Origin of the sequence: Flavobacterium piscinae, assembly GCF_004122145.1 — a bacterium.
GTDB classification, from domain to species: Bacteria; Bacteroidota; Bacteroidia; order Flavobacteriales; family Flavobacteriaceae; genus Flavobacterium; species Flavobacterium piscinae.
Genome location: NZ_SBKQ01000012.1, coordinates 57,672 through 115,342 on the forward strand (window position 1 = coordinate 57,672; position 57,671 = coordinate 115,342).

A 57,671-nucleotide genomic window follows, 5' to 3' on the forward strand; every position below is an offset into this window, starting at 1 on the left:
CATACCAAAGTAAAATCAAAAGATGGATAAAGCCCATAAGGAGCTGCTACACATCCTGATCCTGATGAATTTGTTGTTGCAAAACTTGGTCCAGCTATCCATTCACTGACATCAGAACCACAATTGGAACGAACCCAAAAATAATAAGTAGTAGCCGTATTTAAATTAGTCAATTGACCGTTCAAACCCGAAACAGTACCCGTTGGAATTGTGGTAGGAGTTATGGAATTTGTAGTACTTAAATAAATATCATAGCCAACAGATGGTGCAGGAGATGCTGCCGCCCAATTTAAAAGTGCTTCAGTCGAAAGCACATTAGATACCGTAAGATTGGAAGGAGGAGTACAAGTGGTATTTCCATCTTGGCATTGGATCGATTTTGTTCTAAGCGTTTCTGAATTCCCACAAGCTGAGTTAGTATGTATAAAATACCGTATTATACCTGCATTTGCTTGAGAATTCCATACCAATGGAGTTGTACCACTAGCATAGATAACACTAGCATTCTCATTAGTTATTGTAATAAAATCGGTAGGAATAGAACTGGTAAAAGTATATTGTTTGTTAGCAATTATATTGATGTTACTATATTCACCGGCATAGGCATTGGAAGCAATTATTTCAGCTGTTCCAGAGCAAATAGGTGTGAAATTTGTATTCGGAAAAAGGCCATAGAGTGCTGTGGTACATCCGGTAGGAATGGAATTAGTTGTTGTAAAATTTGCACTATTAGACCAACTACTTTGGGTAGCACCACATGAAGAACGAACCCAAACAAAATAAAGAGTGTTGGGAGTTAAACCATTTAACGTTACGGAAGTTCCACTTGCTACGCCGGTTGGTGTAGTAGACCCTATGGGAGCCGAGTTTGTAGTACTTAAATAATATTGATAGCCATTATTTGGAATAGGATTCGGTGCTGTCCATGATATAGTGGCATTTGTAGAGGTAATTGAAGAAGCTAAAAGTGAAGTAGGCACATTACAATTTGGTGTTGGCGTACAGGAAATAGTTTTAATTCGGTTTTTAGTATCTATTCCACAAGCAAAGTTTGTATGAATATAAAATCGCATTATGCCGGAATTTGAACCTGAATCCCAAACTAATGGCGTTGTTCCAACTGCATACACTTGAGTAGCATCAGAATTGGTAATGGTAATATAATCACTTGGGGTATAACTAGTACTTGTAAAATTGGATGCAAACGTATAACGAGTATTTGCCGTTAAGGTTACATTGGAATATTGGCTTGATTTGGCATTGGTTAAAATGGTTTCAGTGTTCCCAAAACAACCTGGAGTATAATTTGTGGCAGGTAAAAATCCATTTACAGAACTGGTACAACCTGCCGGGGAGGCACCAACAGTACTGAAGCTATTCCCAAAAACCCAACTGCTTTTTGAAGAACCACAATCTGAACGCACCCAAATGTAATAAGTGGTATTGGCATTTAAGTCGGTTAAAAATAGGTTTGTGGTTAAAGTAGTACCCGTTGCTAAAGTATTAGAAACAGGTTGCGTATTGGAAGTGGATAAATAATACTGATAACCATTACTTGGGATGTGATTTGCTCCAACAAAACTTAAGTTTGCTTCTGTATTGGTTATTGAATTTATTTGAAAAGCATTGGGTGCATCACAAGAAAGGTTTGCATCTTGGCACTTTATAGATTGAGTTCTATTCACTAATTCTATACCACAACTTATACTCGTTTTAATAGAAAATTTACAATTTCCACTGTTGTCTCCCGAAGACCAAACTAACGGTGTTGTACCGGATGCAATTAACCTACCATCAGGACTGAATAGTGAAATATGATCGGTAACAACAGAGCTATAAAAAGTATATATTTTATTTTTCTGAATTTGAACAACATTATGTTGTCCGGCATAACAGGTAGTTGAAATAATTTCTTGATTCCCAAAACAACCGGGAATATATGTACTATTTAAATCTTGACCTAGTCCAAAATCATTATTAAGAAAACATCCAATATACTCCGCTGCTTGTGTTGTAAAACTTCCGCCGGAAACCCATTCACCCCACAAACTATTAGCATTATCACAAACTCTTCTTATCCAAAAATGATAGGTTGTATTTGGTAGTAATCCGGTAGTTCTTATCTGAAATAGATTGGTATCACTATTAATATCATTATTATTACCGGTAGGAATTTGATTTACAGTAGGAGTCGTACTATCGGTACTAATAAAATATTGTACATTACTAACGGAAGCATTCCAATTTAGAACTGCACTCGTACTTTGAATACTGGTAGGATATACTTCTGTAAATGGATTGTTACAGCCGGAAACAACTTGTCCTTTTATAGTTTTTATTCTCCCAATATCTTCTATTTCACAATCATCGCTGGCAGCAATATAGTAGTTTATTACATCGTTATAATTCCCTGAATTCCAAGTAAGCGGTGCGGGTCCATGAGCTAAAATGACTCTGCCGTCGTCACTAGTTATAGTGATATAATCTGTTGAAACAGAGCTGTTAAAAACATATTCTCTATCAAACATGGTATTAACTTTAGAATAATGACCGGCATAGGAATCGGTTGCAATTACATCCGGAGTACTCGAAAACGTGGGAGTAAATACTTCTGTTGGGTATAATCCGTAAGTAGCCGTTTGACATCCTTCACCGGGTGATAATGTAACAAAGACATAAGGTCCGTCTGAGGAACTTGAACTGTTAAAACAACTTGTTCTAACATCTAGATAATAAACATCACCTTCCGGAAGTCCAAAAAAAGTAACACTTGGAGTACTAGTAAATTCAGGCCAAGATTGATTTACTTGCTGAACATTTGAAATACGGTAATCATATCCATCAACATTTGACGAATTTGCAGGAGGATCCCATTCTATTGTTATAACATCAGGTGTTCGAGTTGTAATTCTGAAATTGCTAGGTTGATCACACTGTGCACTACTTGAAATAGAAAATCCAAATAACAAAAATAAGAAAAGGCAACTAAAATTCCTTGATAAAGAATATTGTTGCATGAGTTTAAAGAAGTAGTTATATATCATATTTTATTTAAATTTTAAGTTTAAAAAAAGGTTCAGCATTGTTTAATTAACAAAAGTACTTTAACGATGAAAAAAATAAATCAACGAACCAATATGCGTTGGAACATAATAAATATTAGTCCATCTTAAAAAAATATTCGTAATCATAATCTCTTTAAAAAGTGTCTTAATTGGAATTTTTAGTTTGTTCTAAAATGAAAATAATTAATAGTTTTCAATTCATTTTTTCACTCAAAAAAAACCGAAGAGGTTTAGGAATATACTTTTAAATGTTTAATTCCAAGTTTAGTAGCTGTCTAATAAGAAGAAAAATCAGAATAAATAAAAACTATGTCTAATAAAACCACAATTTGAGATTGTTATAAATATAACATTTTGTTGTTTTTTGTTTTATTCAATCATTAAATTGCTTTTGCTTATACCATCCTTTACTTTTGCCGAAAAAAGAGCATGAAAACGGAACAGTTATTGCAATCCGCCACTCAATTTGGGAGTCCCCTATTTGTATATGATGCTGATAAAATCAGTCAACAATACCATCGATTAACCACTGCGTTTTCAAAAGTAGAACGGTTGCAGATTAATTATGCTGTTAAAGCATTATCGAATGTATCCATCTTAAAATTGTTCCATCAATTAGGAGCCGGTTTGGATACCGTTTCTATACAGGAAGTGCAACTGGGATTAAAAGCAGGATTTGCTCCACCTACCATCATTTTCACTCCGAATGGTGTTTCATTAGATGAGATAGAAGAAGTGGCATCATTAGGCGTACAAATCAACATTGATAATTTATCGATTTTGGAACAATTTGGGACAAAACATCCAAATGTACCGGTATGCATACGCATTAATCCACACGTGATGGCAGGTGGAAACACGAACATTTCAGTGGGGCATATCGATAGTAAATTCGGGATTTCCATACATCAATTGCCGCATTTGTTGCGAATAATTGAGAATACGGACATGCATATCAACGGTATTCACATGCATACCGGTTCTGATATTTTGGATATTGAAGTGTTTTTGTATGCCGCTGAGATTCTATTTGATACCGCCAAGCATTTCAAAACCTTAGATTTTATCGATTTTGGTAGCGGATTCAAAGTACCCTATAAAAAAGACGACATCGAAACCAATGTAGAAGAATTGGGTATAAAATTATCGAAACGCTTTAACCAATTCCAAGCGGAATATGGTCGTCCGTTAACCTTGGCATTTGAGCCGGGCAAGTTTTTAGTAAGCGAATCCGGTTATTTTTTAGCGAAAGTCAATGTGGTCAAACAAACGACTTCTACTGTTTTCGCCGGCATCGATAGCGGATTTAATCATTTGATTCGTCCGATGTTGTACGGTTCGTATCACCACATTGAAAACATTTCCAACCCCAAAGGAAAAGAACGTTTTTATTCGGTGGTCGGTTATATCTGCGAAACCGATACATTCGCCAATAACCGCAGAATTTCAGAAATAAAAGAAGGTGATATTTTGTGTTTTCGCAATGCCGGAGCCTATTGCTTTTCGATGGCTTCTAACTATAATTCACGCTTCCGTCCGGCCGAAGTACTTTGGTACGAAGGAAAAGGACATTTGATTCGTGAACGGGAAACATTTGAGGATATTCTTCGCAATCAGATTGAAATCACGTTTTAGATATAACCATCTTATCCAATACTAAACCACATAGAAACATAGAAAAAAGAGAGTGATAGCCTAACGGCTATGATTCTCTCTCACAAAGTGAAACGCCTTGAAAAACAACAAAAACTATGTTTCTATGTGGTTCATTAAAAATTTACTAACTAACTGCCTAAAAAGTCGGAAACTGCTTTCCGGCTTTTTTTTATGGCTGTGAATTAATGATTAATTAACAGTTTGCTTCGGAGTATTTTTTATATTTGACCAAATTATAGTGCACATGAACAGAAGGAATTTTTTCAAAAACGGCTCAATGGTTACATTGGGTGCTGCTTTGGCTAATCCGCTAGAATCCTTGCTTTTATCACCGGATGTAGCAGCCGCTCAAAAAGGAAAAAAAGCCAAAAACATCATTGTATTAGTGAGTGACGGAATGAGTTCCGGCACCCTAAATATGGCCGATATTTATCTCAACAGAAAAATCGGAAAAGGTTCCAATTGGTTGAATTTATACCGAGAAAACAAGGTCGCTCGTGCCTTGATGGACATGGCTTCGGCTTCTTCCATCGTCACGGATTCGGCGGCAGCCAGTTCTTCATGGGGAAGTGGGTTTCGTGTAAAAAACGGTGCGTTAAATGTTGGCATAAACGGAGAAGAATATTTACCCATTTGGCAAAAGTTCAAAAAAGCAGGAAAAATGGCAGGATGTGTGACCACTGTTCCGATAACACACGCCACTCCGGCCGGATTTTGTGTAAATAGTAAAAGTAGAAACAGTCAAGCCGATATTGCTGAAAGTTACCTGAATTTGAATTTTGATGTACTGATGGGAGGTGGTCAACAGTATTTTGACCCTAATTCCAGAAAAGATAAAAAAGATTTGTATACTGCTTTTCAATCCAAAGGATATCAAGTAGTGAAAACACGAAGTGAAATGCTTTCTACCTCGCATGATAAACCAATTTTAGGTGTGTTTTTTGAAGACGGACTTCCCTACTCGATTGACCGTGAAAACATCAAAGATTTAGGCAATACGATTCCCACTTTAGCTGAGATGACACAAAAAGCCATTGACCGAATGAAAAGTCATAAAAACGGTTTTGTGTTGCAAGTGGAAGCCGGAAAAGTAGATTGGGCGGCTCATGCCAACGATATTGCCGGATTGTTGTATGACCAAGTGGCTTTTGATGAAGCCGTAAAAACTGCCATCGATTTTGCTGAAAAAGATAAAGAAACATTAGTCATTATCACCACCGACCACGGAAACGCGAATCCCGGATTAATTTATGGTAAGAATGTGAATGATCAGTTTGATAACGTTCAACAGTTTAAACATACAAATGAATGGATTTTAAACGGTTTTACAGCACAAACTACGTTGGCACAGATTAAAGAACGAATTGAATTTGCCAATGGTTTTGCCTTAACGGATGACGAAGCCCGCACCATTTTGAGTTACTATTCCAATCTTGAAAAAAAAGACGATGGATTATACAACTACAAAAACCTACCATTCAAAACCTTCTCCGAAATGCAGAAAAGCAGAACATCCGTAGGATGGATTAGTATGGATCACTCGGCTGATTATACTGAATTAGCCATGTTTGGACCCGGAAGTGAAAAGTTAAAACCGTTTATTAAAAATACCGATTTACATTACTTTATGCTGGAAGCAGCAGAAGTGGAAAATACATTTTAAGGTTAATTACATTATTAATTCACAAAAAAAAACACCGCTTCAAAGCGGTGTTTTTTGTTTAACTTTCTATTTTTCTTCTTTCTCGTTCTTTCTTAATTAACATCAACTCCCGACTGGTTTGTCCGGCTACGGAAGTATTTTCTTCTGCACGCCGAATTAGGTACGGCATCACATCACGAACCGGTCCGAAAGGCAAATATTTGGCCACATTGTAGCCATTGGCCGCTAAATTATAACTGATGTTATCGCTCATCCCGTATAATTGTCCGAACCAGATTCTGTTATCATTTGTAGCCAAACCTTTTTGAGCCATCAATTCCATTAATTTATAGGAACTCAACTCATTGTGTGTTCCGGCAAATATGGCCATTTTGTCAATGTTCTCCACCATATAGGCTACGGCAGCATCATAATTTTCATCGGTCGCTTGCTTTGATTCACAAATAGGTGAAGGATATCCTTTTTCTTCCGCACGTTTGTTTTCTTTTTCCATGTAGGCACCACGAACGAGTTTCATCCCAATATAAAAACCTTCCGCTTTGGCTTGCTCGTGCAATTTTTTTAAATAATCCAATCGATCCCAACGGTACATTTGCAACGTATTAAAAACAATGGCTTTTTCCTTATTGTATTTTTTCATCATTTGTGCAACCAAATCATCGGCAGCATCTTGCATCCAACTTTCTTCGCCATCAATCAAAAGAGCCACCTCTTTTTCATGGGCAAATTGGCAAACAGCTTCGTAGCGAGCCACTACTCTATTCCATTCGGCATGCTCTTCAAAAGTGAGCGGTTTTTTCTTTCCTATTTTTTTATACAAATCAAATCGTCCAAAACCTGTAGGTTTAAAAACGGCAAAAGGAATGGCTTTCTTTTCTTTGGCAAACTCAATGATTTTAAGTGTTTTTTTCATGGCAGCATCAAATTCAATTTCGTCTTCTTTGCCTTCCACGGAATAATCCAACACAGAACAAACGCCTTTAGTAAACATTTTTTCCATCACCGGCATGCAATCATCTTCACTCACACCGCCACAAAAATGGTCAAAAACCGATGCTCTGATTAATCCTTCTACCGGTAAATGAGCTTTGAGAGCAAAATTAGTTACCGCCGTGCCAATACGAACGAGAGGCTCGCTATCTATCATTTTAAATAAAAAATAGGCTCTATCTAATTCAGTATCACTTTTTAACGAAAAAGCAATTTGTGTGTTATCAAAGATTTTTTCCATGATTTGTTGAAAATAATGTAGCAAAGATACGGAGTGTTTGAGAATGTTATAATTTTTTTGACTTAATTTGTATCTAAATTTTTAAACCCGAAAAAATTCAAATTATTTTGGATTTAACTTACCTAAAAGACCTTTTTCATGCAATCAATTCAAGCCGGTGATTATTCGATCTATTTTAACGAAGAAGCGTATGTTTATCTTAATGCATTTTTAATTGAACATCACTATTCTAAGTTATTTATTTTGGTTGATTCCAATACAAATGAAAATTGCCTTCCTCACTTTTTATCGCTTTTAGCAACAGAAAACGAAATTGAAATCATTGAAATTGAATCAGGCGAAGCTTTTAAAACCATCGAAACCTGTGTGCAACTTTGGGAATCGCTCACCGAATTGGGAGGCGACCGAAAAAGCTTGCTCATCAATGTAGGCGGAGGGGTCATTACAGATATCGGCGGATTTGTGGCCTCCACTTTCAAACGTGGGATTGATTTCATCAACATTCCAACTACACTATTAGGCATGGTTGATGCCTCAATTGGTGGAAAAAACGGCGTTGATTTAGGGAATTTGAAAAACCAAATCGGAGTCATTAATTCTCCTAAAGCAGTACTGATTGATACCGTTTATTTAGAAACTTTACCGCAAAACGAAATGCGTTCCGGTTTAGCTGAAATGTTGAAACACGGACTCATTTTTGATAAAGACTATTGGCAAAAATTCAGCAATTTAGACCATTTAACCTCGGATGATTTAGATGAATTAATTTACCGTTCCATAGAGATAAAAAATGCCATTGTGAGTCAAGACCCCACAGAAAACGGCATTCGAAAAGCCTTGAATTTCGGACATACTTTAGGGCATGCCATTGAAAGTTATTTTTTGGAAAACCCGCTCAAAACATCGCTTTTGCACGGCGAAGCCATTGCAGTAGGCATGATATTGGAAAGTTATCTTTCGTTACAAAAAGAATTTATAACACACGAGGAATACATGGAGATTAAAACCGTTATCCAATCCATCTTTAGCCCGATTATTTTTGAAAAAAAGGACATGGAACCCATCTTGAATTTATTGATTCACGACAAGAAAAATGAGTTCGGGAAAGTGCAATTTGCACTTTTAAACGGAATCGGTCAAATAAAAATTAACCAACACGCCGAAAACCAATGGATAATGGAAGCATTTGACGATTATAAAAGATAACATTTTTTTATCATAGTACTTGCATTTAGCTTAGAATATTTTTTACATTTGCCTCAATGAAAAACAAACAAAACAAAAAAACCGTACTAGCAAACAATAGAGGTATTCATTGGATTTTTCAACGTTTTATGAAAAAATCAATGGCTCCAAAAAGTACGCTGGGTTTTGATGTTTCAGCATGCTCTTCAATGTTTCATGAAAAACTGCAAATTATTTTTGCGAATATTCGGGTTTGAAAATTTAGATTAATTGATTGTGCTATTTAACCTTTAATCTAAATTATTGAAATCTAAATGAATACTAAATATTTCGACTTAATTAACCAAACGTTCTACTTCCCGCAAGAAGAGTTCACTTTGAATAAAGATAATCTTCAATTTCACCAAATCGATTTGATGAAAATTGTGGAACAATATGGTACACCATTGAAATTTACCTATCTCCCGCAAATTTCCAATAACATCAACCGTGCAAAAGGTTGGTTTAGAAAAGCGATGGAGAAAAATAAATACGATGCGAAGTATTACTATTGTTATTGCACCAAAAGTTCGCATTTTAGTTTTATCATGAATGAAGCATTCAAAAACAACATTCATATTGAAACTTCCTCGGCTTTTGATATCAATATAGTTGAAAATTTAATGGCGGAAGGCAAAATCAATAAAAATACCTATGTCGTTTGCAATGGATTTAAACGGGAACAATACATCGAAAATATTGCAAGGTTAATCAACAACGGTCACAACAAAACCATTCCGGTGATTGATAATTTTGAGGAATTGGATTTGTTGCAAGAAAAAATTGATGGTAAATTCAAAATTGGAATCAGAATTGCCGCTGAAGAGGAACCAAAATTTGAGTTTTATACCTCTCGGTTAGGTATTGGATATAAAAACATTGTTCCTTTTTACAGAAAACAAATTGAAGAAAATAAAAAAGTAGAGTTGAAAATGCTGCACTTTTTTATCAATACAGGTATTCGCGACACAGCCTATTATTGGAATGAGTTGTTGAAATGTATGAAAGTGTATGTTTCCTTGAAAAAAGAATGCCCAACCCTCGACAGTTTGAATATTGGTGGTGGATTCCCGATTAAAAATTCGTTAGCGTTTGAATACGATTACCAATACATGATTGACGAAATCATCAATCAAATCAAAATTTCTTGTGAAGAAGCGGAAGTAGATGTGCCGAATATTTTTACCGAATTTGGTTCATTTACGGTTGGTGAAAGTGGTGGTGCGATTTATCAGGTATTATACCAAAAACAACAAAATGATCGTGAAAAATGGAACATGATTGACTCCTCTTTCATAACCACTCTTCCGGATACATGGGCCATCAACAAACGGTTTGTGATGCTAGCCATTAACCGTTGGAATGACACCTATGAGCGGGTTCTGTTGGGCGGATTAACGTGTGACAGTGATGATTATTACAATTCTGAACAAAACATGAATGCGGTTTATTTACCAAAATACAACAAAGAAAAACCATTGTATATTGGTTTTTTCAACACGGGAGCTTACCAAGAAACCATTGGTGGTTTTGGTGGTTTACATCACTGTTTGATTCCTCAACCCAAACATATTTTGATTGATCGGGATGAAAACGGAATTTTGGCCACCGAGGTGTTTTCGGAACAGCAAAGTGCCGAACAAGTTCTCTCTATTTTGGGTTATGATAAAAAATAACATTTTTGGTAAAAAAGAATTTTTCTTTTCAGAAAAAAAGATTTTCTTTGAGCCTTCATACTACGAATACAATTTAAGAATTATAAAATGAGTAAAGGACCTATCAGTCAATTTATTGAAAAAAATTATCTTCATTTCAATGCCGCTGCATTAGTAGATGCTGCCAAAGGATATGAGCAACATTTGCTTGAAAACGGTAAAATGATGATTACTTTAGCCGGTGCGATGAGTACAGCTGAATTGGGAAAATCATTAGCCGAAATGATCCGTCAAGACAAAGTGCATATCATTTCGTGTACCGGAGCGAACTTGGAAGAAGATATTATGAATTTGGTCGCTCATAATTCCTATAAAAGAGTTCCGAATTACCGTGATTTGAGTCCGCAAGAAGAATGGGATTTACTTGAAAATCATTACAATAGAGTAACCGACACCTGTATTCCAGAAGAAGAAGCTTTCCGCAGATTACAATCGCATTTATACGACATTTGGCATAATGCCGATTCAAAAGGGGAACGCTATTTTCCGCATGAATTTATGTACCAGATGATTAATTCAGGAGTTTTAAAACAATATTACGAAATAGACCCAAAAGATTCTTGGATGGTTGCTGCGGCTGAGAAAAATTTACCGATTGTTGTTCCGGGTTGGGAAGACAGCACAATGGGGAATATTTTTGCTTCCTATTGCATCAAAGGGGAGTTTAAACCCACCACTATGAAAAGCGGTATTGAATACATGATGTGGTTGGCCGATTGGTATCCGAAAAATTCAACCGGAAAAGGGGTTGGATTCTTCCAAATTGGAGGAGGAATAGCAGGTGATTTCCCGATTTGCGTGGTACCTATGTTATATCAGGATATGGAAATGCATGATATTCCGTTTTGGAGTTATTTTTGTCAAATTTCAGATTCCACAACCAGTTATGGTTCATATTCCGGAGCGGTACCCAATGAAAAAATCACGTGGGGAAAATTAGACATCACCACACCCAAATTTATTATTGAATCAGATGCAACCATTGTTGCCCCTTTGATATTTGCTTACTTACTTGATTTATAACAGATTTTTTTATGAGAAGAATTATTGTTGACTATGCTAAATTAACAAATGACATTCTATCGATGTTGGTAGAGAAGTTTCCTGACGGTTATGAGGATACCGACATTATCCGTTTCAGAAATGCTCAAAACGAATTGATAGAAGCGGTAGAAGTTCGTACGGAAGACACCATTTATTTGGTGAAAGTCAGTAAAAAACTAGCCACTCGGATTGAAAACTTCGAAGAGGATGAAGATTTAGATGTAGAAGTAGAAACAATCGCACCTGTAAAAGGACTCGATTTAGATGAAGACATTGACGAAGTGGATGTGGACGAAGAAGACGAGGACGCACCTTCTGATGACGATATTGAAATTGATCCGCTAAAAGATGCCGGTGGTTCTGATGACGATGAAGACGATGATTATGACGATGAACCTTCAGACGATAACGATGACGAAGAAGAAGATGAATATTAAATATAAAGAGCCTACTTTGGCTCTTTTTTTTAATACAACATTTTTACTTCTTTGAGACCAAATTGAACGACAGTATCATTCTCTAATAAAATGTTCAATAATCCTTGCGGAGAAACCTGCTGAATAATTCCCATGAACTTCATTCCATTCTTGTCTTCAAAAGCCATGGGAACCCCTATTTTGAACAACTTTTGATGATATAAATTCCAAATTGATTCTGTTTGAAAATTCATTTTCAAGATAAACTGTTTAATGGATAGACAAAGTTCTTGTAATATTTCCTCTAAATGATAATCTTGACCTGTTTTGAGCTTTAAGGAAGAGGCATTCGGGAGATTTTCAAAGTGCATTTGATTGATATTCAATCCGATTCCGACAATTGAAAACACTTCCCCATCCGATTTAAAACTGTTTTCAATCAAAATACCTCCGATTTTATGATTACCTGACATAATGTCGTTTGGCCATTTGATACGAACTGACGGAATTTTATACTGCTCTAATACAGAAATAATCGCTAATGAAATCACAATGTTCAACGTGTAGAGTTGCTTCACATCAACAATTAAATCTTTTATTAAAATACTAAATGTCAAGTTTTTACCAACCTCAGAAACCCAAACCGAACCCATTTGTCCTTTGCCGGAGTGTTGACTTTCTGCCACTACAATTGTAAAATTAGAAACCACTTGTTGGGCTACTAACTCTTTTAAAAAGTCATTCGTCGAATTTATGGCACTCAGTTTGATGATATGCATAGAGAATAATTATATAAGAATCGTTCTAAAGTTGTGTTAAGCTTCAAAAATAATCACAATTTTTGATAACTTTGCGAAAATATTAAATTAGTAAATGGCGAATAAGAAAGTTAGTAAAGATGAGTTGTTAGTAAATATCATCAAAGGAATTGAAGAAGTTAAAGGAAATGACATCGACATTTTAGATTTACGAGATATCGAAAATACTGTTTGTGATTATTTTATCATTTGCAACGGTAACTCCAATACACAAGTTAACGCCATCGTTAACTCGGTTCAAAAAACAGTTTCAAAAGAATTAAAAGATAAACCTTGGCATGTGGAAGGCACAGACAATGCCGAGTGGGTTTTAATGGATTATGTAGACATCGTGGTTCATGTTTTTCAAAAACACGTGCGTGAATTTTATAACATCGAAGGACTGTGGGGCGATGCCAAAATAACCACCATTCCAAACAAAATTTAAAAAATTGCTAAAGAAGAAAATTTATAATGTCAAAAGAAAATAATTCAACACCCAATCCGAATAAATTTAAATTTAATCCTTGGCTCATTTATTTTATTGTGGCCGGAATTTTTATTTTTATCAGTATTATTTCCGGAGGAAGTTCGTTCCAAGAACCCGGAAAATTAACTATTTCGAAGTTCAATGAATACCTCAATAATGGTGAAATTGAAAAAGTATTGGTTTATAACAAAGGGGAAAATTTAAGTGAAGCCGAAATTTATATCACTAAAGAAGCACTGAAAGATAAAAAACACAAAGGCGTTGTGAAAGACGTTTTAGGTAGAGAAAACAAAGGAGCTCATTATCTTTTACCGAATATCGGTGATGACAAATTATTTCAAGATAAACTCGAATTAGCCAAAAAAGAAAACAAATTGTCAGATTACAATTATTTAGTAAAAAGTAATTGGACCGGCATTTTAATCAATTTTCTACCGATCATTTTAATCATTGTAATTTGGATTATCATCATGCGAAGAATGTCCGGAGGTGGTGCCGGAGGTGGTGGTGGACAAATTTTTAACATTGGCAAATCAAGAGCCAAACTCTTCGATGAAAAAACAGATGTCAAAGTAACATTCAAAGATGTTGCCGGTTTAGAAGGTGCAAAAGAAGAAGTTCAGGAAATTGTAGAATTTCTTAAAAACCCGGAAAAATATACCAATTTAGGAGGAAAAATACCTAAAGGTGCTTTATTGGTGGGCCCTCCGGGAACCGGTAAAACCTTATTAGCCAAAGCCGTTGCGGGCGAAGCCAAAGTACCTTTCTTCTCCTTGTCAGGTTCTGATTTCGTAGAAATGTTCGTGGGTGTGGGGGCGTCAAGGGTGCGTGATTTATTCAAACAAGCCAAAGACAAATCACCGGCAATTATATTTATTGATGAAATTGATGCTGTGGGGCGTGCGAGAGGAAAAAACAACATGTCCGGTTCTAACGATGAAAGAGAAAATACACTCAATCAATTGCTAACCGAAATGGATGGTTTTGGAACCAATACCAACGTTATTGTTTTAGCCGCTACCAACCGAGCCGACGTGTTAGACAAAGCATTGATGCGAGCAGGTCGTTTTGACCGTCAGATTTATGTTGACTTACCGGATATTCGCGAGCGTAAAGAGATTTTTGAAGTGCATTTAGCTCCTTTAAAAAAGGTTGAAGGTTTGGATACCGATTTTTTAGCCAAACAAACACCCGGGTTTTCCGGTGCCGACATAGCCAATGTATGCAACGAGGCGGCTTTAATTGCAGCCCGTAACAATAAAACAGCCGTAGATAAACAAGACTTTTTAGATGCTGTAGATCGAATTGTAGGAGGATTAGAAAAGAAAAATAAAATTGTTACACCGGCTGAAAAAAGAGCGATAGCAATTCACGAAGCAGGTCATGCCACGGTGAGTTGGATGTTAGAACACGCTGCCCCCTTGGTGAAAGTTACCATTGTACCAAGAGGTCAAAGTTTAGGTGCTGCTTGGTATTTACCGGAAGAAAGACTCATCGTTCGTCCGGACCAAATGTTAGACGAAATGTGTGCCACAATGGGCGGAAGAGCGGCAGAAAAAGTAATTTTTGATACCATTTCTACCGGGGCCTTGAGTGACCTGGAAAAAGTGACCAAACAAGCTCGTGCTATGGTAACGATTTATGGCTTGAATGATAAATTAGGAAACATCACTTATTATGATTCTACCGGTCAAAGTGAATACAGCTTTTCAAAACCTTATTCGGAAGAAACGGCGGTAACCATTGATCAAGAAATTTCCGGATTAATTGAAAGTCAATACCAAAGAGCGATCAAATTATTAGAAGAAAATAAAGATAAGTTAATTCAATTGGCCGATATTTTAATCGAAAAAGAAGTTATTTTTAAAGATGATTTAGAAGCTATTTTCGGTAAAAGACCTTATGAAAACGAAAGTCACATTTCGGTAGGAATAGAATAATTTTCTTGTTTTTTACTAAAAAGCACAAAAAACTCAATCCAAAGTCACTTTTGAATTGAGTTTTTTTTATCTTTGAAGGATTTCAATCACGAATTTCAGAATTGTTTAAAAAAGTATGAGTCTTTTTAAAAAACTATTTGGTAGTGGAAACGATGCTTCTGATGAAAAAAAGGAGAAGGAAGTAAGTCCATTTAATCCGGAAACTAAAATACCCGTTGACGAAATGTTTACCTTTAATTTTAAGAAAAATGGAGGTAAGTTTTTATATTGTGAAAATTTAGAAGAAGTTAACGAGCAGTTTTTAAATATTTTAGAAGAAAACGATTGGTTTGAATGTGAAGCCACTTGTTATGAATCAAAACTATTTCATTTTTTAGATGAAAACAGGTTGATTTATAAAAACACAACCAACCCAAAATTTCTTTTGGCCAGTTGCGAAAATTTAATTGCCGATGAAGGTTCGGTATTGTTGACTTCTAATCAGATCAAACAAAACAAACCACACGAATTACCCGCTAATATTGTAGTTTTTGCCACGACCAGTCAGATTTTAGAAAGTAAAAGTGATGGGTTGAGAGAAATTAAAAGACGCTACGACAAAGATTATCCTACTAATATTACAACGATTAAATATTTTGAAAAAGCAAAAGAAGAAGACTTTCTTCATTATGGAAGTGCAGCTAAAAACCTGTACCTCTTGCTTTTAGAAGATTTATAAAATGAATGAAACGCTTATCAGAGCTTTATCGGGTGCAGTTTATATTCTTCTGTTATTAAGTTGCATACTTTATTCAAACATTACTTTTTACATTTTGTTTGGCCTCTTTTTGGCGATGGCGGTACTTGAATTTTGTAAATTAGTCAAACTAAATTATGTTATCCCTTTAATCATAGCCATCGTTAGCTATATCATTTTTTACAATACCCCTTTTAACCAATTGTATGATGGAAGTATTACTTTAATTAGTATTTTAGTCGCTATTCAATTGGCTTTTTTTCTGTTTTCCAAGAAAGATAAAGCATTTAAAAAACATGAAAAATGGTTGTATTTGATTGGCTACATTATTTTACCATTTATCATTTTAACTAAAATACCAATTGGTGTGGATGGCTATAACCCAAGAATTTTAATCGGTATTTTTATTTTGATTTGGACCAATGACACCTTTGCTTATGTGGTAGGAAAATCGATTGGTAAGCATAAACTTTTTGAACGAATTTCACCCAAAAAAACTATTGAAGGTTTTTTAGGAGGTCTTACTTTCAGTATTATAGGCAGTATGCTGATTGCCAAATTTTTCATCGGAACTTCCAATATCGGAATTTGGATTGGAATAGCCATATTAGTTAGTATATTTGCAACATTAGGTGATTTAATTCAGTCAAAATTCAAACGATTAGCCGGAGTGAAAGACAGTGGGAAAATCATGCCGGGCCATGGTGGAATTTTGGATCGTTTGGACAGTATCATCTATGTGGCACCATTCATTTTTTTGTTTTATCAAATTTTAAATTATGTTTCATAAAGAAGGAGCGAAAATCATTTTAATGGCTACTGTTATTGTTGCCGCCATGATTTTATTAGCCGATCATTTTATATCATTAACTTGGTTGCGAATGACCATTCAAATTATCGGATTGATTTTTTTGATTTTAATCTTACAATTTTTCAGAAATCCAAAAAGATATACCCAAAATGATGACAACCATGTCATTGCTCCGGTAGATGGAAAAGTGGTGGTGATAGAAGAAGTTTTTGAACCCGAATATTTTAAGGACAAACGTCTTCAAGTTTCCATTTTTATGTCACCCATTAATGTACACGTGACTCGTTATGCCGTGAATGGAAAAATTAATTTCAGTAAATATCATCCCGGAAAATATTTAGTGGCTTGGCATCCAAAAGCAAGTACAGAAAATGAAAGAACAACCGTAGTTATTGAAAATCGAATTTTTGGTGAAATTCTCTACCGCCAAATCGCCGGTGCATTGGCCCGAAGAATTGTAAACTATGCCAAAGAAGGCACTATGGTGAAACAAGGAACGGATGCCGGCTTTATTAAATTTGGTTCGAGAGTTGATTTATTCTTACCTTTAGGAACAAAAATCAAGGTGAGTTTGAACCAAACCGTTAAAGGGGGAGAAACTGTTGTAGCCGAAAAATAAGCAATGGCTGAAAAAGATTTAGATACCCGTTTTCAAGAGGCATTTGAAAAAGCTTCCAATATGACAGAGTTACTTCCTCAAGATGTCATGTTGCGAATTTATGCTTACTACAAACAGGCAACTCATGGTACAGTGGGTTACAAACAACTGAGTAATAACGACCTTCGGAATGCGTTCAAAACAAACGCATGGATGCAAATCAGTCATATTTCTCCGGATGAAGCAAAAGAGCTTTATATTGAAACAATTAATTCATTATTAAACAAAAAAAAATAACATGAAAAAATTATTCTTAGCTGCATTTTTAGTTGCAAGCTTAAGCAGTTGCAACAACAATAAAAAATTAGAAGAAGTAGTAGAAGTTCCTTTGCCGGAAAAGGAAGAAGTTGTGACCGAAATGGGGAACCCTGCTGATGTGAAAGTTGATGAGGGCGGAGCTTTTGAAATGATTGCATTACCTTATGCTTACAATGCTTTAGAGCCGCATATTGATGCAAAAACCATGGAAGTCCATTTTTCAAAACATCATTTGGGTTATGCCAATAACTTAAACAAAGCGATTGTCGGAACAGAAATGGCCAACATGTCAATCGAAGATATTTTAAAAAAATTAGACCCTGAAAACAAAGCTGTTCGTAACAATGGCGGTGGATACTATAATCACAATTTCTTTTGGGAAATAATGGCACCCAACAAAGGTGGTGAGCCAACAGGTGCTGTTGCAGAAGCCATCACAAAAGATTTTGGAAGTTTTGCCGATTTTAAAACCCAATTTACAGAAGCAGCTACCAAACAATTCGGTTCAGGCTGGGCTTGGTTAATTGTGGATAAAACAGGTAAGTTAGTGATTACAACAACAGCGAATCAAGACAATCCGTTAATGACTAAATTAGGGAATACCGGAACACCGATTTTAGCAGTAGATGTGTGGGAACATGCTTATTATCTAAAACACCAAAACAAAAGAAAAGATTATGTTGAAGGTTTCTTTAACGTAATTAACTGGGATAAAGTAACTGAAAAATATACCGCTGCAGTCGCTGTGGAATAATTAATGTAATTAATATTAAAAAGGTTCGTTGAATTCACTCATCGAACCTTTTTTTATTTTTTTCTTTCTAAAATAACTTCCACCGGACGGTTGGTCCGAGGCCCAAATTGCTGAGCTTGTCGTTCATTTTCTGAAGAACATAAAATATACATATTAAACGGATAAAGCTGGATTACTTGTGTTTCAAATTGACCACCATTTTCTTCACCATCGATATCTTCAATTTTAACGCTGAAATTATCTGTAACAAAAGTATTAACAATAGAAAGTAAGTAATTGTCTTTTGCAAAAGGAAAAAACCATTTGCCTTCAGGATCATTATCACTTACTTTCTCCCCTGCTTTGTTGAGCTTGTAATTCGGCGTAAATAACAACGGTTTATTATTATTAACCCAACTCCAACGGTTGTTCTTATTGATAACTTCATTACCTGAACTGTCTATAATTGTGATCCGTAAGTTCTTAATGTTTTCTTTTTTACCTTTTTCATGAACATCAATCACCAAATAGGAAGTAAAATCATAACCACAATGTTGAGCATTAATAATTTGTGCGTTAGCAGAAAAATGAAGGAGTAGAAAAAATATTAAAAGAATTCTCATAGTTGGTTATTCGATGATTTCGTAAAGATACAAAAGCAAAAGTTATTCCAAACAAAATCTAAATCACAATGGAATGCTAAACCAATGCTTTCCGCAACCCCTCAAAATCCAATTTCATTTGTTCTCCGGTTGCTAAATTCTTCAACCCAAAACAATTTTGCTCCATTTCCGATTGTCCGGCAATCACTGCAAAAGGAATGCCGCGTTTGTCAGCATGTTGAAATTGTTTGGCGATTTTAGCCGCATCGGGATATAATTCCACTTTAATTCCGGAGCGACGTAACTTCGTAATCGCTTCCATCGCATATAAACTTTCTTGATTACCGTAGTTGATAAATAGTGCTTTGGTGGTGGCTGTCACCGTTTCCGGAAATAATCCTAATTCTTCCAACACCAAATAAATTCTATCCAATCCAAACGAGATTCCGACGCCACTCATGTTTTTTAAACCGAAAATGCCGGTCAAATCGTCATAACGACCACCACCACCAATGGAACCCATGGCGACTTGTGGAGCAACCACTTCAAAAATGGCTCCGGTGTAATAATTTAATCCTCTGGCTAAGGTGACATCCAAATCAATGATGGCGGTTTGTAAACCTAATTTTTCAATGGTTTCACAAATGAATTGCAACTCTTCTACTCCTTTTTTTCCTTCTTCAGACGAAGCCAACAACTGGTTTAATTTTTCAATTTTTTCAGCAACTGTCCCCATAAACTGAAACAACGGTTGCACCTTTTCGATGGCGGTCTCGGAGATGCCTTTTTCCAACATTTCTTTTTTCACACCCTCCTCGCCTATTTTGTCTAATTTGTCTAACGCAACGGTAAAATCAATCAATTTATCTTTCGCACCAATCACTTCCGCAATGCCGGACAAAATTTTTCTATTATTGATTTTGATCGTCGCCCCGCCTAATCCCAATTGGGTAAATACCGCATCATACAATTGCACCAATTCCACTTCTTGCCACAACGAGGTCGAACCCACAACATCGGCATCACATTGGTAAAACTCTCTAAACCTTCCTTTTTGCGGACGATCGGCACGCCAAACCGGCTGAATTTGGTACCGCTTAAAGGGAAACTCAATTTCATTTTGGTGTTGCACCACGTAACGAGCAAACGGAACGGTGAGGTCGTAGCGGAGGGCCTTTTCGGAGATTTTTGAAGTTAGTTTTTTATAATCAATGTTTGATAATTCTTCTTCACTCACTTTATCCAAATAATCCCCTGAATTCAAAATCTTAAAAATCAATCGATCCCCTTCTTCCCCATATTTTCCCATTAACGTTTCCGAATTTTCAAACGAAGGCGTTTCAATCGGCTGAAAACCAAACACCTCAAAATGATGTTTCATGATCGAGCTGATGTAATTGCGTTTCGCCACCTCTGCCGGTGAAAAATCTCTGGTTCCTTTGGGTATACTTGGTTTTTGTGCCATTATTGTTTTCTAATTTAATTTTTGCAATTGTCATTAACTTTTGCAATTGCCATTGCCATTAATTTTTGCCATTGCCATTGACTTTTGACATTGCCATTGATTTTTGCCATTGCCATTGACTTTGCAAATATCTTACTTTTAAAAGAATTTTAAAGAAAACCTGTAACAAAAAGTGTAAATTCGTGTCAAATGAAGATATGGCCAGCTTAGTAAAAGAAAACATCAAAATTGCATTGGGTTCTATCAAGACTCAGCTTTTGCGTACGATATTAACCATCATCATTATTGCCATTGGAATCACGGCATTGGTGAGTATTTTAACCGTAGTTTCGGCGTTGGAAAACACGTTATCATCTAATTTTGCTTCAATGGGAGCCAACACCTTCACAATCAGACAATACGAACTTGAAGTTCGTATAGGAAGAGGTCGCAGAGGTGAACGCGAAATAATCAACCCAATCATTTCTTATCCGCAAGCTAAAGAATTTCAGGAAAAATACAACTATCCGTTCACCAACTCCTCACTTTCTTTCGTAGCAACTTCCAATGCCGAAGTAAAATATGAAAATAAAAAAACCGATCCGGAAATCACAGTGGTCGGTGTAGATGAATATTTTGCTCCAAATTCCGGTTTAGAAGTCGCCAGCGGACGAAATTTTACCGGTTTTGATATTGAAAACAACAATTATGTTTGTGTCGTGGGTTCCGATTTTGAAAAAGGATTGTTAAAAGATGTCAACCCAATTGATAAAGTCATTTCTATTCGCGGAGCAAAATTTAAAGTTATTGGTATTTTAAAAGAAGAAGGCTCCACTTTTGGAAACAGTCAGGATTTACGGGTGATGATTCCAATTCAAGTGGCTCGATCGTTGTTTTCGCAACCCAACATCAATTATAATTTGAGTGTGATGGTAGAGAAAAAAGAACTGCTTGACGCCGCTATCGACCAAGCCATGATTACCATGCGACAAGTTAGAAAACAAAATCCGGCAGAAGAAAATAACTTCGGAATCATCCGCAGTGACGAATTAATCAATCAAATTTTATCACTCACATCGGTGTTGAGTGCTTCAGCATGGCTAATTGGCATCATTACTATTTTTGGTTCTTCGATTGCATTGATGAACATCATGCTCGTTTCCGTAACCGAAAGAACCCGCGAAATCGGTGTGCGAAAAGCCCTTGGAGCCAAACGAAAAACCATTGCTTTTCAGTTTTTTACCGAAACCATCGTGATTGGACAATTGGGTGGTTTGTTGGGAATCATTCTCGGAATTACTATTGGTTCATTATTCGCTTCGTTGCTGGAATTCAGTTTTGTCATTCCTTGGATGGCAATCATTGCAGCGGTGATCACCAGTTTTGTAGTGGCATTGGTTTCGGGTTTATATCCTGCCATTAAGGCTTCTAAATTAGATCCTGTAGAGGCTTTGCGATACGAGTAATTCTAAACAAACGCTTATCAATGGCACACGGATGTCATGGATAAAACAGATTTTCACAGATTCTTATAATTGGATTCGCTTCGCTTAAAATGGATTAAAGCGGATGCTAAACTTATTTGAACTTATTTGACTTTTTTGGTTCAAAAAAATATTTTAATTGCTCACTTACTAGTTCAATCTTTAATTTTAGAACACATATTTTAAAATTAGTAAAATTTAAAAAATCACATTCATTATTTTTTTGTAGCGAATGGCTCGGGCTTTTTCAGTAAACCATTTTCCCGCTTTCGCCTTTAGTCCCGTTTTAAAAACGGGAGCTACCGTCTTCAATCGGGGCTAAAAAGGAAACCATGAAATCGAAAATGCCAATAAGAAAAAACTTAATTGAACTTATCAGACTTATATGGTTCAAAAAATAAAATCAATTTAATTGTTTACTTGCCAATTACCTTCTTAATGGCATACGGAAGTCATGGATAAAACAGATTTTCACAGATTCTTATAATTGGATTCGCTTCGCTTAAAATGGATTAATACGGATTCATTACTACTAAATTAGTAGTCATTTCAACGTCACGTCTCCCTTCTCCTTTGGAGAGGGGTCGGGGGTGAGGCTAGCTTTAACCATCCGTTCATTCCCATAAATATCCTTCCGCAATACTACAGTTGTAAATCCCAAATCAGCCAAAAGAGAAACCGTTTCTTTTCCCAAATACTGATTAATTTCAAAAAACAACAAACCTGTCGGCTTTAGATGTTTTAAAGCTAATTCAGCAATTTTTCGATAAAAAACCAGTGGATCTTCATCTGAAACAAATAAGGCCAAATGCGGTTCGAAAGCCAAAACGTTGGTGTTGATTTCTGCTTTTTCCAACTCGCGAACATATGGTGGATTAGAAACAATCACATCAAATTGATTTTGCAAATCGGAAGCATCTAAAATGTTTTTTTGAATAAAATGAACTTCCAAATCATTACTTATCGCATTTTCATTGGCTACTTTTAAAGCTTCTTCCGAAATGTCAATACCAAAAACAGTCGATTCCGGTAAATTCTTTTTCAAAGAAATGGGAATACATCCGGTTCCGGTTCCGATATCTACAATTGTTGAATTAAATATATTTTGCTTTTTGATTTCATCCAAAATCCAATACACCAATTCTTCCGTTTCCGGTCGGGGAATCAACGTATGTTCATTCACTTTAAAAACCAAATCGCAAAAAAATGCTTCCCCTAAAATATATTGTATGGGTTTTTGGGTTTTTAATTGATCCAAAACCAAATTCCAACGTTCTAACTCAACTGCTGATACCTTTAAATCGGGTTGCAAGGCCAAATCAATTCGTTTCAATTGATGGAATTTTTCCAACACCAAATAAAAAAATTGATCAATTTCCTGTTCGTCAAAAAAAGAAGACAAATGAGTATGAAAGGAAGATTTTATTGCTTTAAAAGTCATATTTAGCTTATAATTCTTTCAACATCCAAACCGGGCAAGAGGTATGACCCGTGCATCCCAAGGGTGCATCTATATAATGAAACCCGAATTTTAAATATAGTTTTTGAGCAGCATGCATATACGGCATGGTTTCTAAATAACATTTTTTAAACCCAACCGATTGAGCAAAGGCTAAACATTTCGTCATCATTTCAGAACCTACGCCTATTCCTCTGGCTTCAGGAAGAAAATACATTTTTTGCAATTCGCAAATAGTTTCCGATTCGTTTTCTAACTGACTGATGCCGGCTCCACCAATTATCTTTCCCTTGTTTTCAACGACAAAATAATGACTTCTTGGCAAAGAATAGGTTTCAAACATGCTGTCGAGCGATACGTCGGCATAAGCGGTTCCCACTTTAGGCACATCATGTTCGATTAAAACAGAACGTATCACTGAAGCTATCTGCTCATTATCAGCTTTTTGAATTGGACGAATCGTAATCATAAAAATCAAATGGTTTATTAAACCGTAAAAATAAAACTATTTACGCTTTTAATGGCAAAAAGCGTAATTTTGTCATCCAATGAATCACGAAAAGTACATGCAACGTTGCCTTGAACTGGCCAAAAACGGATTGGGAACCACCTACCCCAACCCATTAGTGGGCAGCGTGATTGTGTTTGACAACAAAATTATTGGCGAAGGATGGCATCAAAAAGCCGGTGAATCGCATGCAGAAGTAAATGCCATTAATTCGGTGAAAGACAAATCATTACTTTCAAAATCAACCATTTATGTGAGTCTAGAACCCTGCAGTCATTTTGGAAAAACGCCTCCCTGTAGTGATTTGATTATTCATCATAAAATTCCGAATGTTGTGGTGGGAACAGTTGACCCCAATGAAAAAGTAGCCGGAAAAGGAATTGAAAAACTCCGACAATCGGGTGCAAATGTAATCGTTGGTATGTTAGAGAAGCAATGCCTGGAACTCAATCGACGTTTTTTTACCTTTCACAACCAAAAAAGACCTTACATCATCTTGAAATGGGCCGAAAGTGCCGATGGTTTTCTTTCGCCACAAATAAAAAAAGAACAAAAACCGGTTTGGATTACCAATGCCTATTCGAGACAATTAGTACATAAATGGCGAACGGAAGAACAAGCAATTTTAGTAGGCACAAATACAGTTTTGGCCGACAATCCACAATTGAACAGCAGAGATTGGAAAGGAAATAATCCAATAAGAATTGTGATAGATCGTACAGGGAAAATTTCTAACAATTATGAAGTAAAAAAAGGAAAGCAACCCACTATTTTTATTACAGAAAAAGAAAATTTTGTTTCAGTTGAAAATTGTAAACCCGAAACTAGTATCTTTGGTAATCAACTTGCTGAAAAAATTAGTCATTTCCTTTTTCAAAAAGGCATTCAATCGGTTATCATTGAGGGTGGACTTCAAACTTTACAAACCTTTATAGAAGCCAATTTGTGGGATGAAGCTCGAATTTTTAAAGGAAATTTGCTTTTTCAACAAGGAACAAAAGCCCCAACCCTTACAGGCGAAACCGTGAAACGAACAACGATTTTAAACGATGAACTTTTAATGCTGAAGCGGTATGATTAACACAATTATTTTCGATTTTGGGGATATTTTCATAAACTTAGATAAACCGGGGGTGGAAAAAGCATTCCGTAATTTAGGCTTAAAAGAATGGCATGCCGATTTGGATGATTTAAACAAACGTTTTGAAATTGGTAAAATAACCGAGTTAGAATTTATTCAAGGTTTTCAAAAACACCTTCCAAATGCTTCCATCGAAGATATCCGAAAAGCATGGAATGCCGTTTTAGGCGATTTTCCGGAATATCGTTTAGAATTTTTACAAAGCTTAAAAGGAAAATACAGATTGTTTTTGCTGACCAACACCGATATGATTCATATCGATCATTTTGAACACAAAGAGGGGATGTCGGTTACACGTGATTTTTATAATTGTTTCGAAAAAGTGTATTATTCCTATGAATTAGGAATGAGAAAACCGGACGTGAATATTTTTAAACACCTTATTCACAAGCATGATTTAAATCCGAAACGCACTTTGTTTGTGGATGATAAAAAAGAAAACACAGATGCTGCCGCTTCCCTGGGAATTGAAGTATGGAACTTACAAGTGGGACAAGAAGATGTTACGGAACTATTCGCCAAAAAAATAATTACTCTGTGATATACATTGTTTTAAGTGTTCTTTTTAACGCTGTCCTTTTTGTCATTTTAAAACTTTTTTCCCGATTCAATATCAATACTTTGCAAGCATTGGTGGTAAACTATTTTACTGCTTTTACAATGGGTTTGTTGTTCACCGAAACAGCTTTTGATTACAATCAAATCATACATAAAACATGGTATACCGGTAGCGTACTATTGGGTATTTTATTCATCAGTGTGTTTTATGCAACAGCATTAACGTCACAACGAAACGGACTTTCAGTAGCGTCTGTTGCCTCAAAAATGTCAGTGATAATTCCTATCTGCTTTGGGGTTATATTATACAATGAACATTTGGGAATTGCCAAAATCATCGGAATTCTAATGGCTTTAGTTGCGGTTTATTTCACCTCAAAAAAAGAAGAAGGTGCAGTAGCCGATTCAAAAAATTTACTCTACCCGACTTTAGTCTTCTTTGGAGCCGGTGCAATTGATACCAGTATAAAAATTTTACAGAATGATTATTTACCCGAAAATGAAATTTCATTATTTTCATCACATACTTTCTTAATGGCTTTTATGGTAGGGATAATAATTATAGGTATAAATATTGTAAAAGATAAAACGAAAATGAATGGGAAAAATATTGTAGCCGGAGTTATTCTTGGCATCCCAAACTATTTTTCATTATATTATTTAATCAAAATGTTGGACAGTGAAGTGTTTGAAAGTTCAACCATCTTTACCATTCACAATGTGGCTATCGTCATGGTTTCTACCTTGGTTGGCATTTTACTATTTAAAGAAAGGATTTCGATGCGAAATGCAATTGGAATTGCTATGGCTTTAGTAGCTATCTTTCTGGTGACAAGTTAATATGAATGTATCAAAAGACACATACAAAACCATTTCCCAACCATCGGGAGAAGTATTGTTTAAAGAAAAAAACAGTAAATTCTTTGGCTATGCATTTCCTGTTGTAAATGAAGAAGAGGTGAAAGTGCATTTGGAACAGTTAAAAAAGCAACATTTTTCTGCCAGACATTGGTGTTATGCCTATCAAATCGGTACAGACAAGATAAGTTTTAGAGCCAATGATGACGGCGAACCCAACAACAGTGCCGGAATGCCAATCTATGGTCAAATTCAGTCGTTTGAAGTGACCAATATTTTAATTGTAGTCGTACGCTATTTCGGTGGAGTAAAATTAGGGGTTGGCGGATTAATCTCTGCCTACAAAACAACAGCTCAAATGGCATTGGAAAATGCTGAAATTATTGAGAAAACAATTGATGTATTTTTCAAACTGACCTTTGATTATAAAAACATGAATAAAGTAATGCGGATCATCAAAGAAAAAAATTTAGATATCGTTGCTCAAAAAATGGAAATGAATTGCGAACTCCTCTTTTCCACCCGAAAAAAAAATGCCGAAACAACTTTCGACATTTTTTCCAATCTATTTGAAATTAAAATAGAAAAAGTAGATTAATTTTCTAACGCTTCCATTTGATCAATAATCTTTTTTATATTTTCCGGAGGAACGATTGGTTTGCCGGTTTTGATGTCTACAAATACCAAAACAAAATCAGCAGTTGTTAATAACTCGCCATTTTCGTTTTCAATTTTACATTCAAATTCTATCTTCACTGAGCTTTGGCTTTTGTATTTAGTTTTTACAGTAAGTAAATCATCGTAACGTGCTGGTTTTTTGTAATTTATGTTGATGTTAACAATAGGAAGTGCGACGCCGTTTTCTTCCATGCTTTTATAAGAAATCCCTTGATTTCTCAGCCATTCCACGCGTCCTATCTCAAAATAAGGTAAATAATTTCCGTGATAAACTACGCCCATTTGATCTGTTTCGGAATAACGTACACGTACATGTAATTGATGTTCTTTCATAATTTTCTGTAATATTTTTCTTCAACCACTTTTAAAGCCGTAAAGCATCTTTACAACATTTTTTTTATAAAATCAATAGCAATTTATTTTTTTTTACGTTTTTTTGTTCACATATTTGTTATCCCAAAAGTTGATAAAGAAACAGTCTGTTTTCTTTGTAAGATAACCTTTAGTAAACAACAAAATTTATAGAATTTATGAGCAAAACTGCGGAATCGGTATGGGAGAACTGTCTATCTTTTATAAAAGACAATATTCAGGAGCAAGCTTACAAAACTTGGTTCGAACCGATTAAGTCAGTGGAACTCACAGACAATGCTTTATACATTCAAGTACCCAGCAAATTTTTCTATGAATGGTTAGAAGAACACTATGTGAAATTACTCAAAGTAGCCCTAACCAAAGAACTCGGAAAAAACGCAAAGTTACTGTATAAAATTAAAATGGAAAACACTTATGGCAATAAACAACCCTTTACGGAACAATTGCCTAGTGCTCACCGTAGTCCTGTAAAGCCACAAGACGTAGACGCTCCCCTGAAAAATTTGAGTCCTGAACTTAAAAACCCCTTTGTGATTCCGGGTATCAGGAATTTAAAAATCGAATCACAATTAAATGCTAATTACAGTTTTGATAACTTTTTAGAAGGTGATTCCAACCGTTTAGCTCGTTCTGCCGGTATGGCTGTGGCCAACAAACCGGGTGGAACTTCATTTAATCCGCTCTTGATATTTGGTGGAGTCGGTTTAGGTAAAACTCACTTGGCACACGCCATTGGTGTGGAAATTAAAGACAAATATCCCGATAAAACCGTTTTGTATATTTCTGCCGAAGTTTTTACACAACAATACATTGATTCAGTGAAGAAGAATACTCGCAACGATTTCATTCATTTTTATCAATTAATTGATGTATTGATTATTGATGATGTACAATTTTTATCGGGTAAATCAGGAACGCAAGATGTGTTTTTCCACATTTTCAATTTCCTACATCAAAACGGTAAACAGGTTATCTTAACCTCCGATAAAGCTCCGGTAGACATGCAAGACATTGAACAACGTTTGCTGTCTCGTTTCAAATGGGGATTATCGGCTGAATTACACCAACCGGATTATGAAACCAGAATTTCAATCCTTAAAAATATTTTGTACCGTGATGGTGTTGAAATGCCGGAAGAAATCATTGAATATGTAGCCCGTAACATCAAAACAAATGTACGCGAACTGGAAGGAGCTATTATTTCGTTAATCGCTCAATCGTCTTTCAATAAAAAAGAAGTCACCTTAGACCTCGCTAAAGGAGTGGTTGAGAAATTTGTTAAAAATGTAAAAAGAGAAATCTCAATCGATTATATTCAGAAAGTGGTGTCCGATTATTTTCAATTAGACATTGATACGTTACAGTCAAAAACCAGAAAACGCCACGTGGTGCAAGCCCGCCAATTGGCTATGTTTTTTGCCAAGAAATTCACCAAAGCCTCGTTGGCTAATATTGGTTCACAAATTGGAGACCGTGACCACGCCACTGTTTTACATGCTTGCAAAACGGTTGATAATTTAGTGACGACTGATAAACAATTCCGAAAATTTGTGGAAGACATTCACAAAAAACTTTCCCTATAAAAAGATAATTTCAGTATTCTTATTACCTTTGAATACTGAAATTATTTTTTAAAGAATCTAGATGGTATGCCTGTTAAAATTTTAATGGTTTGTTTGGGGAACATTTGCCGTTCACCTTTGGCAGAAGGTATTTTGGCTTCCAAACTTCCTAAAAACGATTTTTTTGTTGATTCCGCCGGAACCGGGCATTGGCATGTGGGAAATCCACCTGATAAACGATCAATTCTGACTGCTGAAAAAAACGGTATTGACATCACCCATCAACGAGGAAAATTATTTAAACCCTCTTTTTTTCAGGAGTATGACCATATCTTTGTAATGGACACCCACAATTATAACGATGTAATTGCGATGGCCAAAAATGAAGAGGATAAGAAAAAAGTTCTACTCATTTTAGACGAACTGTTTCCCGGTGAAAATGTTGATGTACCGGATCCCTATAACGGCATACAAAGTAATTTTGATCAGGTTTTTGAAATGTTAGAGGAAGCTTGTGAGAGTATTGCCAATAAGCTTTTAAAAAAATAATGTAAAAGTGACACAAACTTTTATTTCATAAAACCGGACAGGTTGCAAATAAAATCAATATGAAACCCATCACTTTTTTAGGAAAACTCTATTTAATACCTACCACTTTAGGTGAAGTGGCTCCTGAAGATGTGTTGCCACAAACCGTGAAAAGAACCATTGATTTTATCAATGATTATGTAGTGGAAAATGAAAAAACAGCACGAAAATTTATTAAATCAATCAATCCTGAAAAAGTACAAGCAAATCTTAGAATCAACGTATTAAACAAACATACTGAAATTTCAGAGCACAAAGCCATGATTCAACCGTGTTTAGAAGGAAGAAATGTAGGCTTAATGAGCGAAGCCGGTTGCCCCGGTGTAGCCGATCCGGGAGCTGTAATTGTGAAATTAGCTCATGAAAAAGGCATTCAAGTGGTGCCTTTGGTGGGACCTTCCTCTATCCTTCTCGCTTTGATGGGCTCAGGAATGAATGGACAAAACTTTGCATTCAATGGTTACTTACCAATAGATAAGGGTGAAAAAAAAGCAATGTTGAAAAACTTGGAACGATTGTCATTTGAAAAAAATCAGGCTCAACTATTTATTGAAACCCCTTATCGCAATAATAAATTAGTGGAAGATATGTTGCAAGCTCTTCAAAACGCTACAAGACTTTGTATCGCAACGGATATTACTTTACCTACCGAATACATTAAAACACTTTCCATCAACGATTGGAAAAAAACAAAGGTCGATTTACACAACCGACCTACTATTTTTATTATTCAGAAATCTTGATTTATTTCACTTTCGCATTCTTATTAGCCACAATATGCGAAGTATCATATCCTCCAAATTTTTTGATATAACTTTTAATGGAAGTTCCAAAACCGTCTTTGATACTGCGATTTCCATTGCTTTTTAGAAATTTTTTAACTGAACCTGCTCCACCTAAATGAGCAGCAGCCAACAATCCTGATTCAGTAATGGTTACACCTTTAATTACTTTACCTTCGTATTTTTCAATTTCATCTCGAAGAATCCATTTATTAATCGAAGCTAAAGCATTGAATGCTTTTTCTTGTAATTGCGGAGAACGCATAAAATGAAGACTGTCACGAACACCAATCGTTCGTAAGGTACCCATACCAAATTGGTATTTCCCCATATATCCGAAGGAATTAACCAAATGATATTTTCCTTGTGATTCTTTAAAAGCCAGGGCTTGTTTAAAACCGGCATAGGTTTTTCCGGTTTGTGGGAATATTACATTGGTATATTCCAATTCTGCTGCTGTGGGAACGGTGTAATGTAAAACTTCATCTGATTCATTTACATAAAACCAATTCAAATTCTCAAATTTATATGGTTTAAAACCTGTACTAATTACGCCTACAATCAAGGCGATACAAGAATAAAAATACCATTTTTTTGACATAGATGTTTATTTCTCAAGCTCTGTCACCATCTTGAATTTCACGGGTGCAAAGATACATAATTTTTTATAATTATGAAAATCAAGTAGTTAAACTTTTCTAAAAGTAAATAATATGAAATTTTGACTTTCCTAAACCATTGATTTCAAACGTTGGAGCAGGAATTTTGATGGTGTTTAAAACGGAAAAAATAGTCTTTAAAAAATGTGATTTCGTTTCAATTTTAGACAAATCAACGTCAAAACTTATATAAAATTGACGAAATCTGTCGTCATTTGTTCCCAAATTATTTTTTTGAGAGGAAAGCATTCCCTCTGCTCCGTAACCAAGAGCAAGATTTAACCATTTTGGAATTTTTGAAGTTTTGGCAAAGGAATGAATATTGGCCGATAGCCAATACGTTTGTCCGTTATAATCTTTCAAAATTTGTTCGTTGAGACCTTCTCCTAATAATTCCGGTCGTTGATTGGCATAGGAAGTCGTGTGAAAAGAAAATTTAGGAATGATTCGCTGTTCATTCCACAATAGTTCTTGTGAAACATACATAGCGGTACCGGTTGCATTGGCAGCTACATCACCCCAAGAAAATCCCCATTCGGCAGAATAGCCATCAAAAACCTCAACGGCGGTAAGAAAAACAAAGCCAAAACCGGCTCCGTAAAGTAATTGTCCTTCCTTTGAAACCCCACTCCAACCAAGCATATCGGCACTCAATCGACCTAAATGATAGGAAGAATAAACATGGCCTGCTTTATCCATTTGAAGCCAATCCCTATTGTCATTTTTAAATTGAAAAGACGATTTTTCATAATCGGCATACCAAAGTTGATGCAATCCTATCAAAGCTGCCGAACTAAAAACCGTTTCTGAAATTACAACCGCATTTCTTCTTTTGGTGAGCAACGTATCAGATGGCTTAAAAAAATCTTCAAACTTCGATTGGGCATTTAACCCATTTAAGAATAGTAAAAAAACAACAATTATGAAATATAAAACTCTCAATTAATTAGCCGTTTGAGCATTTAACCATGTAGCATATTTTTTGGCATTCACATTATGTTGTTCCAAAGTGGTGGCAAATTCGTGATAGCCAAAACGCTCCACACTGGCACAGAAATAAAGAAATTCATGCTGTTCTGGATTCAAAACAGCGTCAATGGCATTCACATCCGCCATAAAAATGGGACCGGGTGGCAAACCGACATTTCGATAAGTATTATAAGGAGATTCAACTTCCAAATGTTTATAATAAACCCGTTTAATCACTTGCTTAAAATCATTAGACCCTAATTTATAGGCAAAAATCACAGTAGGATCGGCTTGCAACGGCATTCCTACATTCATACGGTTCAAATACACTTTTGCTACACGAGGTCGTTCCTCTACTTTGGCAGTTTCTTTATGAACGATTGAGGCTAAAATAGAAACCTGAACCGGAGTTAATCCCAGTTTTTCAGCTTTGGCTTTTCGTTCATCATTCCAAAATCGATAGTATGCTTTGGCCATCTGATTTCTAAACTTTTCTGCGGAAGTATTCCAATAAAACTCAAAAGTATTGGGTAACAACATGGTAAAAACAGTTTCTTCTGTAAAACCGTTTTCTTTTAAAAAGGTTGGTTCTTTAAATGCTTGCAACAATTGCAAACTATCCGCTTCAATTTGGGAAGCTATTCTTCCCGCAAAATCTTCTAATCGTTCTTGGTTGTTAAAGGTAACACGAACCGGAACATTTCTTCGCAAGGCCGAAACAATAGCATTGGTGTTCATGTTTTGAGTTAATTCAAATTTTCCGGCTTTTACGTCGGTAGCATACCCTCTTCGTTTCGCCAGAGTTTCAAACTTTTCCATATCTTTTAAGTAAGGAGAAACGATAGTTTTCACCTCTTCAAAAGTGGAATTGGTAGGTACAAAGACGGATATTTTTTCTTCTGTAAAACTTGTATTAGGGGTGAAAACAATTTGATAGACTTTAAATCCAAAATAGGCAACTACCAATAATACTACTAAAGAAATAGAGAGAATTATTTTTTTAAAATTCATATGTCTTGAAAAATTATTTTGCATTGATTAATTGATAAAGTGCTTCGTCAGAATAATTTCCATGACTAAAATTCCAATCCTTTTTTATTCCGACACATTCAAACCCAAAAGTAGTAAAAAGTGCCCTACTTGCTTCATTATCGGTAGAAATATTGGCAAACAATTGGTGTAACTCCAAATGCTCAAAAGCATATTGAATTAACAATTCCAAAGCCTGTCGACCAAATCCGCTTTGTCTGTTTTCAGGATGTTGAATCAATATTCCAATGCCTGCCCGTTTATTTTTGGGATCAAAGTCAAACAAATCAATTAAACCAATCGCATCAAAAGTATCCTGCTTACAGATGGCCAAGCGTAATTGCTTCGCTTCATAAATATCTTGCTGAGCATTATCTAAATACTGACGAATTAAAAATCGACTATACGGCGTTTGGGTTTGACTGATTTCCCATACTGATTCATCATTTTCCAGTTGATAGACAAATTCCAAATCTTCCGGTTCCAATGCCCGTAAATAAATATGTTGACCATGAAGTGTTTTCATTCCGCAGCTAGTTTAAATTTGAATTTTTCCCTCATAAACAAAGGTGGCCGGCCCTATTAAGAAAACTTCAGTATATTTTTTTCCTTCTTTTTTAAAAGTAACTTTTAACTCGCCGCCTTCAACCAACAACGAAATTTCAGTTGATGTTGTTTTTCCGATGGCATTCATCGCTATTGCTGCAGCAGTTACGCCGGTTCCACAAGACAAAGTTTCGTCTTCTACGCCTCTTTCGTACGTTCGAACAGCAAAAAGTGAATCAGTAATCACTTCCACAAAATTGACATTACTCCCCGCTTTTCCATACAAATCACTGTAGCGAATTTGACTGCCGATTTCCTTCACGGGAACAGATTTTACTTCATCCACTAAGGTAATATGATGTGGAGAACCCGTATTCAAAAAAACATAATCAGAAGCCATTTTTATCTCCTCCACATTTTTCATTTGTAATGAAACTATACCATCTGCTGAAATTTTGGCATAATGATCTCCATCCACCGCCATAAAAGTGGTTTCGTTTTCAATCACATTCAATTGCTTCGCAAACGCCACGATACACCTGCCTCCATTTCCACACATGGAACTTTCATTGCCATCCGAATTGTAATAAACCATTCTGAAATCTGAAAATTTGTCATTTTCAAGTAATATCAGACCGTCAGCACCAATACCAAAACGTCTGTCACAAAGCTTCTCAATTAATTTGGTATTATTTTTGGGAAATAATTCATAGCGATTATCAATCAGGATAAAATCGTTGCCCGTTCCTTGGTATTTAAAAAATTGAATGTTCATTAGCTTAAGATATACATTGCAAAAGTACAATTATTTTAAAGAAAAGTTAAGGGCTGTTAAAGTGAGTTAAACCTTATCACAAGAAATAATAAATCGTATAAATTTACATTAATAAACTAAATTTAGATGACCTATGAAAAATGTAACCAATTTATTTTTAGTATCTCTTTTAAGTGGAATCACCACATTGGGAGCCTATAAATTATTTTTTGAAGACAATCTGGAAAATTCAAAAAGTATTGTAACAACTGCTCCTCAAATTCAAACCAAAAATGTTGGTCTTTCAGCTGAAACTATCGATTTTACGGAAGCAGCAGAATTAGCCTTGAATCAAGTAGTTCACGTAAAAAATGTTACTTATCGAACCGTGTATAATCCAATCGATTTCTTTTATGGAAACCGAAGTGGACAAGCTCAACCGCAAATTGGAACCGGTTCAGGTGTAATTATCTCAGAAGATGGTTATGTGGTAACCAATAATCATGTGATTCAAGGAGCTACCGAATTGGAAATTACGCTAAACAATAAAAAATCATATCCGGCAAAATTAATTGGTTCTGACTCGAAAATGGATATTGCCTTATTAAAAGTAGAAACCGATGAAAAATTACCGTATGCGGTTTTTGCCGATTCAGATCAGGTGAAAGTGGGCGAATGGGTGTTAGCCATCGGAAATCCATACAACTTAAATTCTACCGTAACAGCTGGAATTATTTCGGCGAAAGCAAGAAATTTAGACACGAGCGGCATTCAGTCGTTCATTCAAACTGATGCGGTGGTGAACCCCGGAAACAGTGGTGGTGCATTAGTCAATACGCGAGGAGAATTAGTGGGAATCAACACGATGATTTCTTCTAATACCGGAAGTTATGTAGGCTATTCATTTGCTGTTCCTTCCAATATCACCCGAAAAATTATTGAGGACATTATGGAATTTGGAAATGTTCAACGTGGAATTTTAGGTATTGAAGGAAGAGAGTTGAACGGTGCCGCTTCGAAAGAATTAAACTTAAGCGAAACACAAGGTTTTTATGTCAACAAAGTAACCAAAAACTCAGGGGCTGAAAAAGCCGGCATTAAATCAGGCGACGTGATTGTGAAATTAGACAATCAAAACGTAACATCCTTTGCAGAACTTTCCGGCTATGTGAACACCAAACGTCCAAATGATGAAATAAATGTTACAGTGAATCGCGACGGTAAACGATTAACAATCCCGGTAAAATTAACCAAAAAAGAATTGTTGAATTATGAATTTTATGGGTTAGAATTAGAAGATTTGGAAACGGCAGATAAACAGCGATTCAAGTTAAAACAAGGGGTGAAAATCAAAGACATTACCAATGAAAAGTTGGCTCCGTATGCCGATGAATTAAAAGGAAGTATCATTTTAAGTATTGACGGTGTAAAAGCCACCGATCTGGAAACCATTTCCAGAGGTTTAGGAAGCAAAACTGAAAAAGAAGGTGTTCGTGTCGAACTGATGCTTCGCAATGGACAAGTAATGCGAATCATACTGTAAATAAGGTTAGTATTTAAGTAATCCTGCAAAATCGAAAGTTGATTTTGCAGGATTTTTTATTTTTAAAAAAAAAGTAAAAAAAGTTTACGAAAACGTTTGAAATCTATACTTTTGCACAAAATTTTACAACACCAACTAATTTTTAATGTATGAATAACAATCCTTCTTTATACGAAAAAGAGCTTTCGTTTCAAGCAGACCGCAGAAGAGCCGGAGTAGAATTTATCAAAATTATCAGCGATTTATGGTATGACAAATCTATCGAAATGGTGCTATTCCGTAATCAATTGATTGACAAAAACGTATCTGAAATTTTAAATTTACATGAATATGCTGGCGAATTTGTAGGTAAACCAATCTCCATTTTTGATTCAGTGGAAATTGCCAGAGAAATGTTGTCGTTAGATTTACCGCCATCAAAATTAGATATTGGTAAATTAACATACGAATATCATTTGGAGGATGATAAATACCACAACACCAAATCATTTGTGATTGATAAATTAAAAAAGGCAAAAGAGAAAAATTCTATCAAACCAAAAGATGTGGTTTTATATGGTTTTGGAAGAATTGGCCGATTGTTAGCCAGAGAATTAATGTCAAAAACCGGAAAAGGAACACAATTGCGTTTGCGTGCCATTGTAACAAGAGACAAAAACGATGCAACCATTTTAGAAAAAAGAGCTTCATTGTTGCGTTACGACTCCGTTCATGGAGATTTTCAAGGTTCCGTGGTGGCTGATCCTAAAAATAACGCTTTACTAATCAATGGAACTACGGTTCATATCATATCGGCAAATTCTCCGGAAGAAATTGATTACACTACTTATGGTATTGAAGAGGCCTTAGTGATTGATAACACCGGAGCTTTTACAACCGAAGAAGCATTGAAAAGACATCTCACTTCCAAAGGAGCTTCTAAAGTTTTACTGACGGCTCCCGGAAAAGGAGTTCCAAATATTGTCTATGGCGTAAACCACAAAGACCATAATCCGGATAAAGTGGATATTTTCTCGGCAGCTTCTTGTACAACCAATGCCATTACGCCTATTTTAAAAGCCGTAGAAGATACATTAGGTGTGGTGAAAGGCCATTTAGAAACCATTCATGCCTATACCAATGACCAAAACTTGGTAGACAATATGCACAAAAAATACCGGAGAGGACGTGCCGCAGCCTTAAACATGGTTATTACTGAAACCGGTGCCGGAAGTGCTGTAGCCAAAGCTTTACCGAGTTTAGCCGGAAAATTAACCTCTAATGCCATTCGTGTTCCGGTGCCTAATGGTTCCTTAGTAGTATTAAATTTAGAAGTAGGAAAAGAAACTTCTGTTCAAGAAGTAAATGATATCATGAAAAAATATGCTTTGGAAGGTCAATTGGTGGAGCAAATTAAATATTCGCTTAGCAACGAGTTAGTTTCATCAGACATTGTGGGTACCAATGCTCCTTCCATTTATGACAGCAACGCTACAATTGTTTCGGCAGACGGAAAAAATGTGGTGCTTTATGTTTGGTATGATAATGAATTTGGCTATAGTCACCAAGTCATCCGTTTGGCAAAATACATTTCCAGAGTGCAACGTTACGCGTATTACTAAACTAACTAAATACTTTTGTAAAAACCGCTTTAACGTGTAGTTGAGCGGTTTTTTTTTATTTGTTCAACAAATAAAGGCAAGCTAAACACAATTATTTCAGGTATTTATGTTATATTGCAAACGATTTAACCCAAAATCTCATGAAATACCTACTATTCTTAGTGCTCATCAGCACTCAGCTTGCTTATTCGCAAGAGACGATTCTAACCTATCGGCATGGCCAAAACGGCATGGAATTAATTGCCAAATCAAAATCAGAAACGGTTATCATTAGCACATTCAATGCTAAAATGGATATTCGTCAAGATATTGCAAACAAACTTTATGAGTTATTCAAAGAGAAAAAAGTAGTACACAACGCTCTTTTAACTGTAATTGGAAATAAAGCCAACGTTCTTGGAAAATGTCTTATCAAGAAAAAAGGTAACCTAACCTCTTTAGAATTTTATTATGACAAAGTTTTTTGGCATAATGGTGTGGTGGAGAAATATGGTAAGTAATGAAAAATCCAACTAAGTTTTAATTTATAAAAAGCCTAATCATAAAAAAAACTCCTGAAATTCAGGAGTTTTTTATTCAATATAGTTTTTAAAAAAGCTTAAGCTTTTCCCGCAGCAGCAATTAAGTTTAATGCAGAACCCGCAACGAACCAGCCAATTTGGCTTTCGTTATACGAGTGATTCGCCATAATCACATCTTTACTTCCGTCAGCATGAACAAATTCTAATGTTAAGGGTTTACCCGGTGTAAAACTCACTAAATCCACAAAATTAATCGTGTCATCTTCTTGGATTTTATCATAATCGGCTTCATTCGCAAAGGTTAAGGCCAACATACCTTGTTTTTTCAAATTCGTTTCGTGAATACGGGCAAATGATTTTACCAAAACCGCTTTCACACCCAAGAAACGTGGCTCCATAGCCGCATGTTCTCTGGATGAACCTTCGCCATAATTGTGATCGCCCACTACAATAGAAGGAACTCCGGCCGCTTTATAGGCTCTTTGCACCGCAGGAACAGCATCATATGCACCGGTCAATTGATTCTTCACCGAATTGGTTTTTTGATTAAAGGCATTCACTGCTCCAATCAACATATTATTTGAAATATTATCCAAATGTCCACGGAAACGCAACCAGGGACCTGCCATTGAAATGTGGTCGGTTGTACATTTTCCGAAAGCTTTGATTAATAATTTAGCACCCATAATATTTTTTCTGTCCCAAGGTGAAAACGGTTCCAATAATTGTAAACGTTCCGAAGTCGGACTAACCACAACCTGAACTTTTGAACCATCTTCAGCCGGTGCTTGATAACCCGGATCTTCTGCATCAAAACCTTTAGGTGGTAATTCGTTTCCGGTGGGTTCGTCAAGTCTTACTTCTTGTCCGTCTTCATTAATTAAAGTATCAGTAAGCGGATTAAATCCTAAATCGCCGGCTATAGCCAAAGCAGTAACCAATTCAGGTGAACCCACAAAAGCTAAGGTGTTTGGGTTTCCATCGGCACGTTTTGAAAAGTTACGGTTGAAAGAATGTACAATTGTGTTGCGTTCTTCTTTCTCTGCTCCTTCCCTATCCCACATACCGATACAAGGTCCGCACGCATTAGCAAATACAGTAGCTCCGATTTTATCGAATGTATCAATAAATCCATCACGCTCAATCGTATAACGCACAGTTTCAGAACCCGGTGTAATGGTAAATTGAGCTTTCGTTTTTAGATTTTTATCAGCCACTTGTTTGGCTAGGGAAGCCGCACGAGCAATATCTTCGTAGGAAGAGTTGGTACAAGAACCTATCAAACCAACTTCAATTTTTAAAGGCCAATCGTTTTTAATAGCTTCCTCTTTCATTTTCGAAATTGGTGTAGCTAAATCCGGTGTAAAAGGCCCGTTTAAATGAGGCTCTAATTCCGATAAATTGATTTCAATAACTTGATCAAAATACTGCTCCGGGTTGGCGTACACTTCTGGGTCAGCCGTTAAATGTTGAGCCACTTTGTTCGCAGCATCCGCCACATCCGGTCTTCCGGTGGAACGCAAATAACGATCCATCGAAGCGTCATAACCAAAAGTGGAGGTGGTTGCACCAATCTCTGCTCCCATATTACAAATGGTTCCTTTTCCGGTACAAGACATCGCCGTAGCCCCTTCTCCAAAATATTCTACAATAGCTCCGGTTCCACCTTTTACGGTAAGTATACCGGCCACTTTTAAAATGACATCTTTCGGTGCAGTCCAACCCGATAATTTTCCGGTTAATTTAATTCCGATGAGTTTTGGAAATTTCAATTCCCAGGCCATTCCTGACATGACATCCACCGCATCTGCACCACCTACTCCAATGGCTAACATGCCTAATCCACCTGCATTTACAGTGTGTGAATCAGTTCCTATCATCATTCCTCCCGGAAAAGCATAATTTTCTAGGACTACTTGGTGAATAATTCCGGCTCCCGGTTTCCAAAATCCAATGCCGTATTTATCAGATACAGAAGAAAGAAAATCAAACACTTCATTACTTTGTTGTTTCGCACGAGCCAAATCAGTTTTGGCATCCACTTTGGCTTGAATCAAGTGATCACAATGAACTGTAGTGGGTACCGCTACTTTGCTTTTTCCGGCATGCATAAACTGCAACAATGCCATTTGTGCCGTAGCATCTTGACAAGCTACTCTATCCGGTGCAAAATCAACATAGTCTTTTCCTCGGGTAAAGGCTTGGGTTGGCGTTCCTTCCCATAAATGTGAATATAAAATCTTTTCTGATAAAGTAAGAGGTCTTCCCACTAACTGGCGTGCTTTTTCCACACGCTCGCCAAGTGTAGCATAGACCTTTTCAATCATTTCTATATCAAATGCCATAATAAATAAGTGTTATTTGTTTGTGGTGCGAATTTACGAAAACGTTAGAACATTGTAAAATTATTAGTGAAATATATCTTTTGGAAATCATTTTTTACAGAAATTCTATTTTTTAGATATTATTTTCAATAAAAAGCAATATTATGCCGTTAAAATACAAATTTGGCAATATTAGAAACCTATATTAGTAATATCGTAAAATCGATAGTAAAAAAGTGTTCTAAATCAGTGGTTTTTAGCTAAACGAAAAGTACGAATTGGTTTTTCAATCAATTCAAACCACAATGTAGCCAATAATACAGTAGTTACTAAATAACAAATTGTAAAGAGGTGCAATTGATTCTGCGAAAGCTGATTGGTTGGAAAATAAAATTGACCCAACTGAAGAATAACACTGTAATGAAGCAGGTAAAGAGCATAGGAAATACCACTGATAAAAATAATCGGTTTTCGAAGTAAATTGAATTTGGTTAATTTCCATTGCGTTAAAAGAGGAAGAAAAAAAACGACCATCAAAGAAGTAAGCGGCAAATAGAACACATTCCAAAAGTTGGGATACGATTCAATAGTGAATTGAAAAAAGCCAACACCCACAAATAGAAAGCCAAATAAAAGCATCCCCAAAAAAGCAAAAAGGAATTGTATTTTTTTCCATAAAATGGGCAGATTTAAAGAAGCCCAAGCCGCTAAAACACCCATAAAAACAGCATCTAAACGATAAACAACAACCGCTTTTAAATCTAAATTCCACTCATTTAAAGTGGTGTTTGGCGTGGTTAAAGCATAATAAACTTTGGTGAAAACAAAAAATATAGTCAATCCTAAAACTACAACTAAAAAGAACAACGAGGGGTGCGTAGGCTTGACAATCTTCGATTTCATCAAAAGAGCGATGGGAAACAATAAAAAGGCAAATACGCCTATCGGAATGGACCAAGACTCCGGAAAAAAGGGCAGCATCGTATTACTGAAATTTTGAAGAAAGAAAAAATACTTCCATCCATCCAAAACAGCATACCCAATGATAAAGCTAATGATTAAATTTATAAGCAATACCAAATAATAGGTGGGCAACACACGAAAAGCTCTTCTCCTAAAAAAAGTTAGAATTGAATTGACCGAAAATTCATTTTCAACATACATTCGATAAATAGTGCTTCCCAACAAAAAACCACTCAAAACAAAAAAGACCTCAACACCAAAAAAACCACAAAAAATCCCAACTTGAGCAAGCAAACTTTGACTGGGCGGATAAATTGACAAGCAATGACCAAACAAAACCATTAAAATGGCTATAGTTCGCAGAAAATCTAATCCGAATAGTCTACCGTGTGAAGAATTTTTTTCCATTTAATTTAAAATTGGATACTCTGAAAGCATTGATTGGTTTTTCAAAATAAGTATAAAAAAAGTAACCTAAAGTAAAGGTAATCAATAGATAAACAAATGTAAAGATATGTAATTCCAAGAGTGAAAAAGAAGTGGTATCAATAAAATATTTCATCAAAAAAAGGACGACACTATAATGAATCAAATAAACCGAATAAGACAAATTACACAAAAAGGTTACGAGATGACCGAACTTTTTGGATGCTTTATGCCACGAAAGGAGCATCGGTAAAAAACACAAAACAATCAAAGAAATAAAAGGAAGTGCAATAATATTCCAAAACCAGGCGATAGTATTCAAATTAAAGAACAAAAGCAATAGAATAAAAAACAGCATCAATAAAATTCCCACCCCGAAAAACATGCTACTTTTCAGTTGAAAAAATCCTTTATATGTAGCATAATAATAACCAAACAAAATACCAAACATCACCGAATCTACTCTGTAAATTACGACGGAACGAACTTCAGCTGTCCATTTTGTCAATGAAAATTCCGGATTCTCAATATGATAAATAACTTTTAAAAGAAAGGAAAGCACCAACAAACCATAGACTACCATCAAAAAAAAAGTTTTTCTAAAGTCCAAACGGATTTGTTTTGCAAAGGCAAAAAGAATGATTACTACCGCAACATAACTTAATTCTTTAATCGGTAAACTCCAAGATTCAGGAAATAAAGAAGGAATTGGCGTAGTAAAATTTTGAACAAATAAAAAATACTTCCACCAATCAGCAAAGGAAAATCCAATATAAATGGCAATGAGTAGATTGATCACCAATATAAGATAATAACTTGGCAAAATTCGGAATAATCGCCTTTTTACAAAGTTACCGACTTCTTTAATCGTGTATGGTTGGGTTAAAAATTGTTTTAAAATAATGCTTCCCACCAAATAACCGCTCAACATTAAAAACAATTCTATACCAATTAACCCCGAGAAATCCTGCATTTTTCCAACTAATCCCTCGGATTGATAAATCCACGAAATATGGGAGAAAAGCACCAACAAAATGGACAATGACCTGAGAAAATCTAATCCGAAAATTCTTTTCGACGCAACAATTTGATTATCAATCATAGAAATAGTTAAATTTGCGGAAATGCGAAGAACAAAGATATATAAAATTTTAGCACTGCTACTTCTTCTCTCGATTGTAGGAGGATTGATATGGTATGCTCAATTATCTACCCGTCATAAAACAATCGTAAAAACTACATTCTTACACAAAACCGGTTTAGTAGATAACGATTGGAAAGTGGAAAACCATTCCAAGGAATACAAAATGCTATCGCCTACTTTTATTGTGGATGGCATTTACAAATCAATGGAAGGACCAAAAGCGTCTAATTATGTCATGTTATCGCAAGATTCCACTTTGTTATGGATTACCGGATTTAAAGTGGTGGCTCAAGAGGCTAAAACCGGTGAAAAGATGTCGAATGATTTTATTTGTCACATGAATGTGGATATGAATGATTCGAAATATTATTCCACCTTTGGATTGGAAGACCGAATTGGCAAGCAATATCCGAGGCTGACTTCGCTTTCACATGGCATGGAAACGTTTGAATTTCCGGAAGGGTACGGAGTACCAATCAAAGGAAATGATTTTCTTTATGTAACTACACAAACCTTGAATCACAACATAAAAAAAGCCTATTACAAAGTAAAACATAAGGTTTCCATCACTTATCAAGAAGATAAAAACATCAAACCGTTAATGAGCAAAACGGCTTTTATCATGTTGCCCTACGACAAACATGATCCCTATAAAAGTCCCACCGATCCCGGTGCCGATTTTTGCATTCCGGTGGAAACCAAAAACCACAGTTATGACGACGGTAGCGGTAATAAATTATCCGGCCATTGGGTGATTCCAACCGGAAAAAACACCTACCGAAGCAACATCAATCAGCAACTGGAAATCAAGGACAGTTTGCGGTTACATGCGGCGGCCATTCACGTGCATCCGTTTGCCACACGAATAATGTTGTTCAATAAAACAACACAAAAGCCGGTTTTTGTCAGCAATGTCACCAATCACCAAAACAGTATTGGTCTTACAAACATCGAAAATTTTTCTTCCAAAGAAGGAATTTGGCTGTATGAAAACCAGGAATATGAAATTGTATTAGACGTAAACAATACCTCAAAAGAAAACCAAGACATGATGGGAAGCATGTTTTTGTTTTTTTATGATAAAGAAATGGAGGCGATAGTGAATGCTAAAGTTTATTAAACTATTTTTTATATTGAATTAAGGCAAATTATTAAACAAACATGACTATAGATTTTATAAACGATGTAGTTCGATAAATAAAAAGAAAGTACGATATTAAAAATAAAATCGTACTTTTTTACATATTCTTGTTTAATAATTAAAATTAACTATCATTTTTAAAATCAATTATATTATTACGATTTGAGTTCATTACAACGAATTAAAACTTTAGTACTTTGATGGTTTCTTGATAGGTAGAAAATTCATCACTTATTTCAATAAAATAAAGCCCTGACTGACAGTTTTCTAAATTTATTTCATTTTGATTATTAACCATTAACACCACATTACCTAAGCCATCAAATACTCGTATTTTAAAATAAATTAAATCTGTATTCAAAATAATCTTTCCGTTAGTAGGATTTGGGTAAATTGTAATTTCATTACTTGTCAAAAAGTTTTCTAACGATAAATTTGTATCCGTAATTTTCCAAAGTTCAACTCCTTGAGAGGGATAATTCCCATCGAAATAAATTTCGTCATTAAAAACAACAGGTTGAAAAACTGTTACGCCTATAGGCACATCTATTTCACCGGTATTCGTCAATTGTTGAGTAGTAGCATTTGTTCCGTCGGTTACCCAAATTTGTTGAGAATTATGCTGAAAATATAATTTATTATTTAGTATTGCATAATCCTTATTTTCAATAAAAGATTCTAAACTTATGTTGTTTAGTGCTGAGCTATTTACAGTTTTAATAGTGCCCGATTCAGTGCCATCCGTTTTCCAGAGTTCAAAATTATTCGCTCCATGAGTACCATCTTGAGCAATGATAAACAGCTCATTATTCATGATAAAAAATGGATTACTAGTGCCAATTCCACTATTAAGATTTCCTGAATAAAAATCTTTTACTCTATTCCAACCATTAGCAATTGTGTATTTATACAATTCATTACCAGTTATTTGATTTAAACCTGTATCATATCCTCTTGCTACAAAATACAATTCATTATTAAATTCAATAAAATAATCTGGATTACTTCCTTTTCCAAAAGAGGGATTCAAATTATTAGGAAAAATATCAGCTACCATTGTTGTGCCGAAAGTAGTTCCATCTGTTCTCCAGAGTTCCCTTCCATTGGTTCCATCATCAGCCGAAAAAAACAAATAGCCATCATACACAAATAAATCATTAGGACTAGAACCTGCAGCCAAGTTAGCCGCTGTTGAAGGATTGATTTCTAAAAACAAACCTGTACCTGTAGGTGTTCCGTCAGTGACATACAATTCAGGATTTTGTCCAGTTGCACTATAGGCTAAAAAATATATTTTATCATTATAAATTACCATAGGAGTTCCACCACCGGCAAAAGAAGGGTCTACTACTTTTACAGTGCCGGTAGTAGTACCATTGGTTTTCCAAAGGGAAAAAGGACCAGATGTCTCTCTCGCCCAAAAGTATAATTCGCCATTTAATTCTGCATAAAAATCAGGATTATCAGATACACTTGAACCATTTGGTCCTGGATAAATATCTAATAAAATTTCAGTTCCAACTTCTGTTCCATCGGTAATAAAAAGTTCCATGCCATGTGCTTGTGTTGAAGCATGAAATAGGAGTTTGTTATTAAGAATAAATAATGGTTTGGGAACGTAACCTACACCATTCCCATTTAAATCGGATACCAAAGTAGCTCCTATTCCGGATGTTTTATATAACCTCTGCTGAAAGCTAACCGATGCATTAAAATACAATTCACCATTGTATTCCATAAAATGCCGCGGACTTCCACTGTTGCTTCCCGGATTGATTTCGGCTACTTGAGTAAATTGGTATTGAGCTGTAACCACACTGCAAAATAAAAATACCATAAAAACGGAGTACTTTTTTTTCATTTTTAACGATTTAATTGTTTAATTCCTTTTTAATATAAAAATGGATGCGTTATACACATTGGTACAAAACCAATTAAAAAGTAAACCCAAAAACAAAAAATATTATTTTTCTTGAAGCAACAATTCTATACGAGACAATTGTAAACGCATTAGGTCTTGATTTTGTTTTAAAACTTCATTTTCCTGTTTCAATTCTTTTATTGCTTCAATCAAAAGTGGAGTAATACCGGCATAATGTACAAAATACTCGCCATCTTCTGAAACTTGAACCGCTTCCGGTAATACTTTCTGTAGTTCTTGTGCAAGCACCCCGGAGGTACGCCTTGGTTGTTCTCTTTTAGCTATTTCCGCTGTATTTAATTTATACTCATATGTGTAACCATTTAGTTGAATAATACTGGATAAAGCTTGCGTTATTTTTTTGATGTCTTGCTTTCTGTTTTGATCTGATGCCTGAACATATTGTCCGGTATTATCGATATAGGCTAGCTCAGCACCGTTGTCATATGGGTTTCCATTGTTGTCATTCCAGTTGTCTTCATCAAGAATTCGCAGTGCTCTAAAATTGTCTGCCGGTGACCAAATGGATACAGAATTCCCATCCAGATGTATCCCGCCTGTTTCAGAGCCACCTTCTTGACTAGAGAGCATCACGTGATTTCCACCGGCTCCAAAGTCGATATTTGTATCTACGGCATGAACAAAATTATCATCGTTTTGTAAAAGTCCACTTTGAGTGGTATTACTGGGGTCGTTTATTTGAAAATCTCCATAAGTTCTTACTATATTATTATCAATCTGTAAGCGTTGGATATTATTAGTTCGAAAAGAGAGTGCTACATTATCAGTAGTGCCTATAAAGTTTACAGCAGGATTAGTTCCGGAATTTCCCGTTATGGACCAATCGTTTGTTTGTGTGGGCAAACTAACCCAACTCAGATTACCACTCCCGTCGGTTTGCATGAATTGACCACTTGTTCCTCTGGAAGGTGGTAAAATATAATTATTTGTTGTAGTAGTACCTATGGAAACATTTCCTAAGAAATAACCCGCATAGCTATTCGTTTTTAAAACTTCGCTAAATACACCATAATGTGTGCCTCCAGATGCCTGGTTAATCGTGTTTATACTACCATATTTTGCACCTGAACCGGAAGAAAAATTAATTTGATTTAACGTACCATATAAATCGGCATCGCCAGTTGTTGATATTTGATTTCTTACGCCGTAGTGTTGTCCATTACCGCTTCCATTAATGAAATTAAACGTTCCAAATAATTGGCCTGCATCACCCGTTATAGCATTTAAAGTACCTGTGGTGCCTGAAAACCCAGTTGTATTCAAGTTATTTTCTGTACCTATGGAGCCACCAGTACCGGTAATTAGTATTCGATTTCCAAATTTTTGACCCGAACCACTATTTAATTCTATAACATTACCATAATGCAATCCGGCTCCAGTATTTGAAATGGCTGTATAGTTACCATACTTAGTAGCATTATCAGTTCCAGCAACATTTATGTTTAACCCTCTATTTAGCGTGGAAGTTTGGATTTCTAAAGGGTAATCTGCGGTGTTTTTACCAATGGCTAGATTTCCTAAAGTATAAATATCATCATTAATATCGTCTGGCGGGTTGGTGGTACCTTCTTCAAAAAAGTCGGCATCGCTATCTCCTAGACCTGAAGCATCTACCCAACTTAAATTACCACTACCATCAGTTTGCATGACTTGGCCATTAGTACCGCGATTGGATGGAAAAATATAATAATTAGGAGTGCCTGAGGTATAATCAGTTGTGCCTACAGCAAGATTACCCCTAAAATATCCTGCAAAACTACCGGCTTTATTGACATCGCTATACACCCCATAATGGGTTCCGGGTACCGAGTTGGCAATGGCAATGTAATCTCCAAATTTAATTCCTGAACCTGACCCGCTTAAAACTGTAAAACTTCCGTATAGTCTGCCACTACCCGAATTAGTAAGCTGATTATAAGTACCAAATCGATCACCCGTAGAGCCACCATCAATAAAATTATAAGTACCATAAACACCATTTGCGTTAAAAGCAGCTATACTATTAAAGGTGCCATATTTATTGCCGATTCCTCCGTTTACTATTTGATTGCGAACGCCAAATTGTGGTGCACTACCATTATTAGTAATAAAATTATATAAGCCATATTTTGAGGCATTACTTGTCCCTGACATAAGGTTGTAAAACCCATAATGTTCACCCGTACCTGTAGCAGCAATTTCACTATAAACTCCATAATGTGGGGTATTGTCTGTACCCCTAACAATTGAATTGATTCCTCTAAATGAAGTAGCATCAATATCTAAAGGATAATTGGCAGTATTTTTCCCAATAGCTACATTGCCTAAGGTATAAATATCGTCATTAATGTTATCTGGAGGGTTTGTGGTTCCTTCTTCAAAAAAATCGGCATCAATTCCACCATCAGAAGTGGTCGTAATTTTTTCCCAAATTGTACCATTAAACACATAAAAACCAACACCGCTTCCTCCTGTAGTTAAGGAATTGGTATTATAAATTAATAATCCATTAGCCGCTGTATTAATTCCATCCAACTGAGTAGTGTTTACATTCATTAGTGAAACTCTTGGAATCAATATTCCTTTATCGGTTGATTCTATAGTAAGCACGGAGGAAGGATCGGGCGTTGTTGTATTAATTCCCACTTGCGCAGGGCTTTTTGCAATTACTACAACTCCTATTAAAAAGCTGAAAAATACGTTCTTCATTTCTGGAATAGTTTATTGATTTTAGTAAATTAGATTGAAACACAAGTGAAAGATTAATTTTTTTTTGGACTCTATTTTAGGCATAGACTATAAATTTTAAATGCAAATAGTTTTGTTTATTTCTTTTTTAAAACTATTTCCACACGTCTGTTTTTTATTCTGCCTGCCTCTGTTTCATTTGTAGCTACCGGACTTGCCGGACCAACGCCTAAAGGAGTTAATCGTGTTCCAAAATCACCGTAATTAGCCTTCAAAGCATTGACTACACTGATAGCTCTATCCGCAGAAAGTTGAAGATTTGTATCCAGCGATCCAACATCATCGGTATGCCCAACAATATATACGCTTGCACTTGGATTACTCTTTAAATAGTCATCCAATTTCTCAATAACTGTAAAGGAACTTTGTTGTAAGGTTGCTTTACCGGTATCAAATAAAATTCCATCGAGAATAATTTTGCCTTCCTTGGCTAATTGGTCTTTAATTACAGTTGCGTTTATGCTAATCAAACCACTTTGTAAATCGTCTTGCTCAATAATTTCTACGCAAACTTTAACAGGTTTACCATCATAAGTGGGGGTCATTCCAACTTCAACAAAATATATCTTGTCTGCAGTAGTAATTTTTCCAACCATATAACGTTGTGCATCATGATACGTTCCGAAATCAAAATAATGTGATATTTCCCCATTACTTTGCCGATTGTCTTTCCCATACACTTTTTCAAAAAACTTTGCACTATACCAAGCGGTTGTACCATCACACTCACCACCTTTGCATTGGAACAAAATTTCAACATTACTAGCTTTAAAAGCATCTTGGTAGTTTTTCATTACCTCAACAGTAGATTTACCCAAAGGAATTTCATAAACTATGGAAGTTTGATGACCCGAAACTTCTAACCATTTTTGTGGTTCTTTTTCAGGTTTTGCTGACTGTATAGCAAACTTTAATTCATTGTATTCTTTTTGAAAATAGTAAATAATTTTGGAACCGGGATAACGCGTTAACAATATGTTATCTTGTGCATTATCAATATCTTGTGCAAATAATATATTTCCAAAAAACAAGAGAAGTAATAAATTTAGTTTCATTAATGTTTCTTTATTTACCTTTAGTATAGAATGTGATAAAAAGTAAACCCTTAATTAATTATTTTTGTTTTTTGAGTTTACAAAAACGAATTCATAGTACTAATGAGTAAACATTTAATTGTTGAACGGATTAAAAAGCATGATAACGAATTGCTGAAAAAGATCTATTTAGAAAATAAGTTGTCTTTTTTTAAGATTGCAAATCAGTATCAGTTACCCGAAGAAGTAGCTCTTGATATTTACCAAGATAGTATGGTTGCATTGATTGAAAACGCTCGTAAAAATAAAATTGATGATTTACAAAGCAGTATAAACACGTACCTGATTGGTATTGGGAAATTCATGATATACAATTATTTAAATGCACAAAAGAAAAATAAAGGAATCAACATCGATGAAATTAATCAGGATGAATTATTAAATTTTTCAACCAATGATGAATCGCTAAATGGACGAGAAATAGCCCTGAAAAAAGCATATGAATCACTGGGTGAGCAATGCAGGAAAATTTTAAATCTGTTCTATTTTGAAAACAAAAAATTAGAAGAAATTCAACAAATTTTAAGGTATGAAAATAAAGATGTGTTAAAAAGCCAAAAATCACGTTGCATTTCCCATTTAAAAAAATCCTTAAATCACAAAAAATGAATGAATTAATAGAAAAATACTTTGAAAATACACTAAGTGCTGAGGAAAAAGTTACATGGGAGGAAAATCTTAAAAACGACCCGGAATTCAAAAAAGAAGTTGAATTTCAATTGGAAATAAAAAATGCTGTACTACTTGCTGAGAGACAGAAAATTAAAAACGAAATTAAACAATTTGAGCTAGAGAATTTTAAACCGGTTTTTCAATTACGAAAGTATTTTCCTTATGCTGCAATTTTTGTGGCCTTTATTTCATTACTCTTTTATTTTTCTAATCAAAATCAATCAACACAAAGCCTGTATGCTAAATACCATGACCCTTATCCAAATACCGAAATTTCAAATACGCGAAATGCATATCAAAAAAATTCGACTATTGAACAAGCTTTTATGGCCTATGATTTAAATGATTTTAAAAAAGCAAATGATCAGTTCGATAAAATTCTTGAATCGTCTAACGAAGAATACATTCTATTTTACAAAGCCATTTGCTTGATGGAATTAAACCAACATGATCAAGCTCTAAAACTATTTGAAACGACAAATTGGACTGCTAATTACCTTGAAAAAGCAAGATGGTATCAATCGCTTTGCTACCTAAAAACAAACGAATTAAAAAAAGCTGAAAACACATTAGAAGTACTAAGCAATAAACAATCCTTCAAAAAAACAGAAGCCGAGGAATTACTTTCTGAACTTAAAAAAATAAAAAAATAAAAGACCCAAAAGCACAATTGCTACAAATAAATAGTACAAATAATTTGTTTCAGAAACCAACGCATTGGGATTGCCACTTAAAACAAATCCCGACCAATAATAAGGATGTTTTAATTCCTCCGCTTTAACAGATTTTAAAAATTTAAGTTTCGCAAGTTGAAGTGCTTCACTTTTAGAAAAACCTTCTGCAAGGTAATCATAAAAAAAATGCATGATTTCACCTCCCTGTTTATCCGGTATTTGCCATAAACTATGAATAGTAGCGGCTACACCACTATAAGTAAAAGCCCTAGACAAACTCATTATTCCTTCACCTTCTATATTTTTACCATAGCCTGTTTCACAAGCACTTAAAACCAATAAATCCAATGGTAACTTTTGAGCATACAAATCAGAAAAATAAAGATTTTCTAAACCAAAAATTAACTTTGATTCATCTTCGTTATCATTATTAACCTGTGCATGCATGGCCAAATGATAAATACTATAGGAACCGGTGTTTTTAAAAAAATTAGTTTTTGTTGCTCGATTATCAGAAAAATAAGTGGCATTAAACTTTTCTTTCAAAAACAAGGCTTCTCGCTCTGCAAAAGGCAAAATTGATGAGGTTGTATTTTCATAATTGGGATGAAAAACAGCTAACTTAAACTTTTTTTGAGTAGAAATATCTCGCTGGAAAGCATATAATGTTAAAGAAGAGGCATAGTGAATTGCGTATTGTTCCACCAGAAATTTATTGTTTACTTGCAACGTCTCAAAAGGCAAAAAACTTAAAATACCTTTGCATACAATTGTTAGTTGATTTGAATGTGGTGTAATATTTTTGAATAATTTATCATACAATTCTTTATTTAATTGCTTTAAATCTTTTTTACTTAAAAGTGCATTTCTGTAGGCTACAACAGTTTGATATAAATTTTCTTTATTTTCAATTTTAGTAAGCTGCTTTACACCCTCTTTAGTTAAAACCACAACATATACGTTTTCTTTAGTTGGGTAGTAATTAATAAGTGTTTCATCGGCCTGTAAAGTAGAAATAAAATCTGATGTAGTGTACTTTGATTCAAACAATCTGGAATAATTAGCGTTGGATTTCAAAAGTTTTAACTGCAGTTGTTCGATTTGGGAGGTCAATTCTAAAATAGTGTTTTCAAACGTTTTTATTTTAGTCAAATTAGCCGGCTTTTTCTCTTTCTCTTTCTGAATGTTCGATTTGTAATGAACAATTTCTGCGTTTAAATTTTGTAGTAACGTATAGTTTTCATCCAATTCCAAGAGTGATTTAGAAGTGTTATTCCGAATAAAATTTGACCAAAGATATTTAGAGTTTGTATGCTCAATTGCGTTTAGAACTGTTTCTAGTTTAGAAAAATCATATTGGGCTATACGAAATAATCCTTCTTGAACATGATCTAAATAATCAATTAATTTAGAATTAAATAATCCGTTTTTGTAAATTGAGTTAAATTGTTTGACACAATTTTCATACAATAAAAAAGACTTCTGTAAAGTGGCAGGCTCTTGATTCTTTTCAAACTTTTTTAAATAAAAATTTGCTATTTCTGTAGAATAGGATAGCGTTTCTATATCGGCACTCTTCTCTTCATCTAAAATTTTATGAGCAAGCTGATAATAGGTTTCCGCCTCAGCTAAGATTCCCATTTCTTTTAAAACAATACCTTTGCTAACCAACAAGCCCGCATGATTACCTTTGATGGTTTGACCAGCGAGTTGCAATGCTTCATCGATATAATAAAGGGCTTTTCGGTATTCCTTTTTATTCCTTTTTAAAACCACTATATGTGAATATAAAACCAATAAACCCTCTGTATAGTTATTTTCTTTTAAAAAGTGTTCAGTCTCAAAAGCTAACTTTTCAGCTTGCTGATTTTTTTTATTTTGAATGTAAAAATTTAACAAAACATTGTTTGCAGTGGATAGATAGTTTATGAAGTTGTCATTCTTAGGGATATGCTTATAATAGTTGAAAAGTTTTTGGTGTGTGGCAACACATGAAATATTATCCGTAAACGTTTGTATTTTAAGTTCATTAAGCAAAATACTAAGGCGTACTTTATGGATAGCAATTTCGTCAGTAGTAGGCAATTGATTCGCTACTTTTTTTAATTTATTTAAATAAAATTCGGCCTTTTTAATCTCGCCATAAGGAATAAAGTTATAAATCAAATTGTTGTAAGCCGTTGTAAGGTAATTGGCATTCTCGGATGCATTTTTTTCCCAAATAGTGGTAGCTAATACATAATAGTCATTGCATTTTTTAAAATTTGATAATCTTGAATATTCAAATCCTAAATTATTATACAGCAATGCCATCTCGCTGGTAAGTGCTAATCCTTGCTGTTCATATAGCTTTTTTGCTTTTTCATAATAGCTTATAGCTTCATAGGGTAATGCTAATTCGCCGTAAACATAAGCAATATCATAAACCACTTCAGTTTGTTTTGCAAGCGTAGTTTTTAGAGTAGTAGTTTCTATCTTATTTAAAAGTTCTTTAGCAACTTCTAAAGATTTTTCCCAATCTTGTTCAGCATAAGCAATAGCATGATAATAATTTCCATAAAACTCAATTAAATAATCATCGGATAGAAATGAATCGTTTGCCACACGAAGTTTCATCTTTTCTAGCAATGCTAATCCTTCTTGCCATGTATGGGTTAAATAATATTCTGAAAGCTTTAATTTTATCTTATTTCGCTCCAAAACTGAAAATTCTTTAGTTTGATCTATAACCGATTTCCTTATTCGAATAGATTCGGTATACTGATTGACAAAATGTAAAGAATCAGCGGTAGTTTCTGATATTTTAGACTGACTGAATAGTTGAAATATTTGAAAAAATAGGAATAAACTACTTAAGAAGCTCTTACTTTTTTGCATAAATTGTAAAACAATTAATTATTCATAATTTGAAGTAAAAACGCTTTGCGATTCATTTAAATACTTTTGTATAGCCTAAAAATAATAATTTATAACCAAAAAAAGCAACTACAAACTATTATTAACATAATGAAAATATCATCAAATGAATAAATCATTTTCAATAATGAAAACTTTACTTTTAAATATAAAAGAGCGGTGACACAAAAATAAAAAATTCTAAATACATTAAAACTTGAATAAAAAACAGTTTTAACGCAAAAAGTAGTTACTTCCTCTCCCTCAAATCCGTCATCGGTCGTTCAAAAAAACGATACAACAAATACGAAAAAACAAGTATGATTAACCAATACACCAAGGTATAAAGTAATAACGGAATTCCCTCCAAATGGTCAGAAGGAACCAATACTTTCATACTATGCAAAATGATGGTGTAATGCAACAAATAAATGCTGTACGATAAAACGCTGAGTAAAGTCAGCCCTTTTAAAACCGGAGTAGATGAAATGGTAATCGTAAACAAATACGGCATCAAACTGCAAATAGAAACAGAATTCAACGACAAATAAAAGACATTGAAAAAGCCCGGATGCGTTTCAAAAGAAATCCCCCAATAAAAAATAAATAAGTGAAGAGTGAATATGCCTAGAATCCCAAACACAAAAAGCAACTTGGTCAAACTAGCCGAAATAGGGAAATTCACATAAAGGTAATACGCCAAAAAACCATAATAAATGGCATCCAAACGATACATAGAAACTTTTCTGAGGTTTTCATTCCATTCATAAATAGAAGCCAATTGATGTGTTTCGTGAAACCAAAAACGAATGAGTAGCACAGCACAAATAATGCCGCAAGTGACCCATAAAAACAATTTTTTGCGATTAATGGACGGAATGAAACGGATAAACAAATACAGCAAAACCGGACCTAAAATATAACAAAATTGCTCCACCGATAAACTCCACGATATCCTCGAGAAATCGGGAGAATGCGAAAAAAAGTTTTGCAGGTAAACAAAATACAACCCAATACGTTCAGGTAGTTGACCGTAAATTAAATACCATAGAAGGAGGTTAATGAGTAATACAAGGTAGTAATTCGGTAGAGTCCTAAACCATCGGCGTTTCCAAAATTCACGGACATCCTGAAACGAAAAATCGTCTTTTTGAATGAGGCGATAGACGATCTTTCCAATTAAAAAACCACTAATGGCAAAAAAGATTTCTACACCAATGGTCGCTGTAAAATGCATCAACCATTTCACCAAGGGCGGATAATTTTCACTAATCCATAACGAATGCGAAAAGACAACTAAAAAAATAGCAATGGATCGAGCTAAATCTAAACCCGGAATCCGTTTTTCTAAGTTAATAGGTAGTCCAAACATCCAGTATTGGTTTGGTATTTAATATAACTGCTCGATGATTTTTTCGATGGAAAGTCCTTCGGCATCCGCTTTGTAGTTTTTCACGACACGGTGACGCAAGATTCCTTCGGCTACAGCCTTCACATCTTCAATATCCGGTGAAAATTTTCCGTTAAAAGCAGCATGAGCTTTGGCTGCCAAAATGAGGTTTTGAGAAGCCCTTGGACCGGCACCCCAATCAATATAGTTTTTGATAAAATCAGTCGCAATAGGACTGTCCGGACGTGTTTTAGTTACCAGCGTTACCGCATATTCAATCACATTGTCAGCCACAGGAATACGGCGAATCAAATGTTGAAAATCAATAATTTCCTGTGCAGAGAACAACGAATTGATAACGGGTTTATCATCGGAAGTTGTACTTTTAACAACCTGTACTTCTTCAGCAAACGAAGGATAATCCAATTTGATGGAAAACATAAAACGGTCCAATTGAGCTTCCGGCAACGGATAAGTTCCTTCTTGCTCAATGGGGTTTTGAGTGGCCAATACAAAATAAGGCAAACTCAATTTATAATTGTGTCCGGCAATCGTGACCGCACGTTCCTGCATGGCTTCTAAAAGAGCGGCTTGTGTTTTGGGTGGCGTACGGTTAATCTCGTCGGCTAAAATAATATTGGAAAAAATCGGTCCTTTAATGAATTTGAATGTTCTATTCTCATCTAAAATTTCACTTCCCAAAATATCAGAAGGCATCAAATCGGGTGTAAACTGAATGCGTTTAAAATCCAATCCCAAAGCCTGAGCAATCGTATTCACCATCAAGGTTTTGGCCAAACCCGGCACACCCACCAACAGAGCATGACCGCCGGAAAAAATACTCAACAAAATCTGATCAACAACCAAGTCTTGACCTACAATGATTTTAGAAATTTCTTGCTTTAAATCTTTTCTTTTTTGAACTAAATTTTGAATTGCTGTTACATCAGACATAGTGAGAAGGATATATAGATTTAAGAAATAGGATTGATTATTTTTTCATCCAGTTATTCATAAACTGGCAATTTCGGTATTCTCCGTTAATTTTAATATACGTTTCCATGATTTTTTCATTTGACCATTTTCCGATAGCTTCAAATTGCTTTTCTTTTAACGCCAAATCTTTAATTTTAATGTAATCCGTTGAATAATCGGCAATGTGCGAGTCGATACGGTTGGTGACCATTAACAATTTGTATTTTTTCATTCCTTTTTGATCTTCATCTAAAATGGGAACAGAAACTTCATTATCCTTTAAATTGGAAACTTGACCATATAATGTCGGATCCATTTTGGTTAATTCAAATTTAGAATCCATGGTTTTTGGATTCAACAAAATTCCCCCATTAGCTCGGGTTTCTTTTTCATCAGACATACTCCGGGCAGCATCGGCAAAAGACAATTCACCATCCATGATTCGCTGACGGACCAATTGAGCTTTTTCTTTGGCTTCTTTTAAAGCTTCATCAGACACTTTGGGTGTTAACAAAATGTGTCGTAAATCAACTTCTTGCCCTCTGATTTTTTCAACTAAAATAATATGATAACCAAATTCTGTTTCAAACGGTTTGGAAATTTCTCCTTCATTTAAACTAAAGGCTACTTCTTTAAACTCTTTGACAAACTGTGTTTTTCGGTTCATTTTGTAAAATCCACCAGTTGAAGCAGATGCTCTATCTTGTGTAAAAATAACAGCTTTCGTTTTAAAACTTGCACCGTTATTCAACACATCATTTCGTATTTCATTCAATTTATCAATTACTTTCTGCTTTTCTTCCTGTGATATTTTGGGCTCAAAAACGATTTGAGAAACTTCCATTTCCGCCCCAAAAGTCGGTAAATCCTCTTTTGGTATTTTTTTGAAAAAAGTACGAACTTCTTCCGGGGTAATTTCAACTTCCTCCACCACTTTGTTTCGCATTTCTGTAGAAAGCTTATTCTGTTTTAATACATCAAAAAAGAAGGAACGAAAATCTTCCTCACTCTTTTTGTTGTAAAATTTCAACATTTTTTCCATCGAACCGATTTGACTCAACATATACGCAATACGCTCTTCCATCATATTATTGATTTCAGAATCTTTTACCACAATCGTACTGTCTTGCAAGGCTTGATGGGCATACAAACGATCTTCCATCAATTTGCCTAACAATTCACAACGGGATACATTTTCCGTAGAAA

51 protein-coding genes (2 of these 51 cut by a window edge) are annotated in these 57,671 nt (G+C 35.1%); 28 read left to right on the forward strand and 23 right to left on the reverse strand.

Going from position 1 to position 57,671, the window contains the following annotated elements; translation table 11 throughout:
- Positions 1–3,044, reverse strand: partial view of a fibronectin type III domain-containing protein gene (locus EQG68_RS11865; RefSeq protein WP_129465104.1) — the 5' portion only. 2,446 nt of this gene lie to the left of the window's left edge; the window shows 3,044 of its 5,490 coding nt (coding positions 1–3,044); the start codon lies at positions 3,042–3,044; the stop codon falls past the left edge of the window.
- A 450-nt stretch (positions 3,045–3,494) separates the two neighbouring features.
- Here EQG68_RS11865 and lysA point away from each other — a divergent pair, with 450 nt between their 5' ends.
- Together lysA and EQG68_RS11875 are read left to right on the forward strand one after the other, a co-directional pair.
- Positions 3,495–4,700, forward strand: a complete 1,206-nt coding sequence (lysA, locus tag EQG68_RS11870) for a diaminopimelate decarboxylase (RefSeq protein ID WP_129465105.1) — start codon at positions 3,495–3,497, stop codon at positions 4,698–4,700.
- A gap of 265 nt (positions 4,701–4,965) precedes the next feature.
- Positions 4,966–6,384 carry an alkaline phosphatase gene (locus tag EQG68_RS11875; RefSeq protein ID WP_129465106.1) on the forward strand — a complete coding sequence of 473 codons (1,419 nt, stop codon included), beginning with the start codon at positions 4,966–4,968 and terminating at the stop codon, positions 6,382–6,384.
- A gap of 58 nt (positions 6,385–6,442) precedes the next feature.
- On the opposite strand, the gene EQG68_RS11880 is transcribed toward EQG68_RS11875, so the two are convergent.
- On the reverse strand, positions 6,443–7,615 hold the full coding sequence (locus tag EQG68_RS11880) for a proline dehydrogenase family protein (protein ID WP_129465107.1): 1,173 nt from the start codon (positions 7,613–7,615) through the stop codon (positions 6,443–6,445).
- 138 nt (positions 7,616–7,753) lie between these two features.
- Between EQG68_RS11880 and aroB the strand changes: the two genes are divergently transcribed.
- From aroB to EQG68_RS11905, 5 genes are all read left to right on the forward strand, one after another.
- Positions 7,754–8,821 (forward strand): 3-dehydroquinate synthase, encoded by a 1,068-nt coding sequence (gene aroB, locus EQG68_RS11885; RefSeq protein WP_129465108.1) that lies wholly within the window; start codon positions 7,754–7,756, stop codon positions 8,819–8,821.
- Between the two features lie 56 nt (positions 8,822–8,877).
- On the forward strand, positions 8,878–9,057 hold the full coding sequence (locus tag EQG68_RS11890) for a hypothetical protein (RefSeq protein WP_129465109.1): 180 nt from the start codon (positions 8,878–8,880) through the stop codon (positions 9,055–9,057).
- A gap of 57 nt (positions 9,058–9,114) precedes the next feature.
- The gene (locus tag EQG68_RS11895; RefSeq protein ID WP_129465110.1) at positions 9,115–10,515 is read left to right on the forward strand and encodes an arginine decarboxylase; all 1,401 of its coding nucleotides are present in this window, start codon (positions 9,115–9,117) and stop codon (positions 10,513–10,515) included.
- A gap of 87 nt (positions 10,516–10,602) precedes the next feature.
- Positions 10,603–11,577: a deoxyhypusine synthase family protein gene (locus tag EQG68_RS11900; protein WP_129465111.1), complete on the forward strand. Its 975-nt coding sequence runs from the start codon at positions 10,603–10,605 to the stop codon at positions 11,575–11,577.
- 11 nt (positions 11,578–11,588) lie between these two features.
- A complete protein-coding gene (locus EQG68_RS11905) occupies positions 11,589–12,035 on the forward strand; it encodes a DNA primase (protein ID WP_129465112.1) in 447 nt (148 codons plus the stop codon).
- A 29-nt stretch (positions 12,036–12,064) separates the two neighbouring features.
- On the opposite strand, the gene EQG68_RS11910 is transcribed toward EQG68_RS11905, so the two are convergent.
- Entirely contained in the window at positions 12,065–12,793 is a 729-nt protein-coding gene (locus EQG68_RS11910; protein ID WP_129465113.1) for a biotin--[acetyl-CoA-carboxylase] ligase, read from the reverse strand.
- A gap of 94 nt (positions 12,794–12,887) precedes the next feature.
- Between EQG68_RS11910 and rsfS the strand changes: the two genes are divergently transcribed.
- The 7 genes from rsfS to EQG68_RS11945 all read left to right on the forward strand — a co-directional run bounded on the left by rsfS (position 12,888) and on the right by EQG68_RS11945 (position 18,458).
- Positions 12,888–13,259: a ribosome silencing factor gene (rsfS, locus tag EQG68_RS11915; RefSeq protein WP_129465114.1), complete on the forward strand. Its 372-nt coding sequence runs from the start codon at positions 12,888–12,890 to the stop codon at positions 13,257–13,259.
- A 26-nt stretch (positions 13,260–13,285) separates the two neighbouring features.
- Positions 13,286–15,241 carry an ATP-dependent zinc metalloprotease FtsH gene (gene ftsH, locus EQG68_RS11920; RefSeq protein WP_129465115.1) on the forward strand — a complete coding sequence of 652 codons (1,956 nt, stop codon included), beginning with the start codon at positions 13,286–13,288 and terminating at the stop codon, positions 15,239–15,241.
- 115 nt (positions 15,242–15,356) lie between these two features.
- Positions 15,357–15,959, forward strand: coding sequence for an LUD domain-containing protein (locus tag EQG68_RS11925; protein ID WP_129465116.1), 603 nt, complete (start codon positions 15,357–15,359; stop codon positions 15,957–15,959).
- 1 nt (position 15,960) lies between these two features.
- Positions 15,961–16,767: a phosphatidate cytidylyltransferase gene (locus EQG68_RS11930; protein WP_129465117.1), complete on the forward strand. Its 807-nt coding sequence runs from the start codon at positions 15,961–15,963 to the stop codon at positions 16,765–16,767.
- On the forward strand, positions 16,757–17,407 hold the full coding sequence (locus tag EQG68_RS11935) for a phosphatidylserine decarboxylase family protein (RefSeq protein ID WP_129465118.1): 651 nt from the start codon (positions 16,757–16,759) through the stop codon (positions 17,405–17,407). Before EQG68_RS11930 ends, EQG68_RS11935 begins: the two co-directional genes overlap by 11 nt.
- Positions 17,408–17,410: 3 nt before the next feature.
- Positions 17,411–17,683 (forward strand): acyl-CoA-binding protein, encoded by a 273-nt coding sequence (locus tag EQG68_RS11940; protein ID WP_129465119.1) that lies wholly within the window; start codon positions 17,411–17,413, stop codon positions 17,681–17,683.
- Position 17,684: 1 nt separating this feature from the next.
- The gene (locus EQG68_RS11945; protein ID WP_129465120.1) at positions 17,685–18,458 is read left to right on the forward strand and encodes a superoxide dismutase; all 774 of its coding nucleotides are present in this window, start codon (positions 17,685–17,687) and stop codon (positions 18,456–18,458) included.
- 53 nt (positions 18,459–18,511) lie between these two features.
- On the opposite strand, the gene EQG68_RS11950 is transcribed toward EQG68_RS11945, so the two are convergent.
- The gene (locus EQG68_RS11950; RefSeq protein ID WP_129465121.1) at positions 18,512–19,060 is read right to left on the reverse strand and encodes a hypothetical protein; all 549 of its coding nucleotides are present in this window, start codon (positions 19,058–19,060) and stop codon (positions 18,512–18,514) included.
- A gap of 76 nt (positions 19,061–19,136) precedes the next feature.
- A complete protein-coding gene (hisS, locus tag EQG68_RS11955) occupies positions 19,137–20,504 on the reverse strand; it encodes a histidine--tRNA ligase (protein ID WP_129465122.1) in 1,368 nt (455 codons plus the stop codon).
- Positions 20,505–20,701: 197 nt separating this feature from the next.
- Here hisS and EQG68_RS11960 point away from each other — a divergent pair, with 197 nt between their 5' ends.
- A complete protein-coding gene (locus tag EQG68_RS11960; RefSeq protein ID WP_129465165.1) occupies positions 20,702–21,949 on the forward strand; it encodes an ABC transporter permease in 1,248 nt (415 codons plus the stop codon).
- A 562-nt stretch (positions 21,950–22,511) separates the two neighbouring features.
- On the opposite strand, the gene prmC is transcribed toward EQG68_RS11960, so the two are convergent.
- Both prmC and EQG68_RS11970 read right to left on the reverse strand, forming a co-directional pair.
- Positions 22,512–23,408: a peptide chain release factor N(5)-glutamine methyltransferase gene (gene prmC / locus EQG68_RS11965; RefSeq protein ID WP_129465123.1), complete on the reverse strand. Its 897-nt coding sequence runs from the start codon at positions 23,406–23,408 to the stop codon at positions 22,512–22,514.
- A gap of 7 nt (positions 23,409–23,415) precedes the next feature.
- Positions 23,416–23,895 (reverse strand): GNAT family N-acetyltransferase, encoded by a 480-nt coding sequence (locus tag EQG68_RS11970; protein ID WP_129465124.1) that lies wholly within the window; start codon positions 23,893–23,895, stop codon positions 23,416–23,418.
- Between the two features lie 79 nt (positions 23,896–23,974).
- On the opposite strand from EQG68_RS11970, the gene ribD reads away from it, so the two are divergent.
- From ribD to EQG68_RS11990, 4 genes are read left to right on the forward strand one after another with little or no spacing between them, the layout of a single operon-like run.
- Positions 23,975–25,015: a bifunctional diaminohydroxyphosphoribosylaminopyrimidine deaminase/5-amino-6-(5-phosphoribosylamino)uracil reductase RibD gene (gene ribD / locus EQG68_RS11975; RefSeq protein WP_129465125.1), complete on the forward strand. Its 1,041-nt coding sequence runs from the start codon at positions 23,975–23,977 to the stop codon at positions 25,013–25,015.
- Complete coding sequence (locus EQG68_RS11980; protein WP_129465126.1) at positions 25,008–25,616, forward strand: HAD family hydrolase; 609 nt, start codon at positions 25,008–25,010, stop codon at positions 25,614–25,616. Before ribD ends, EQG68_RS11980 begins: the two co-directional genes overlap by 8 nt.
- Positions 25,613–26,473: a DMT family transporter gene (locus EQG68_RS11985; RefSeq protein WP_129465127.1), complete on the forward strand. Its 861-nt coding sequence runs from the start codon at positions 25,613–25,615 to the stop codon at positions 26,471–26,473. The genes EQG68_RS11980 and EQG68_RS11985 overlap by 4 nt, the downstream gene beginning before the upstream one ends.
- Before the next feature lies 1 nt (position 26,474).
- A complete protein-coding gene (locus EQG68_RS11990) occupies positions 26,475–27,089 on the forward strand; it encodes an IMPACT family protein (RefSeq protein ID WP_129465128.1) in 615 nt (204 codons plus the stop codon).
- Here the strand turns inward: EQG68_RS11990 and EQG68_RS11995 are convergent.
- Positions 27,086–27,502: an acyl-CoA thioesterase gene (locus tag EQG68_RS11995; RefSeq protein WP_129465129.1), complete on the reverse strand. Its 417-nt coding sequence runs from the start codon at positions 27,500–27,502 to the stop codon at positions 27,086–27,088. The genes EQG68_RS11990 and EQG68_RS11995 overlap by 4 nt on opposite strands.
- Before the next feature lie 197 nt (positions 27,503–27,699).
- Here EQG68_RS11995 and dnaA point away from each other — a divergent pair, with 197 nt between their 5' ends.
- From dnaA to EQG68_RS12010, 3 genes are all read left to right on the forward strand, one after another.
- The gene (gene dnaA / locus EQG68_RS12000; protein ID WP_129465130.1) at positions 27,700–29,127 is read left to right on the forward strand and encodes a chromosomal replication initiator protein DnaA; all 1,428 of its coding nucleotides are present in this window, start codon (positions 27,700–27,702) and stop codon (positions 29,125–29,127) included.
- 66 nt (positions 29,128–29,193) lie between these two features.
- On the forward strand, positions 29,194–29,655 hold the full coding sequence (locus tag EQG68_RS12005; RefSeq protein WP_129465131.1) for a low molecular weight protein-tyrosine-phosphatase: 462 nt from the start codon (positions 29,194–29,196) through the stop codon (positions 29,653–29,655).
- Between the two features lie 59 nt (positions 29,656–29,714).
- Entirely contained in the window at positions 29,715–30,437 is a 723-nt protein-coding gene (locus EQG68_RS12010) for an SAM-dependent methyltransferase (protein ID WP_164975450.1), read from the forward strand.
- Position 30,438: 1 nt separating this feature from the next.
- On the opposite strand, the gene EQG68_RS12015 is transcribed toward EQG68_RS12010, so the two are convergent.
- The 5 genes from EQG68_RS12015 to dapF form a co-directional block, all read right to left on the reverse strand.
- Positions 30,439–31,077 (reverse strand): peptidoglycan-binding protein LysM, encoded by a 639-nt coding sequence (locus tag EQG68_RS12015; RefSeq protein WP_129465132.1) that lies wholly within the window; start codon positions 31,075–31,077, stop codon positions 30,439–30,441.
- 97 nt (positions 31,078–31,174) lie between these two features.
- Positions 31,175–32,077: a DUF2279 domain-containing protein gene (locus EQG68_RS12020; protein WP_129465133.1), complete on the reverse strand. Its 903-nt coding sequence runs from the start codon at positions 32,075–32,077 to the stop codon at positions 31,175–31,177.
- Positions 32,078–33,115: an endolytic transglycosylase MltG gene (gene mltG / locus EQG68_RS12025; protein WP_129465134.1), complete on the reverse strand. Its 1,038-nt coding sequence runs from the start codon at positions 33,113–33,115 to the stop codon at positions 32,078–32,080.
- Between the two features lie 13 nt (positions 33,116–33,128).
- Positions 33,129–33,659 (reverse strand): GNAT family N-acetyltransferase, encoded by a 531-nt coding sequence (locus EQG68_RS12030; protein WP_129465135.1) that lies wholly within the window; start codon positions 33,657–33,659, stop codon positions 33,129–33,131.
- Positions 33,660–33,671: 12 nt separating this feature from the next.
- Positions 33,672–34,454, reverse strand: a complete 783-nt coding sequence (gene dapF / locus EQG68_RS12035; protein ID WP_129465136.1) for a diaminopimelate epimerase — start codon at positions 34,452–34,454, stop codon at positions 33,672–33,674.
- A gap of 133 nt (positions 34,455–34,587) precedes the next feature.
- On the opposite strand from dapF, the gene EQG68_RS12040 reads away from it, so the two are divergent.
- The 3 genes from EQG68_RS12040 (at position 34,588) to EQG68_RS12050 (ending at position 38,077) form a co-directional block, all read left to right on the forward strand.
- Complete coding sequence (locus EQG68_RS12040; RefSeq protein ID WP_129465137.1) at positions 34,588–35,976, forward strand: S1C family serine protease; 1,389 nt, start codon at positions 34,588–34,590, stop codon at positions 35,974–35,976.
- A 149-nt stretch (positions 35,977–36,125) separates the two neighbouring features.
- A complete protein-coding gene (locus EQG68_RS12045; RefSeq protein ID WP_129465138.1) occupies positions 36,126–37,577 on the forward strand; it encodes a glyceraldehyde-3-phosphate dehydrogenase in 1,452 nt (483 codons plus the stop codon).
- Between the two features lie 140 nt (positions 37,578–37,717).
- Positions 37,718–38,077 (forward strand): hypothetical protein, encoded by a 360-nt coding sequence (locus tag EQG68_RS12050; RefSeq protein ID WP_129465139.1) that lies wholly within the window; start codon positions 37,718–37,720, stop codon positions 38,075–38,077.
- Between the two features lie 98 nt (positions 38,078–38,175).
- On the opposite strand, the gene EQG68_RS12055 is transcribed toward EQG68_RS12050, so the two are convergent.
- The 3 genes from EQG68_RS12055 to EQG68_RS12065 form a co-directional block, all read right to left on the reverse strand.
- Complete coding sequence (locus EQG68_RS12055; RefSeq protein WP_129465140.1) at positions 38,176–40,443, reverse strand: aconitate hydratase; 2,268 nt, start codon at positions 40,441–40,443, stop codon at positions 38,176–38,178.
- A gap of 225 nt (positions 40,444–40,668) precedes the next feature.
- The gene (locus tag EQG68_RS12060; RefSeq protein ID WP_129465141.1) at positions 40,669–41,793 is read right to left on the reverse strand and encodes an acyltransferase family protein; all 1,125 of its coding nucleotides are present in this window, start codon (positions 41,791–41,793) and stop codon (positions 40,669–40,671) included.
- Positions 41,768–42,913: an acyltransferase family protein gene (locus EQG68_RS12065; RefSeq protein ID WP_129465142.1), complete on the reverse strand. Its 1,146-nt coding sequence runs from the start codon at positions 42,911–42,913 to the stop codon at positions 41,768–41,770. Before EQG68_RS12065 ends, EQG68_RS12060 begins: the two co-directional genes overlap by 26 nt.
- 22 nt (positions 42,914–42,935) lie before the next feature.
- Between EQG68_RS12065 and EQG68_RS12070 the strand changes: the two genes are divergently transcribed.
- Positions 42,936–44,075, forward strand: a complete 1,140-nt coding sequence (locus EQG68_RS12070; RefSeq protein ID WP_129465143.1) for a hypothetical protein — start codon at positions 42,936–42,938, stop codon at positions 44,073–44,075.
- Positions 44,076–44,277: 202 nt separating this feature from the next.
- On the opposite strand, the gene EQG68_RS12075 is transcribed toward EQG68_RS12070, so the two are convergent.
- The 3 genes from EQG68_RS12075 to EQG68_RS12085 form a co-directional block, all read right to left on the reverse strand.
- Positions 44,278–45,957 (reverse strand): T9SS type A sorting domain-containing protein, encoded by a 1,680-nt coding sequence (locus EQG68_RS12075; RefSeq protein WP_129465144.1) that lies wholly within the window; start codon positions 45,955–45,957, stop codon positions 44,278–44,280.
- Positions 45,958–46,059: 102 nt separating this feature from the next.
- Complete coding sequence (locus EQG68_RS12080; protein WP_129465145.1) at positions 46,060–48,726, reverse strand: tail fiber domain-containing protein; 2,667 nt, start codon at positions 48,724–48,726, stop codon at positions 46,060–46,062.
- A gap of 116 nt (positions 48,727–48,842) precedes the next feature.
- A complete protein-coding gene (locus EQG68_RS12085; RefSeq protein WP_129465146.1) occupies positions 48,843–49,820 on the reverse strand; it encodes an OmpA family protein in 978 nt (325 codons plus the stop codon).
- 102 nt (positions 49,821–49,922) lie between these two features.
- On the opposite strand from EQG68_RS12085, the gene EQG68_RS12090 reads away from it, so the two are divergent.
- Positions 49,923–50,468 (forward strand): RNA polymerase sigma factor, encoded by a 546-nt coding sequence (locus EQG68_RS12090; RefSeq protein ID WP_129465147.1) that lies wholly within the window; start codon positions 49,923–49,925, stop codon positions 50,466–50,468.
- Positions 50,465–51,184 (forward strand): tetratricopeptide repeat protein, encoded by a 720-nt coding sequence (locus tag EQG68_RS12095; RefSeq protein ID WP_129465148.1) that lies wholly within the window; start codon positions 50,465–50,467, stop codon positions 51,182–51,184. Before EQG68_RS12090 ends, EQG68_RS12095 begins: the two co-directional genes overlap by 4 nt.
- On the opposite strand, the gene EQG68_RS12100 is transcribed toward EQG68_RS12095, so the two are convergent.
- From EQG68_RS12100 to EQG68_RS12115, 4 genes are all read right to left on the reverse strand, one after another.
- Positions 51,152–54,082: a CHAT domain-containing protein gene (locus EQG68_RS12100; protein WP_129465149.1), complete on the reverse strand. Its 2,931-nt coding sequence runs from the start codon at positions 54,080–54,082 to the stop codon at positions 51,152–51,154. The two genes, EQG68_RS12095 and EQG68_RS12100, sit on opposite strands and share 33 nt — an antisense overlap.
- A 268-nt stretch (positions 54,083–54,350) precedes the next feature.
- Positions 54,351–55,472 carry an acyltransferase family protein gene (locus EQG68_RS12105; protein ID WP_129465150.1) on the reverse strand — a complete coding sequence of 374 codons (1,122 nt, stop codon included), beginning with the start codon at positions 55,470–55,472 and terminating at the stop codon, positions 54,351–54,353.
- Between the two features lie 18 nt (positions 55,473–55,490).
- The gene (locus tag EQG68_RS12110) at positions 55,491–56,444 is read right to left on the reverse strand and encodes an AAA family ATPase (protein ID WP_129465151.1); all 954 of its coding nucleotides are present in this window, start codon (positions 56,442–56,444) and stop codon (positions 55,491–55,493) included.
- 37 nt (positions 56,445–56,481) lie between these two features.
- On the reverse strand, positions 56,482–57,671 hold the 3' portion of the coding sequence (locus tag EQG68_RS12115) for a peptidylprolyl isomerase (protein WP_394343617.1). Its footprint extends 223 nt past the window's final position; the window shows 1,190 of its 1,413 coding nt (coding positions 224–1,413); its start codon lies off the right edge, out of view; its stop codon occupies positions 56,482–56,484.

Excerpts from the sequence above, each read along its gene's own strand:
- lysA (WP_129465105.1), top strand. The coding sequence starts at position 3,495 with ATGAAAACGGAACAGTTATTGCAATCCGCCACTCAATTTGGGAGTCCC.
- EQG68_RS11875 (WP_129465106.1), top strand. The coding sequence starts at position 4,966 with ATGAACAGAAGGAATTTTTTCAAAAACGGCTCAATGGTTACATTGGGT.
- EQG68_RS11880 (WP_129465107.1), bottom strand. The coding sequence starts at position 7,615 with ATGGAAAAAATCTTTGATAACACACAAATTGCTTTTTCGTTAAAAAGT.
- aroB (WP_129465108.1), top strand. The coding sequence starts at position 7,754 with ATGCAATCAATTCAAGCCGGTGATTATTCGATCTATTTTAACGAAGAA.
- EQG68_RS11890 (WP_129465109.1), top strand. The coding sequence starts at position 8,878 with ATGAAAAACAAACAAAACAAAAAAACCGTACTAGCAAACAATAGAGGT.
- EQG68_RS11895 (WP_129465110.1), top strand. The coding sequence starts at position 9,115 with ATGAATACTAAATATTTCGACTTAATTAACCAAACGTTCTACTTCCCG.
- EQG68_RS11900 (WP_129465111.1), top strand. The coding sequence starts at position 10,603 with ATGAGTAAAGGACCTATCAGTCAATTTATTGAAAAAAATTATCTTCAT.
- EQG68_RS11905 (WP_129465112.1), top strand. The coding sequence starts at position 11,589 with ATGAGAAGAATTATTGTTGACTATGCTAAATTAACAAATGACATTCTA.
- EQG68_RS11910 (WP_129465113.1), bottom strand. The coding sequence starts at position 12,793 with ATGCATATCATCAAACTGAGTGCCATAAATTCGACGAATGACTTTTTA.
- rsfS (WP_129465114.1), top strand. The coding sequence starts at position 12,888 with ATGGCGAATAAGAAAGTTAGTAAAGATGAGTTGTTAGTAAATATCATC.
- ftsH (WP_129465115.1), top strand. The coding sequence starts at position 13,286 with ATGTCAAAAGAAAATAATTCAACACCCAATCCGAATAAATTTAAATTT.
- EQG68_RS11925 (WP_129465116.1), top strand. The coding sequence starts at position 15,357 with ATGAGTCTTTTTAAAAAACTATTTGGTAGTGGAAACGATGCTTCTGAT.
- EQG68_RS11930 (WP_129465117.1), top strand. The coding sequence starts at position 15,961 with ATGAATGAAACGCTTATCAGAGCTTTATCGGGTGCAGTTTATATTCTT.
- EQG68_RS11935 (WP_129465118.1), top strand. The coding sequence starts at position 16,757 with ATGTTTCATAAAGAAGGAGCGAAAATCATTTTAATGGCTACTGTTATT.
- EQG68_RS11940 (WP_129465119.1), top strand. The coding sequence starts at position 17,411 with ATGGCTGAAAAAGATTTAGATACCCGTTTTCAAGAGGCATTTGAAAAA.
- EQG68_RS11945 (WP_129465120.1), top strand. The coding sequence starts at position 17,685 with ATGAAAAAATTATTCTTAGCTGCATTTTTAGTTGCAAGCTTAAGCAGT.
- EQG68_RS11950 (WP_129465121.1), bottom strand. The coding sequence starts at position 19,060 with ATGAGAATTCTTTTAATATTTTTTCTACTCCTTCATTTTTCTGCTAAC.
- hisS (WP_129465122.1), bottom strand. The coding sequence starts at position 20,504 with ATGGCACAAAAACCAAGTATACCCAAAGGAACCAGAGATTTTTCACCG.
- EQG68_RS11960 (WP_129465165.1), top strand. The coding sequence starts at position 20,702 with ATGGCCAGCTTAGTAAAAGAAAACATCAAAATTGCATTGGGTTCTATC.
- prmC (WP_129465123.1), bottom strand. The coding sequence starts at position 23,408 with ATGACTTTTAAAGCAATAAAATCTTCCTTTCATACTCATTTGTCTTCT.
- EQG68_RS11970 (WP_129465124.1), bottom strand. The coding sequence starts at position 23,895 with ATGATTACGATTCGTCCAATTCAAAAAGCTGATAATGAGCAGATAGCT.
- ribD (WP_129465125.1), top strand. The coding sequence starts at position 23,975 with ATGAATCACGAAAAGTACATGCAACGTTGCCTTGAACTGGCCAAAAAC.
- EQG68_RS11980 (WP_129465126.1), top strand. The coding sequence starts at position 25,008 with ATGATTAACACAATTATTTTCGATTTTGGGGATATTTTCATAAACTTA.
- EQG68_RS11990 (WP_129465128.1), top strand. The coding sequence starts at position 26,475 with ATGAATGTATCAAAAGACACATACAAAACCATTTCCCAACCATCGGGA.
- EQG68_RS11995 (WP_129465129.1), bottom strand. The coding sequence starts at position 27,502 with ATGAAAGAACATCAATTACATGTACGTGTACGTTATTCCGAAACAGAT.
- dnaA (WP_129465130.1), top strand. The coding sequence starts at position 27,700 with ATGAGCAAAACTGCGGAATCGGTATGGGAGAACTGTCTATCTTTTATA.
- EQG68_RS12005 (WP_129465131.1), top strand. The coding sequence starts at position 29,194 with ATGCCTGTTAAAATTTTAATGGTTTGTTTGGGGAACATTTGCCGTTCA.
- EQG68_RS12010 (WP_164975450.1), top strand. The coding sequence starts at position 29,715 with ATGAAACCCATCACTTTTTTAGGAAAACTCTATTTAATACCTACCACT.
- EQG68_RS12015 (WP_129465132.1), bottom strand. The coding sequence starts at position 31,077 with ATGTCAAAAAAATGGTATTTTTATTCTTGTATCGCCTTGATTGTAGGC.
- mltG (WP_129465134.1), bottom strand. The coding sequence starts at position 33,115 with ATGAATTTTAAAAAAATAATTCTCTCTATTTCTTTAGTAGTATTATTG.
- EQG68_RS12030 (WP_129465135.1), bottom strand. The coding sequence starts at position 33,659 with ATGAAAACACTTCATGGTCAACATATTTATTTACGGGCATTGGAACCG.
- dapF (WP_129465136.1), bottom strand. The coding sequence starts at position 34,454 with ATGAACATTCAATTTTTTAAATACCAAGGAACGGGCAACGATTTTATC.
- EQG68_RS12040 (WP_129465137.1), top strand. The coding sequence starts at position 34,588 with ATGAAAAATGTAACCAATTTATTTTTAGTATCTCTTTTAAGTGGAATC.
- EQG68_RS12045 (WP_129465138.1), top strand. The coding sequence starts at position 36,126 with ATGAATAACAATCCTTCTTTATACGAAAAAGAGCTTTCGTTTCAAGCA.
- EQG68_RS12050 (WP_129465139.1), top strand. The coding sequence starts at position 37,718 with ATGAAATACCTACTATTCTTAGTGCTCATCAGCACTCAGCTTGCTTAT.
- EQG68_RS12055 (WP_129465140.1), bottom strand. The coding sequence starts at position 40,443 with ATGGCATTTGATATAGAAATGATTGAAAAGGTCTATGCTACACTTGGC.
- EQG68_RS12060 (WP_129465141.1), bottom strand. The coding sequence starts at position 41,793 with ATGGAAAAAAATTCTTCACACGGTAGACTATTCGGATTAGATTTTCTG.
- EQG68_RS12065 (WP_129465142.1), bottom strand. The coding sequence starts at position 42,913 with ATGATTGATAATCAAATTGTTGCGTCGAAAAGAATTTTCGGATTAGAT.
- EQG68_RS12070 (WP_129465143.1), top strand. The coding sequence starts at position 42,936 with ATGCGAAGAACAAAGATATATAAAATTTTAGCACTGCTACTTCTTCTC.
- EQG68_RS12075 (WP_129465144.1), bottom strand. The coding sequence starts at position 45,957 with ATGAAAAAAAAGTACTCCGTTTTTATGGTATTTTTATTTTGCAGTGTG.
- EQG68_RS12080 (WP_129465145.1), bottom strand. The coding sequence starts at position 48,726 with ATGAAGAACGTATTTTTCAGCTTTTTAATAGGAGTTGTAGTAATTGCA.
- EQG68_RS12085 (WP_129465146.1), bottom strand. The coding sequence starts at position 49,820 with ATGAAACTAAATTTATTACTTCTCTTGTTTTTTGGAAATATATTATTT.
- EQG68_RS12090 (WP_129465147.1), top strand. The coding sequence starts at position 49,923 with ATGAGTAAACATTTAATTGTTGAACGGATTAAAAAGCATGATAACGAA.
- EQG68_RS12095 (WP_129465148.1), top strand. The coding sequence starts at position 50,465 with ATGAATGAATTAATAGAAAAATACTTTGAAAATACACTAAGTGCTGAG.
- EQG68_RS12100 (WP_129465149.1), bottom strand. The coding sequence starts at position 54,082 with ATGCAAAAAAGTAAGAGCTTCTTAAGTAGTTTATTCCTATTTTTTCAA.
- EQG68_RS12105 (WP_129465150.1), bottom strand. The coding sequence starts at position 55,472 with ATGTTTGGACTACCTATTAACTTAGAAAAACGGATTCCGGGTTTAGAT.
- EQG68_RS12110 (WP_129465151.1), bottom strand. The coding sequence starts at position 56,444 with ATGTCTGATGTAACAGCAATTCAAAATTTAGTTCAAAAAAGAAAAGAT.